The organism is Shewanella sp. AC34-MNA-CIBAN-0136, from assembly GCF_040309945.1.
In the GTDB taxonomy this organism is placed as follows: Bacteria; Pseudomonadota; Gammaproteobacteria; order Enterobacterales; family Shewanellaceae; genus Shewanella.
In genome coordinates this window covers 57,672-104,251 of the sequence record NZ_JBEOPJ010000018.1, presented here as the reverse complement: position 1 = coordinate 104,251, position 46,580 = coordinate 57,672, and the positions used below count along the sequence as shown (strand labels likewise).

General features: G+C 40.7%; 44 protein-coding genes. 11 read left to right on the top strand and 33 right to left on the bottom strand.

Going from position 1 to position 46,580, the window contains the following annotated elements; translation table 11 throughout:
* Positions 1-610 precede the first annotated feature (610 nt).
* The gene (gene gmhB / locus AAEY94_RS16780) at positions 611-1,171 is read right to left on the bottom strand and encodes a D-glycero-beta-D-manno-heptose 1,7-bisphosphate 7-phosphatase (RefSeq protein ID WP_350979295.1); all 561 of its coding nucleotides are present in this window, start codon (positions 1,169-1,171) and stop codon (positions 611-613) included.
* A 201-nt stretch (positions 1,172-1,372) separates the two neighbouring features.
* Here gmhB and AAEY94_RS16775 point away from each other — a divergent pair, with 201 nt between their 5' ends.
* Entirely contained in the window at positions 1,373-2,047 is a 675-nt protein-coding gene (locus AAEY94_RS16775; RefSeq protein ID WP_350979294.1) for a GntR family transcriptional regulator, read from the top strand.
* A gap of 119 nt (positions 2,048-2,166) precedes the next feature.
* The gene (locus AAEY94_RS16770) at positions 2,167-3,249 is read left to right on the top strand and encodes a ketoacyl-ACP synthase III (RefSeq protein WP_101088184.1); all 1,083 of its coding nucleotides are present in this window, start codon (positions 2,167-2,169) and stop codon (positions 3,247-3,249) included.
* Positions 3,250-3,302: 53 nt separating this feature from the next.
* Here the strand turns inward: AAEY94_RS16770 and AAEY94_RS16765 are convergent, their stop codons facing one another.
* The 4 genes from AAEY94_RS16765 to AAEY94_RS16750 form a co-directional block, all read right to left on the bottom strand.
* The gene (locus AAEY94_RS16765; RefSeq protein ID WP_182745039.1) at positions 3,303-3,992 is read right to left on the bottom strand and encodes an exonuclease domain-containing protein; all 690 of its coding nucleotides are present in this window, start codon (positions 3,990-3,992) and stop codon (positions 3,303-3,305) included.
* Positions 3,992-5,839, bottom strand: a complete 1,848-nt coding sequence (locus AAEY94_RS16760) for a DUF294 nucleotidyltransferase-like domain-containing protein (RefSeq protein ID WP_350979293.1) — start codon at positions 5,837-5,839, stop codon at positions 3,992-3,994. The genes AAEY94_RS16765 and AAEY94_RS16760 overlap by 1 nt, the downstream gene beginning before the upstream one ends.
* 131 nt (positions 5,840-5,970) lie before the next feature.
* Positions 5,971-7,689, bottom strand: coding sequence for a sodium:solute symporter family protein (locus tag AAEY94_RS16755; RefSeq protein WP_101088178.1), 1,719 nt, complete (start codon positions 7,687-7,689; stop codon positions 5,971-5,973).
* 11 nt (positions 7,690-7,700) lie between these two features.
* Positions 7,701-7,967, bottom strand: coding sequence for a DUF4212 domain-containing protein (locus tag AAEY94_RS16750; RefSeq protein ID WP_011637017.1), 267 nt, complete (start codon positions 7,965-7,967; stop codon positions 7,701-7,703).
* Between the two features lie 359 nt (positions 7,968-8,326).
* Here AAEY94_RS16750 and AAEY94_RS16745 point away from each other — a divergent pair, with 359 nt between their 5' ends.
* On the top strand, positions 8,327-10,495 hold the full coding sequence (locus tag AAEY94_RS16745; RefSeq protein WP_347400442.1) for a diguanylate cyclase: 2,169 nt from the start codon (positions 8,327-8,329) through the stop codon (positions 10,493-10,495).
* Here AAEY94_RS16745 and AAEY94_RS16740 read toward each other — a convergent pair.
* On the bottom strand, positions 10,485-11,984 hold the full coding sequence (locus AAEY94_RS16740) for an alpha/beta hydrolase (protein WP_350979292.1): 1,500 nt from the start codon (positions 11,982-11,984) through the stop codon (positions 10,485-10,487). The genes AAEY94_RS16745 and AAEY94_RS16740 overlap by 11 nt on opposite strands.
* Before the next feature lie 102 nt (positions 11,985-12,086).
* Between AAEY94_RS16740 and AAEY94_RS16735 the strand changes: the two genes are divergently transcribed.
* Entirely contained in the window at positions 12,087-12,653 is a 567-nt protein-coding gene (locus tag AAEY94_RS16735) for a DUF6942 family protein (protein ID WP_243756279.1), read from the top strand.
* Positions 12,654-12,657: 4 nt separating this feature from the next.
* Here the strand turns inward: AAEY94_RS16735 and nadE are convergent, their stop codons facing one another.
* The 6 genes from nadE to recR form a co-directional block, all read right to left on the bottom strand.
* The gene (gene nadE, locus AAEY94_RS16730) at positions 12,658-13,488 is read right to left on the bottom strand and encodes an NAD(+) synthase (protein WP_101088172.1); all 831 of its coding nucleotides are present in this window, start codon (positions 13,486-13,488) and stop codon (positions 12,658-12,660) included.
* A gap of 116 nt (positions 13,489-13,604) precedes the next feature.
* The gene (locus AAEY94_RS16725) at positions 13,605-14,909 is read right to left on the bottom strand and encodes an inosine/guanosine kinase (protein WP_101088171.1); all 1,305 of its coding nucleotides are present in this window, start codon (positions 14,907-14,909) and stop codon (positions 13,605-13,607) included.
* A gap of 624 nt (positions 14,910-15,533) precedes the next feature.
* Positions 15,534-16,178 (bottom strand): adenylate kinase, encoded by a 645-nt coding sequence (gene adk / locus AAEY94_RS16720; RefSeq protein WP_101088169.1) that lies wholly within the window; start codon positions 16,176-16,178, stop codon positions 15,534-15,536.
* A gap of 136 nt (positions 16,179-16,314) precedes the next feature.
* Positions 16,315-17,178 carry a tetratricopeptide repeat protein gene (locus AAEY94_RS16715; protein WP_162022814.1) on the bottom strand — a complete coding sequence of 288 codons (864 nt, stop codon included), beginning with the start codon at positions 17,176-17,178 and terminating at the stop codon, positions 16,315-16,317.
* A 66-nt stretch (positions 17,179-17,244) separates the two neighbouring features.
* Entirely contained in the window at positions 17,245-19,158 is a 1,914-nt protein-coding gene (gene htpG, locus AAEY94_RS16710; protein ID WP_101088165.1) for a molecular chaperone HtpG, read from the bottom strand.
* Positions 19,159-19,436: 278 nt separating this feature from the next.
* On the bottom strand, positions 19,437-20,036 hold the full coding sequence (gene recR, locus AAEY94_RS16705) for a recombination mediator RecR (protein ID WP_101088163.1): 600 nt from the start codon (positions 20,034-20,036) through the stop codon (positions 19,437-19,439).
* Positions 20,037-20,599: 563 nt separating this feature from the next.
* Between recR and AAEY94_RS16700 the strand changes: the two genes are divergently transcribed.
* The gene (locus AAEY94_RS16700) at positions 20,600-21,436 is read left to right on the top strand and encodes a GGDEF domain-containing protein (RefSeq protein ID WP_101088161.1); all 837 of its coding nucleotides are present in this window, start codon (positions 20,600-20,602) and stop codon (positions 21,434-21,436) included.
* Positions 21,437-21,497: 61 nt separating this feature from the next.
* On the opposite strand, the gene AAEY94_RS16695 is transcribed toward AAEY94_RS16700, so the two are convergent.
* Together AAEY94_RS16695 and AAEY94_RS16690 are read right to left on the bottom strand one after the other, a co-directional pair.
* The gene (locus AAEY94_RS16695) at positions 21,498-21,731 is read right to left on the bottom strand and encodes a helix-turn-helix transcriptional regulator (protein ID WP_101088159.1); all 234 of its coding nucleotides are present in this window, start codon (positions 21,729-21,731) and stop codon (positions 21,498-21,500) included.
* Positions 21,724-22,224 (bottom strand): hypothetical protein, encoded by a 501-nt coding sequence (locus AAEY94_RS16690; protein WP_350979291.1) that lies wholly within the window; start codon positions 22,222-22,224, stop codon positions 21,724-21,726. Before AAEY94_RS16690 ends, AAEY94_RS16695 begins: the two co-directional genes overlap by 8 nt.
* A gap of 335 nt (positions 22,225-22,559) precedes the next feature.
* Between AAEY94_RS16690 and AAEY94_RS16685 the strand changes: the two genes are divergently transcribed.
* A complete protein-coding gene (locus tag AAEY94_RS16685) occupies positions 22,560-22,832 on the top strand; it encodes a hypothetical protein (protein WP_162022812.1) in 273 nt (90 codons plus the stop codon).
* 60 nt (positions 22,833-22,892) lie between these two features.
* Here the strand turns inward: AAEY94_RS16685 and AAEY94_RS16680 are convergent, their stop codons facing one another.
* The 7 genes from AAEY94_RS16680 to AAEY94_RS16650 form a co-directional block, all read right to left on the bottom strand.
* Positions 22,893-23,225, bottom strand: coding sequence for a YbaB/EbfC family nucleoid-associated protein (locus AAEY94_RS16680; protein ID WP_011637860.1), 333 nt, complete (start codon positions 23,223-23,225; stop codon positions 22,893-22,895).
* A 143-nt stretch (positions 23,226-23,368) separates the two neighbouring features.
* Positions 23,369-26,215 carry a DNA polymerase III subunit gamma/tau gene (gene dnaX, locus AAEY94_RS16675; protein ID WP_350979290.1) on the bottom strand — a complete coding sequence of 949 codons (2,847 nt, stop codon included), beginning with the start codon at positions 26,213-26,215 and terminating at the stop codon, positions 23,369-23,371.
* A 150-nt stretch (positions 26,216-26,365) separates the two neighbouring features.
* Positions 26,366-26,917, bottom strand: coding sequence for an adenine phosphoribosyltransferase (apt, locus tag AAEY94_RS16670; protein ID WP_101088153.1), 552 nt, complete (start codon positions 26,915-26,917; stop codon positions 26,366-26,368).
* Between the two features lie 134 nt (positions 26,918-27,051).
* Positions 27,052-27,417: a YbaN family protein gene (locus AAEY94_RS16665; protein ID WP_101088151.1), complete on the bottom strand. Its 366-nt coding sequence runs from the start codon at positions 27,415-27,417 to the stop codon at positions 27,052-27,054.
* A 378-nt stretch (positions 27,418-27,795) separates the two neighbouring features.
* Complete coding sequence (locus AAEY94_RS16660) at positions 27,796-28,557, bottom strand: HvfC family RiPP maturation protein (RefSeq protein WP_350979289.1); 762 nt, start codon at positions 28,555-28,557, stop codon at positions 27,796-27,798.
* Entirely contained in the window at positions 28,557-29,420 is an 864-nt protein-coding gene (locus AAEY94_RS16655) for an HvfB family MNIO-type RiPP peptide maturase (RefSeq protein WP_350979288.1), read from the bottom strand. Before AAEY94_RS16655 ends, AAEY94_RS16660 begins: the two co-directional genes overlap by 1 nt.
* Before the next feature lie 100 nt (positions 29,421-29,520).
* Positions 29,521-29,949, bottom strand: a complete 429-nt coding sequence (locus AAEY94_RS16650; RefSeq protein WP_101088145.1) for an HvfA family oxazolone/thioamide-modified RiPP metallophore — start codon at positions 29,947-29,949, stop codon at positions 29,521-29,523.
* 326 nt (positions 29,950-30,275) lie between these two features.
* Between AAEY94_RS16650 and dusC the strand changes: the two genes are divergently transcribed.
* The gene (gene dusC, locus AAEY94_RS16645) at positions 30,276-31,220 is read left to right on the top strand and encodes a tRNA dihydrouridine(16) synthase DusC (RefSeq protein ID WP_350979287.1); all 945 of its coding nucleotides are present in this window, start codon (positions 30,276-30,278) and stop codon (positions 31,218-31,220) included.
* Positions 31,221-31,566: 346 nt separating this feature from the next.
* Positions 31,567-31,938 carry a TraR/DksA C4-type zinc finger protein gene (locus AAEY94_RS16640; protein ID WP_157822830.1) on the top strand — a complete coding sequence of 124 codons (372 nt, stop codon included), beginning with the start codon at positions 31,567-31,569 and terminating at the stop codon, positions 31,936-31,938.
* A 123-nt stretch (positions 31,939-32,061) separates the two neighbouring features.
* On the opposite strand, the gene AAEY94_RS16635 is transcribed toward AAEY94_RS16640, so the two are convergent.
* From AAEY94_RS16635 to trmJ, 12 genes are all read right to left on the bottom strand, one after another.
* A complete protein-coding gene (locus AAEY94_RS16635; RefSeq protein ID WP_350979286.1) occupies positions 32,062-34,599 on the bottom strand; it encodes a TonB-dependent receptor plug domain-containing protein in 2,538 nt (845 codons plus the stop codon).
* Positions 34,600-35,391: 792 nt separating this feature from the next.
* Positions 35,392-35,823: a nucleoside-diphosphate kinase gene (gene ndk, locus AAEY94_RS16630; RefSeq protein WP_041413046.1), complete on the bottom strand. Its 432-nt coding sequence runs from the start codon at positions 35,821-35,823 to the stop codon at positions 35,392-35,394.
* A gap of 164 nt (positions 35,824-35,987) precedes the next feature.
* Entirely contained in the window at positions 35,988-36,884 is an 897-nt protein-coding gene (gene rimK / locus AAEY94_RS16625; protein WP_101088137.1) for a 30S ribosomal protein S6--L-glutamate ligase, read from the bottom strand.
* Between the two features lie 172 nt (positions 36,885-37,056).
* Positions 37,057-37,392: an ISC system 2Fe-2S type ferredoxin gene (gene fdx / locus AAEY94_RS16620; protein ID WP_101088135.1), complete on the bottom strand. Its 336-nt coding sequence runs from the start codon at positions 37,390-37,392 to the stop codon at positions 37,057-37,059.
* An 8-nt stretch (positions 37,393-37,400) separates the two neighbouring features.
* Complete coding sequence (gene hscA / locus AAEY94_RS16615; RefSeq protein WP_350979285.1) at positions 37,401-39,260, bottom strand: Fe-S protein assembly chaperone HscA; 1,860 nt, start codon at positions 39,258-39,260, stop codon at positions 37,401-37,403.
* 72 nt (positions 39,261-39,332) lie between these two features.
* Positions 39,333-39,857: a co-chaperone HscB gene (gene hscB / locus AAEY94_RS16610; RefSeq protein ID WP_101088130.1), complete on the bottom strand. Its 525-nt coding sequence runs from the start codon at positions 39,855-39,857 to the stop codon at positions 39,333-39,335.
* Positions 39,858-39,913: 56 nt separating this feature from the next.
* Positions 39,914-40,237: an iron-sulfur cluster assembly protein IscA gene (gene iscA, locus AAEY94_RS16605; RefSeq protein ID WP_011637876.1), complete on the bottom strand. Its 324-nt coding sequence runs from the start codon at positions 40,235-40,237 to the stop codon at positions 39,914-39,916.
* 14 nt (positions 40,238-40,251) lie between these two features.
* Entirely contained in the window at positions 40,252-40,635 is a 384-nt protein-coding gene (iscU, locus tag AAEY94_RS16600; RefSeq protein ID WP_011637877.1) for a Fe-S cluster assembly scaffold IscU, read from the bottom strand.
* Positions 40,636-40,707: 72 nt separating this feature from the next.
* Positions 40,708-41,922, bottom strand: coding sequence for an IscS subfamily cysteine desulfurase (locus AAEY94_RS16595; RefSeq protein ID WP_350979284.1), 1,215 nt, complete (start codon positions 41,920-41,922; stop codon positions 40,708-40,710).
* Positions 41,923-42,004: 82 nt separating this feature from the next.
* A complete protein-coding gene (gene iscR, locus AAEY94_RS16590) occupies positions 42,005-42,466 on the bottom strand; it encodes a Fe-S cluster assembly transcriptional regulator IscR (protein ID WP_350979283.1) in 462 nt (153 codons plus the stop codon).
* Between the two features lie 232 nt (positions 42,467-42,698).
* Positions 42,699-43,520 carry a serine O-acetyltransferase gene (cysE, locus tag AAEY94_RS16585; RefSeq protein WP_350979282.1) on the bottom strand — a complete coding sequence of 274 codons (822 nt, stop codon included), beginning with the start codon at positions 43,518-43,520 and terminating at the stop codon, positions 42,699-42,701.
* A gap of 18 nt (positions 43,521-43,538) precedes the next feature.
* On the bottom strand, positions 43,539-44,261 hold the full coding sequence (gene trmJ / locus AAEY94_RS16580; protein WP_182744314.1) for a tRNA (cytosine(32)/uridine(32)-2'-O)-methyltransferase TrmJ: 723 nt from the start codon (positions 44,259-44,261) through the stop codon (positions 43,539-43,541).
* A gap of 150 nt (positions 44,262-44,411) precedes the next feature.
* On the opposite strand from trmJ, the gene suhB reads away from it, so the two are divergent.
* The 3 genes from suhB (at position 44,412) to AAEY94_RS16565 (ending at position 46,509) form a co-directional block, all read left to right on the top strand.
* Positions 44,412-45,215 carry an inositol-1-monophosphatase gene (gene suhB / locus AAEY94_RS16575; RefSeq protein WP_011637882.1) on the top strand — a complete coding sequence of 268 codons (804 nt, stop codon included), beginning with the start codon at positions 44,412-44,414 and terminating at the stop codon, positions 45,213-45,215.
* Positions 45,216-45,506: 291 nt separating this feature from the next.
* On the top strand, positions 45,507-45,911 hold the full coding sequence (locus AAEY94_RS16570) for a phosphate-starvation-inducible protein PsiE (protein WP_041413049.1): 405 nt from the start codon (positions 45,507-45,509) through the stop codon (positions 45,909-45,911).
* A gap of 295 nt (positions 45,912-46,206) precedes the next feature.
* Complete coding sequence (locus AAEY94_RS16565; RefSeq protein WP_101088124.1) at positions 46,207-46,509, top strand: PilZ domain-containing protein; 303 nt, start codon at positions 46,207-46,209, stop codon at positions 46,507-46,509.
* Positions 46,510-46,580: the final 71 nt, after the last annotated feature.

Genomic DNA, 46,580 nt, shown 5'->3' with positions numbered 1-46,580 from the left:
GAAGAACAGAAGACAATTTCGAATAACTCAATACCTGTGAATGTCCACACAGATTACTTGATAAATTGTTAAAGAGCGGACCTGGCAACTAGCGTTAGACGCTGCGTTCCGTGTCAGTGGGGTGTATTATAGGGAAAACTTTTTATAGCGCAAGAGCTTTCTACGGTTTTTATGACTATTACGACCCAACTGCATACTATTTGAACTTAAAGCCATATTTATTGAAGTTTTTGCTGACTTTATAACCATAAATAGCTCGCTACAACGAACAGCAAATTTATTTTATCTACCTATATAAGGCTTATTATGCGGCTCAGCGTGGTTTAAGTGGCTAATTTAGCTTGTTGAGACCAAAACATAACTGAAACGGCGTTAATTTCATGTTAACTTCGTAGCAACTTTTAGTAGCACGAACGATTTGGCGTTAATGGATGACATATCTTTATTTGGATTAGGGGTTTGTTAGCAACAAAAATATGCTGACTAGTATATAAAGGAAGAGAAAGTCTAAAACTAAGTAATTGTTACACTGAAAATCTCTGTTCATATATAAGTCGGTGAAAGCTTATATATGAACAGTTGAAATGATAGCTTTGCATTGGCGATTCTATTATTTTGCGAGTAATTGACTTAGCAGACTCGGAACGTCAGCGATACTGTCAACCACTGCACTGGCAAGTTCAACTCCGGCTTCGTCTACTACTTTACCTGAACGAACCAAAATGGCAGTGTTAATGCCAGCCGCTTTTGCTGCGCGCATATCATCAGCTTTATCACCCACCATTACAGACTGGCTCATATCGATTTTCAAGAATTCTGCAGCATCGAGCATCATGCCGGGTTTTGGCTTTCTGCAATCGCAATCTTGCTTATATCCACCTAGGCCTTTTTGTGGATGATGCGGGCAATAGTAGATACCATCAAGTTCGACACCTTTATCGGCAAAGTTCCAATCCATCCATTCCGTTAAATGATGAAAATCATCTTCACTGTACATGCCACGAGCAATGCCGGATTGATTGGTCACCACTATTAATAGGTAACCCATTTGCTTTAATGCAAGACACGCTTCAAATACACCGTCGATATACTCAAAGTCGTCCACTGTATGAACGTAACCATTGTCTTTATTGATCACACCATCACGATCGAGAAATACTGCTTTATTCAACCTAACACTCCTTAAACTCTTTCTTGTGTCGATTATCCCATTGAGATGAATTTGGGGCCAGATAATCTGAATATTTTTATTAATTTGTTTATTTACCCCCATTTTATGAGCTTAATCTGCATAATTGTATAGGTTTCACTTTATAAAGCGGCGGCTAAGCGTTACCCTTGCTCGAAGAAATTAGTGATTATTATAGAATACATGAGCAATATACCTCCTATTATTCATAAAACGCGTACGCAACTTGTTGTAGAGGCGCTCAGAGAACGGATCCTTTCTGGTGATATACAAGGAGGAGAACCGCTCAGGCAGTCTGCTATTGCAGAACAGTTAAATGTAAGTCGCATTCCCGTTCGTGAAGCGTTAGTTCAGTTAGAAGCTGAAGGCTTAATTAATTTCGAACCGCATAAAGGCGCGACGGCAACATTGTTATCTGTTGAGCAAGTCACTGAATTATTTGAATTGCGCGCTATGATCGAATCGGATTTGTTGGCTAAGGCCATCCCTAACCTATCTGACAATGATATTGCCGAAGCTGAAGCCGTACTGGTTAAACTTGAATTGGCATTTAAACTGAAAGAATCAGTAGCAAGTTGGAGTGAGCTTAATACTCGATTCCATACTCGTTTATACCAAGCGGCTAATCGACCTCATACAATGGAAGTGGTTAACGGTTTAAACACCAATTGCGACCGCTATATTCGTCTGCAGTTGTTATTTACTGGCGGGATCCCTATCGCCGAAAGAGAACATCGAGTGTTACTCGAATTATGTAAAAAACGTGACGTCGCAAAAGCCACTACTTTACTGCGTGAGCATATCTTGCATGCTTCGGCTTCAATCACGAAACTGGTAGAACAAAAGATTAAGTCATAATAACAATAATAAATCTTAGTCATGACCACTTAAGCATTTAATATCAACAGATTCATTTTAAACTGTTGTTTTTGTATATAAATTTAATTAACTATTGAAACGTATTGAGAGAACTTCATATGCAGTATGCACACATTACCGGTTGGGGGAAGTCAGTTCCGCCCGCAACATTGACCAATGAAGATTTAGCCACATTCATGGAAACGACGGATGAATGGATTAAAACACGTACTGGTATTAGTAAGCGTAACATCAGTCACGTCAATACTTCTGAAATGGCGTCGGTTGCAGCTAAGCATGCACTTGCCGCTGCAGGGATTGATGGCAGTGAATTAGATTTAATTATTCTAGCCACCGCCAGCCCTGATACCTTGATCCCAAATATTGCATCTACGGTACAGGCAAATATTGGCGCTACCTGCGGTGCATTTGATATTAACGCTGCTTGCAGTGGATTTTTGTATGGCGTTGGCTTGGCTAGCTCAATGATAAAAAGCGGCCAAAGTAAGAAAATTCTGATTATTGGCGCTGAACGTTTATCTTTTTACCTTGATTGGTCTCGACGTGAAACCGCTGTGTTATTTGGTGATGGTGCTGGTGCTGTTGTGCTAGAAGCCAGTGACCAACCTGGTGGCGTATTAGGTTATGAATTAAATAACGATCCTGAAGGTCGCGATATTTTAAAGTCTAATTTTGGCACCCAGATGGATAGATTTGACAATGACTCATTGGATTTTTACATTCATATCAATGGTCAAGACGTATTTAAACGTGCGATTCATGGCATGGGAAGTTTAAGTAATAAGGTATTAGACAAATGTGGTATCAACATCGATGATGTCGACTTTGTTATTCCGCATCAGGCAAACGAACGTATTATTGATACTTTAGTAAGCCGAATGAAAATTCCAAAAGAAAAAGCTTTCGTCAATATCGCTGATTATGGCAATACATCGGCTGCCACTATCCCGATTGCGATTTGTGATGCGTTATCTCAAGGTAGAATTGAAGCCAATCAAACGATTCTATCTTGCGCGTTTGGTGCTGGATTAACCTCGGCTGCCTTACTGCTAAAATGGGGTGAACGCACCACACCAATTAACACCAGTGATGCAGCATTACCGCCTTGCGATAAAACCGCACTTGAATTGATTAAACCTGCGGTTGATTATTTTTTCAATAAAGCTAAAAACGCAGAATAAGCGATATTGTGCGTTTAATAGAAAAGCCAGTCTCGATGACTGGCTTTTCTTTTCTAGCGAAAGACATTAATTAAGTCTTTAACCGACAACTTTTTAATATCGCCCATCGCTGCCACTTGAGCCAACAATAACTCTGCACAAGATAATGCATCAATAAGCGCATTGTGAGCAGAATAAACGGGTAAACGGTAACGTTCACGGCTTGCATTCAAGCGTAACGAGCCTTCTTTCAATACCGATTGTTGCATTAAACAACGTTTTTTTTCTATGGCCAACGTATCGATAAATACCAACGGAATTGATTGACCAAAACAGCGTATCAACTGCTGCTGAATAAACTGTATGTCTAATGGTGCATGGTGCGCCACTAAAATACAGCCCTTGGTTTGTGATAAAAACCAATCAATTGCCTCGGCTAACGTTAACGCCATATGCAATTGATTATCGACAATACCGTGAACCGTCGCGCTATGACCCACACTGCCACTAATGGATATCATCATATGTTGTGCTTTTTCAAGCGGAATGACACCGTTGACAATTGGTACCAAACCGATACTGATGACTTGATCATGGATTGGATCTAAGCCAGTCATTTCAAGATCAATCGCCATCAATGGAGCATCTAGAAATAGGGTTGTTAATGCCGGCGTGATTGCTTCTAAATATGTATTTAATGGCGACGGTAAAGTGGTCATTTTTTTACGCCACAACACCGTTTTTACCCACCAAAAATTGACCACTAGAAACTCCTCATGAACTTAAGCTTTATTCCTGCTTGTGCATCGTGCACCACTTTAAATGCATCACGAAGCTGATGACGCATTAATGAAGAAAGATGTTGTGGTTTAAGATAATTGTTCACTGGTAAATTATTGGTGGCTTGGTAACCTTGATTAGCTAGACGCATGTGTGCCATGAACTCATGGGCATCCGCCAAATTAAGTGCATCTTTACGATTAATAATATTAGCGTCCATTAACGCTCTGATCCGCTTAGCAGTATTAACCTCTTTGATACCTGCACTTAAGGCATACACTCTGGCAATGTCATTAATTAATGCACTGCCCTTATGCTTTAAATCCATACCTTTCACTTCACTACCATCACGCTCAAGGACAAACTTCCTAAAAAAGCCCAATGGCGGTGATTCAGTTAACGAGTTTCCCGCCATTCCGGCAAGGAAAATATCGTTATTTTGTGTAGCGGCTAAAACATCATCTTGCAGTTCACTGAATAAACTCAATGGCCCAAACACTGGGCGCATGTCGAAAAATATACTGGCATGCATTAAAGCTTTTGGTTCCGGCGTGTTTACCCATCTAGAGAAAAGCCCTTTCCACTTCACCAGTGACAAGCGCCATTTGGGATTTTGCGCCATAATGTCACCGGGGCAATAAATATAACCACATTCATCTAAGCCCTTACATACCGCTTTTGTTAATGCTTCAAAATAAGCACCAGCAAATTCATCGGGTTCATGTGCCAGCAATAAGCCATTATCTTGGTCAGAACAAGCAACCTGATCTTGCCTGCCTTGGGAACCAAAAGCCAACCAACAAAACGCCATTGGTGCCTGACCTAAAATCTGTTGATTCAATTCAATCAGCCGACGCGTTAATGCATCAGTTACCGAGGTTAATACTCTACCTATCTCTTCAGCTCTAGCATCGGCACTGATTAAATTTTGTAATAGTAGCGGGATTTGCTTACTCACTTGAATAAGTTTCTCTATATTTGCTTGCCGGCCTATTTCGCCAATAAGCAGTAGAGGTTGTGAGCTTTGCGAACGCAAAATATCAGTACTAGTGATCATCCCTAACGCACGGCTTCCATCAACCACAGGTAAGTGGTGAATATTATGTTCACTCATCGCCAACATTGCTTCGAATACTAGCGCGTTGGCATGAGTTGTCACGGGATTGATGGTCATGGCTTGACTCACCAGCGTATTGACATCTAAGCCTTCTGCGATAATTCGATTACGTAAATCTCGATCGGTCAAAATACCGGTTAATTTTTGATTATCGATAACGAGTACCGATGAGACCCGGTGTTCACGCATTAATTTAGCCGCATCCATAACACTGGCATGAGCATCGATGATAATGGGCTGAGATGACATAATTGAAGTAATACGGCTAGTCGTGGTCAAGTCTTTAGCGGTAAATTTAGTTTCATTGCGTAAGCGTTTAGCAAAAGCACGAGCAAAAAATTGATCAAAGCTGCGATGTTCAGAACGTAATTGGGCAAATACTGATTGTGGTAAATGATAAACCAAACCATCTTCTAAAATGGCCACTTTATTAATGACCTTTTCACCCGATAATAAGGTGGAAAAACCAAAACATTCTCCTTCGCCAACACGGTCAACCAATACACCTTCAGGATCGCGCACTTCAAATGCACCGCTGCGCACAATGTACAATTTCGGATTGTCTTTATCGAACTCAACAAAGGCAGACGCTTTACTGTAATAACCGACGCTAATCTTTCTCGCACAATATTGAATACTCTCTTTAGGTAGCGTGTCGAAAGGCGAATGTGCTGCTAAAAACTGCTCTACGGGTTGTAACTCACTGGCATCCATTAATCATTTCCCTATTGTGCATGGGCGAACAATATCACTATAACAAAGCGTTTCGCTTATCTGCTATAGGACTAAAGCCCAACAAAAAGAGCGCCTAAGCGCTCTTTTTAAACAGTGTTGATTACAGCAGTTTAATGATCGTGTGCTTCGCCTGACCCTTTAGGGAAACGAATAGACTCAACCATTGCGACTATTTCGTCAGGAATTTTAGCAGTAACTTTACTGACAGCAAAAGCGACACCAAAGTTAACCATCATTCCCACCATACCAATACCTTCTGGTGAAATACCAAATAACCAGTTTTCAGATGTATTCGATGCAGGATTAATAAACTTAAAGTAGGCGATATAACTAGCAGTAAATAATAGCCCGATCACCATACCTGAAATAGCACCTTCTTTATTCATGGTTCTAGAGAAAATCCCCATGATAATAGCAGGGAATAACGAGGCTGCTGCGAGACCAAATGCAATGGCCACCACCGCGGCTACGAATCCTGGAGGATTAATACCAAAGTAACCCGCCATAACAACCCCGAAACCAGCAGCTATTCGTGCATACATTAACTCTTTCTGATCCGAAATATCCGGCATTAGATTTTTCTTGAGTAAATCGTGCGACACAGAGGTTGAAATTACCAGTAATAAACCCGCAGAGGTAGACAATGCTGCAGCTAAACCACCCGCGGCAACTAATGCAATAACCCATGCTGGAAGATTGGCAATTTCAGGCGTGGCAAGAACCATAATATCGCGGTCAATGTTCATCTCATTTTTTTCACCATTGGTGTAAAAAATCTTGCCATCGTTGTTCTTATCGTCCCATGTAATTAAACCCGTTTTTTCCCAGTTTTTAATCCAAGTTGGCGCAGTTTCATAAGGCACGCCAGTTGATTCTGGTCCATTGATGGTTTCAATCATATTAACGCGAGAGAAAGCAGACAATGCAGGAATAGTGGTGTACATAATAGCGATAAATACTAAAGCCCAGCCCGCAGAAATACGCGCGTCTTTTACTTTAGGAACAGTAAAGAAACGAACAATCACATGCGGTAAGCCTGCTGTACCAAACATTAATGCACCGGTAATAAAGAACACATCTATCATCGACTTGGAGCCTTCGGTATATTGGGAGAACCCGAGTTCTGCCGATAATCCATCGAGCTTATCGAGTAAATACACCCCCGTACCATTACCTGCGGCATCAATCATCTCAGCGCCAAAACCAATTTGCGGTAATATGTGACCTGTCATCATCACTGAGATAAAGATAGCAGGAACCATAAAGGCAAAAATAAGAACGCAGTATTGTGCTACCTGTGTGTAAGTAATCCCTTTCATGCCACCTAATACAGCATAAAAGAATACGACTGCCATACCAATGTACACCCCTGTTTCTACGTCAACTTCTAAGAAACGAGAGAACACTACGCCAACACCACGCATTTGGCCTGCAATGTAGGTAAAACAAATAAAGATGGCACAAATAACAGCGACAGTACGTGCCGTCTGAGAGTAGTAGCGATCACCAATAAAGTCCGGAACCGTAAATTTACCAAATTTACGTAAATAAGGCGCCATACATAATGCTAATAGCACATAACCGCCGGTCCAACCCATTAGATAAACTGAGCCATCATAACCAGTAAAAGATACAATACCGGCTAATGAAATAAACGATGCTGCTGACATCCAGTCGGCTGCAGTTGCCATACCATTTAGAACAGGGTGAACACCACCACCTGCAACATAAAACTCTTTAGTTGAACCAGCTCGAGTCCAAATGGCGATCCCGATGTACAGCGCAAAAGTCGCGCCGACAATTAAATATGTTAGTGTTTGAACATCCATCTTAGTGCCCCTTAGTCTTCCTGAACATTGTATTTTTTGTCTAATGTATTAGCTTTCGCCACATAAACAAAAATCAGCGCCACGAATACATACATTGCACCCTGCTGCGCAAACCAGAAACCCAGTTTGAATCCCATAAAGGTAATTTCGTTTAACACATCTACTAATAGAATACCGCAGCCAAATGACACTGCAGCCCAAATTGCAAGCAAGCTAAGTACTAAACGTAAATTCTCACGCCAGTAACCCGCTGCCTTATCGTTATTTTCGAAACTCATTGCGACTCCCCTAAGTTATTTTTTGTAAAGCCATTGTTAATTTAGCAATTCAGGGGGCCATCACAATCAAGACCTTAGTCGTACTTGATTAACAAACGTTAACGTAAAATATTAAAATGCATATAAATCAGATGATTGAGAAATAATCAATTGAAATGAACTTCTAATTTTTCAATTTAATTAGACCAAGGTCGAACAAGATTTCGCCATTAAAAGATTGAGATCTGCATCACAAAAGATAAAAAGGAATATTTGTGAGTAAAAAAAACTTGGTTTGCGTTGAAATCTGTTCTATTTCCTGAGATAAATGCTTAGATAGGAATAAATCTTTTTAGAATACAGATAATAAGGATATTTTTTTGACATTGCCTCGCATTAATCAACAACACCTTTTATTCTCGATTATCTTGGGAGTAATAGGATTGTTCATCAATTGTTACCCGATACAATTTTTTGCTAACGTGCAATTTGTATTAGGTAACACGGTGACTGTCATTGCTGCTGTTTTATTGGGGCCTTGGTATGCCTTTTTGACCGCAATGATGGCATCAACAGGATTAATGTTGATATGGGATAGCCCGCATGTTTACTTATTTTTTGGGCTTGAAGCATTATTTTTAGGCTATGCCAGACGCCGTGATATCTATGCCTTATATGCCGATGCCGCTTATTGGTTATTTATAGGTGCACCAATGGTGTATTTATATGTGGTTCTATTGATGGATATACCGCCATCTCACTTAGGCTTTATTATTTCAAAGCAAGGCATCAACGGACTGATATATACCAGTATTGCATCATTACTTATTTTAGCTATTCCAAAGTTATGGTTTTTAAAAGACAAAGTTAAAGACCGCAACCGTAGACAATTAAGCGCGCAACTGACTTATTTCTTCACCTTAATGGTGACGTTAACATTATTGTTTTCAGCGTTAATCTTTAATTTTTATTTTTTAGAACGTCAACAAGTCATGTTAAAACAAAACATGACGGAAGCGGTCGCCCACCTATCGACCTCTGCACAAAATTATATCAAAAACCATCAAACCGTGATCCAAAATACAGCAAGTCAATTAGATTTAGTTGCCGATAAACCAGAGCAATGGCAAGGCATTTTATCAAGTTCACATCAAAACTATCCCGGTTTTATCAGTATGTTGATCGCCAATCCGGCAGCCAATATTGTGGCAGCCAGCCCAGTATCAAGACTATTAACACAGCAATTACCAGAACAAAGTATCAACATTAACGATAGAGATTATTTTATTGAATCATTCTATAACCAGCGCCTATTCGTATCATCTGCCTTTCTGGGCCGCGGTTTTGGTAATGACGCGATTATTGCCATGAGCGCTCCCTTTTATCTCGATGAGCAACGCACACAAGTAGCAGGAATAGTAGAAGGTTCGCTTGATTTAACTCATTTTTCACATATTGATCAAGTTAATGAATATACCGAAGATGAATCTGTAGTGATGGTTGATGAACAAAATCAAATTATTTATGCTTCCAAAAAACTCGGTTTAAAACCACTTTCACAATTTAATTTTGCAATAAATAAAGGTGTGTATCGTGCCAATCTTGAGTTAATCAATATTCACAATACTACCTCAATTGTGCCTGAATATATGTATGCTCACCGGGAGCTCGATAATGGTTGGACAGTGTATATTTTAAAAGAATTTTCGCCGCTACTAAAACTCGCTGAAGAACAAATGTTCAGTAGTTTTATCATGCTGTTGATTGCATTATTGGGTACCTTCTATATTTCAAAAAAGCTCAGCGCGTTGTTAACGGTGCCATTAGAAGCTGTCGCCAATCAATTCAGTCAGTCATATTCAAGTCCAGAAAAAACCTCGGCAATTGACGATAGTTCACCCAGAGAAGTATTCAACCTGTATCAACGATTAGCAGCCAGTAAGCAACAACTCATCGCGCATCAAGTCGAATTAGAAGAGACTGTGGCTAATCGTACCGCGGAATTAGAAAAGGCCAACAAAAAACTCACCGAGCTGGTTGATAGAGATCCGTTAACTGGCTTATATAATCGCCGTTATGCTGAACGTAAATTTGGTGAGTTAGTGGATTTTTGTTTGCGAAGCGATCAGGCCATTACTGTTGTATTGCTTGATTTAGATTTCTTCAAAAAAGTAAATGACAATTATGGCCATTTAGCTGGAGATGAGTGCTTGCGGAACGTGTCGCATTTATTGCAGAAATACTTTAAACGCGACATTGATATTGTGGCTCGTTACGGCGGAGAAGAATTTTTGCTTATTCTGCCTTTGTCCAATACCTTACATATTGAACACCATCTCAATGGCTTTAGAGAAGCACTGTCGCAATTAGAAATCACCTCACCCGAAGATAAACAGTCATTCAACGTGACGGTCAGTATTGGTGCTATTACGGCCAGTGCTGATTATGAAGCTGAACTCGATAAGTGGATTAAAGTCGCTGATGATAATCTCTACCAAGCAAAACAACAGGGACGTAATAAAACAATTATTAGCATCATTAGCGACTAATGTTTACTGGTTTACTGTCTAATGGTGACTCAGATTGATGCCCTTGAGTAAACTCATCAATGCGAGTCATCATATAAGGATAAAATGGATTCCACTTCTGACGCAACATGTCATCGGCCGTCACACTGAAAATGCCCCGTTCACCTTGATAAATTGCTCTGCCAATTTGGATTTTATCCGAATCAATACCTGGTAGAGGCCCGTAAAGGGTATCTTCAATCGGAAAACTTAACGCCACATGAGATAAAGAATACACATCATTAGGCCAAGTTAAACTTAACGCTAACACATCATCGGTTATCGATTTATCAGCTAGCTCCCTGACTTGAACATGATTATCCCGTTGCGGATCATTTTCAACCAAACTTAAACGGTAAGGTAATTGCTTTGGTAGCCAAAATGGAGCAAAAGTCGCCAGTGGATCTTGAAACAGTAATTGGTTGTTACTCTTCGTCCTATTGACATCAAAGAGCACCAATTGATGGCCTTTGTTTAGCGGCAATTTTTGATATAGCAAATCAACCACAGCAAGTGAAGAGACCGTATCATCAACAACTGACTGAAACGTTAATATTGCAGGAATAGCATCAAACTGTTGCGGCGATAATGACGCTAATAAGGTCTGGTTACGCTGAGTTAACTGATATACAACATCGCCAGCATTAACAGCAAAAGACCGATATTTAAAGGGATCATATTCCGTTTGAATACTGTTCCAATACAGTTTATCTTGGCCGAGTAATTTACCCAGTTTAGCTTGCCAATAAGCGCCTGCTGCAATGGGAGCAAGACCAATGGCTGGTGATAACATGACCATACCGGCAAAGCTTGTAGGCTTATCTAAACTGATATTCTCAAGTTCATGGTTTAACGCTAAAGCAGCTCCTGTCGAAAAACCGACCACATAAATGGGTTTACCGGGTAATTGGGCAGACAAGCGGGCAACAGCAAGTGATACAGCCCCAGCAAGATCAGGCCAAGTAATATCGGTTAATCCTGACGGAATGGTACCGTGTCCTGGCAAGCGCAACCCTAAAACATAAGCCTGATGTTGATAATGCTGCGCAAAATGCGACATCACATAAGGTGAGTCAGACATGCCGTGTAGTAATAAAAGGCCAAACTCAGCTTGGGGGTTTTTCCATTCGAAAGAACGATTCCAATTTTGTTGCCATAACCCAGGATCTGACAGGCTATTACGCTCATAACGATTAATTGGGGATGCTATTTCAGGTTGATATTGACGGTAAACCTGCTGTTCTACTTCAGCAAAAAGTTTATCTTCTAATTGTAAATATTGGCTAAAATCAGTTAAACCAGACTGTTGATGGTATTCAGAGGTTAGATGTGTCGTGTGCCATAATGATAAATTAGGCCGCGCATTAAGCATCCAAACAGCAGTAATAATTAACGCTAACCCAATACCTAAAGCACCATAAAATGCGGCAAATAAAAAATGTTTTGTCGATCCAATCACAATTGCACGCATAATTACCTTAAAAAATAGATACCGAATACAAACAAAAATATAGCGTAACATTTACTGCTGAACTGTCAGGCACTTACTATTCATAACAATACTGGAAATAATATGTCATCAGGTTTATATAGCCATATATGGGGACCGATGAATCCCGATATCATTTTTTATTTACCTACGCCTCCAGAGCTACCCGCGCACTGGCAAGCCACGCATCCCGATGCAATCACACAACTGGTCACATTAAATGGTAATCACTGGCGGAAAATTGTCACCATAATGGCGAAGATTTGCTGTTTAGAGCACGATATTAATGCTAATAAAGGGATTAATTGGAAACAGATCCGTGACCAATTATTTAATGAACATCATGATCCACAAACCGGAAAACATATCAATACTCCATCACGCTTGCATTGCCAATTACGTATTGTTAACCCCAATATTGAACATCACGACGAGGTAGTATTTCTTCCTGAATTTTGGCATATTTTATGTGGTAAAGAAGCCCAGCAACGTATGGGAATATCCGATCCTCGGCAGTATACGTCACTAGATGAAAAGCAAAAAATACAGCACCAGCACACGGTGTTACTGACGCCATATTTAGATTATCGACAATATGCTAATGCGTTAATAGAACTCACCCGACAACACATCACCTTAAGCAAAGTGTAAGATATTAATCGTAAATCGTCGGAATAGGCTCACGTTTATGTTGGGTACGTTTATAGATACTCACCAATTTATCTTCCACAGACTTAGCAACATCTTTACCTTCTAAGAAGTCATCAATTTGATCATAGGTCAGCCCTAAAGCGACCTCATCTTCAAGTTGAGGCTTATTGTCTTCTAAGTCCGCCGTAGGGGCCTTTTTGACCAATATCTCTGGCGCGCCTAAATGGGCTGCTAATTGACGTACTTGACGTTTATTTAAGCCAAATAACGGCGCTAAATCGCAAGCCCCATCGCCCCATTTGGTATAGAAACCAGTAATATTTTCCGCACTATGATCAGTGCCCACAACAAGGCCGCCCATAGCACCTGCGATATCATATTGGACTATCATGCGCATTCGGGCTTTAACATTACCCTTGAGAAAGTCAGTCTTAGCAGCATCTGTTGATGCTAAACCCGCGGCGGTGAGACCCACTATAGTGGCATTATGGATGCCAACAACACCATCATGAACATTCACGGTCACCTGTTTTGAAGGCTGAATAAACTGACAGGCTAGCTGAGCTTCAGCTTCATCTTGCTGGACATGGTAAGGTAAGCGCACTGCAATAAACTGATACTCGTCACTGGTTTTTTCTTGATTAAGGCTATTCACTGCCAGTTGGCATAAACGTCCAGCAAGTGATGAATCAACACCGCCACTGATCCCCAAGACTAAAGTTTTGCTGTGAGCATCTGATAATTTTGCCTTAATAAAAGCAATTCTGCGTTGGATCTCAAACTCAGGCTCAATAGCCTTAAGTACATGCATCTCTCTTAAGATTTGTCCTTTCACGTGACGCTCCTGATTGCTTATTAATATTCTGACTTTCGGTGCCTATTCTATAAAAATCTACACAAAAAAAAACGATAATGATGCATCATTATCGTTTTATTTTTATCGATGACCAATCATCGTTCCCAATATGACTCTTCTAGACTGTCTTCTCGCTCTGGTAAACCACGAGATAAACGTGGACTATGCTGCGCTAACACTTCGTATGCAACGCGATTAGCGTATTTACACACTTGTGAAAACGACGAATAACATAAACCATCTCGTTTATGTTTACTCGAACCAGGCACATTGGTTTTATGGAACGTATTGGCTGATAAATCATGAAGCAACGCAGACAAAGCTCCATCACCAGCACCATTGGTATTACGAATTAATTCAGGTCCACCCATGTAAGGGGCAATGTGAGCGTACACTTTTATGGGCGTATCGCAATCCACTTGTAATTTAGGGCGAGAAAACTCATAACGGTTAAATTCAGGAATGGCGCCCGGTAATAAGGTATGGCTGGTTTCACGCTTTTCAGCATCTTCAGTATAACCCGCAGTATAAAGCCCTATCGCACCCGCCGTGGTTAGCACCATGTCACACCAATCTAGCGCCATTTCACTGGCAAGCAACGGGTCTTTAAAACCCGTTAACGCTTCACCTTCGTCTTCATTCATGGCTAAAATAGTGACATGCTCATTAATAAAATTTTGCCACCATTGCGGATCTTCTTGAATTAAAAAGCGTGTCCCTAAGGTTAACACCACTGGTACATCGGCTTCTTTAGCGTAATTAATGGCCGTCATTGCCGCATCAGTAATGCCATCACCTTCGCTTGCTCGCATCAGGTATGCCGTTAATACTAACGCCGAACTGCCTTGTATCACCTCTTTATCGATATACTCAGGTGTTAGCTTATCCATCGCGCCTTTACTGATAGCAAACGTGCGTTCACCACAATCGGAAATTAACGTAAAGCAGCGACCGATAGGACCATCGACAGGTTGTAAAAAGTTAAGATCAACCTTTGAGGAAGTGTTACATAAATAGCGATATGCATAGCTACCCACCATAATATGCTGGCTCATAACCCCAAAAAGCACTGAGCGGTCATCGGCTAAAATCGAATAATTATGGACGGTGTTACCAATAGTGCCACCGGCAAATTCATCGCTAATCATCTCATTGGATTTAAGTTCATGGTACAAATTATGGGCTTGCTCATCATTAATGAGAGTAGAGTTGCCTTTAGGTAAGCCATATCGCTCAAGTAACTCGTCTTCTACTTTAGCCTCGATATCAACCAAGGTTTGATCGATACCGCAAATGTAAGTAGAAAAAGGTTGAGGCTGCTGCGTAAGTTGAGCCAATAACGGATCACGACTGTTTACAGGGAAATAGTGTTTGGACTTACGTTGACCAGGAAACTTCATATTGGGCTCTCATAGCTTGGCGTCCGTGCAAGTGTGAAATTAATTACCACTGACACTCATTCAATTTTATATGAGTCGTCATCCGCGAAAATGGCGGCAGATTTTATCATAGGTAAGCGTCAATCCTATATCACTTTTATCACATTCACGGCCTAAATATGTTCCGTTGAGGTCATCAGTCTTATTTTATTAGTTTTTGACCTACGCCGATATATTGCCTCTGGCTAAATCAACTGGACAATATTAGTCCGTTCAATCACACATTAGCCTCAATAGTGCTGTATTGAATAACTTAAGTTTGGGCTGATAGATTGGGTAAATCGAGTAAAAGGACTGTTCAACAGTCATGTGAAACTTGCCATTGTATGACTATCAAGGCGCATGAAGACTTCAATAGCGAGCCGATGCAATGGTGGCATTAGAATTTGATAATCGTGTTTACAATCTCGAGCGGAGGTTAAATAAACATTGATTAAATATGAGTGATTCAATATCAGTGATTCAATATTAGTGATTCAATATTAGTGAAAAGTATTCCCACTAATATACAGCAACGGTTAGGTTATTCTTTAGGCATAAAAAAAGCCTGCAAAACAGGCTTTTAATGGCGGAGCTAATCAGCGATTATTTTAATACGCTGGCTAGTTGCTCACTCACTTTAGCGACAGATTGAGTACCGTCATACTTGTTGTACTGAGTCTTACCGGCAGCAGCAACTTTGCCATAATAATCAACTAATGGCTTAGTTTGCTCATGGTAAATGCTTAAACGCTTGCGTACGGTACTTTCTTCGTCATCTGGGCGGATAGATAAATCTTCGCCAGTGACATCGTCTTTACCTTCCACTTTCGGTGGATTGAACACCACGTGGTAAACACGACCAGAACCAGAATGAACACGACGTCCGCTCATACGCTTAACGATTTCTTCATCAGGCACATCGATTTCGATAACATGATCAATCTCAATACCATTTTCAGCCATAGCATCAGCTTGAGGAATTGTGCGAGGGAAACCGTCAAGTAAGAAGCCTTTTACGCAATCTTCTTGAGCAATACGCTCTTTCACTAACCCAATGATAAGATCGTCTGAAACTAATTGACCTGCATCCATTACTTTCTTAGCTTCTAAACCTAATGGCGTACCAGCTTTAACAGCGGCACGTAACATATCACCAGTTGAGATCTGTGGGATACCATACTGTTCCATAATGAACTGAGCTTGGGTACCTTTACCGGCACCTGGGGCACCCAATAAAATAATGCGCATCTCAAAAGTCCTCTTTTAAGTTTGTGTTCTTTTTAGGGCGGCGATTTTCGCACATCTGCCGCACTTTTAATAGCGCTTTTGTTATGACATTAGACCAAGATCTAATAAGGGTTGTAACAAAACAGCTTCAATTTGTTTAATACAACAAGGTATACAATTTACGGCGATATTGATTGGCTAACGTATTGCCCTGACCTATCGCGGTTAGAATTTCCATGAAGACTTGTTTAACTTTGCCATCAGCAGCACTCATATCTTTTTGTAAAATAACAAACAATAATTCAAGGGCTTCTTCGTTACGTTGAGCAACATTTAATGCTTTGGCTAATATAACAACTGCGTCTAGATTATCAGGTTGCTCTGCGACATTTTGTTGCAGCTGACGAATTTCTGGAGTATCTGCCGCATCTTCCGCTAACGCTAATTTAGCCACTAAATTATGATAGTAACTATCTTGATCCGCTAAACCTATACGGGCAAGTAGCCCTTTGGCTTCTGCGAGTAAACCTTGCTGTAACGCCACATCAGTCATCACCAATGCAACTTCAGGTGCTTGTTGTGAATCGATAAAAATTGTTTTTAACTGGTCAGAAATTTTAGCTAAATCTTCTGGCGATAACTCACCTTGGGCTAATTGCTGCTTAACATCATCAAACTCTTGTATCCACATTGGCGGTAAATGTTTGTCGAGCAAATCACTAATTTGTTCTTGGCTTTGCGCCCCAGAAAAACCATCAATGGGTCTACCTTTATCTAAAATCAATGTGGTCGGTACGTTCTGAATTTGGAAGTAATTCGCAATTTCTAACTCAGTTTCACAATCCACTTTAGCGAGAATAAATCGCCCACCTTGGCTATTGGCAAGATGCTCCAGCGTCTGCAACATTTGTACACTTTCGGGCTGTTGTTGCGCCCAAAATGCTAATACCACCATTTTTTGCATTGAGGTATCAACAACTTGTTGAATATTATCTTTAGTAAGATTAATGAGGTAGTCCATATTGCCTCCGCAGAATGACAAAAACAAAAGCGGACTTATTGTCCGCTTTTACTGCTTAAATCGAGTTTACTTTACACTCGCCAATAACATTTGATTGGTCAGTTTAATAAACGCTGAAGGGTCAGCCAAACTGCCTTTCTCGGATAACAATGCCTGTTGTAATAACAAGTTAGCCCAATCAGCAAACAATTGCTCGTCAGTTTCGTTATTCAAATGCTCAACCAAAGGATGCGTTGGGTTAATCTCAAATGTTGGCTTAGACTCTGGCACAGGCTGACCAGCTGCTTGCATTAGCTTAATCATCTGCGTCGACATTTCACCTTCACCCGCGACCACACACGCTGGCGTGTCAGTTAGACGTGAAGTAACACGAACCTCAGAAACGCTGTCTGCTAACGCAGCTTTAACACGCTCAATTAAACCTTTAGACTCTTCGGCTACTTTGTCATGCGCTTCTTTATCAGCTGCATCTTCAAGTTCACCTAACTCTAAATCACCACGTGTCACTGAATGCAACTTCTTGTCTTTGAACTCAGTTAAGTGATTAACTAACCACTCATCGATACGCTCAGACAATAACAATACTTCGATGCCTTTTTTACGCAGTAACTCAAGATGAGGACTATTAGCAGCAGCTTCATGACTGTCAGCAACGATATAATATATTTTGTCTTGACCGGCTTTCATGCGCTCAATATAGGCCTCTAATGACACTGTTGTTGCGGCAGAGTTGTCATGAGTAGAAGCAAAACGCAATAAACCTGCAATGCGTTCTTTATTAGCAAAGTCTTCTGCAGGGCCTTCTTTTAATACTTGCCCAAATTCAGCCCAGAAAGACTGATACTGTTCTGGCTCATCTTTAGCCAGTTTTTCAAGCATGCCTAACACACGTTTGGTGATACCCACGCGCATTGCTGTTGTTACTTGATTATCTTGTAAAATTTCGCGAGATACGTTTAATGGCAAATCATTTGAATCGATTAATCCACGTACAAAGCGTAAGTATGTAGGTAAAAACTGTTCCGCTTCATCCATGATAAATACACGTTGAACAAACAATTTCAAGCCATGCTTATGGTCGCGATTCCACATATCCCAAGGCGCTTTAGCTGGGATGTACAGTAAACTGGTGTATTCTTGCTTACCTTCAACACGATTGTGAGACCATTTTAATGCGTCGCTGTAATCGTGAGAAATGTGCTTGTAAAATTCTTGGTATTCTTCTTCCGTGATGTCTGACTTATTACGAGTCCAAAGCGCTGTCGCTTTGTTCATCACTTTCCACTCACCTTCCGTTGCCGCGACTTTTTCGCCATCAGGGCCGTCTGACTCAGGCGTACCTTCATTCCACATTTGAACTGGAACAGAGATGTGATCAGAGTACTTAGTGATAATTGAGCGTAAACGGTAATCGTCTGCAAATTCAGTTTCTTCGTCACGTAAATGCAGCACAATTTCAGTACCACGTTCATTTTTAGTGATACTTTCTACATTGAATGAACCTTCGCCTTCAGATTCCCACAAGACACCTTCGTTAGCAGCATGGCCGGCAGCGCGAGTGCGTACAGTAACTTTTTTCGCCACGATAAAGGCCGAATAGAAACCCACACCAAACTGACCAATTAATTGTGAATCTTTTGACGCTTCGCCTGAAAGATTATTAAAAAACTCTTTAGTGCCAGACTTGGCGATAGTCCCTAAATGTTCGATAACGCTATCGCGGGTCATGCCAATACCATTATCTGAAATGGTGACTGTGCCCTTTTCTTTATTCGCACTTACACGAACGCGTAAATCACCGTTACCTTCATATAAGGTATCGTCAGTTAATGCTAAATAGCGGAGCTTATCTGCTGCATCGGCCGCGTTTGAGACTAGCTCACGTAAGAAAATCTCTTTATTCGAATACAGAGAGTGGATCATCAATTGCAGAAGTTGTTTTACTTCGGTTTGAAAGCCATGAGTTTCTTGTTGTGACATGAGTATTTCCCTTGGTGTTACGTTTAAACAATCACGAGTCGAAAAATCCACTCGCCTAAAATTCTGTGTTAAGCAAGAGATGGGGGACGTTACAATATTTTCAAGGGGCAACACCGCCTTGTTGAATAATAAATCATCAGATAAGACCAAATCGGCTCAATATGACACATTTTTGTAGCCTGTATTCCTCATGACTCATCCAAGATTGAATAAAAAAATGCCAACAAATCTAATTTTTGACTTGCTGGCATCTTGGTTTCTAATCAGCTATGGGGCTATTACAGCGGAATACGACCATTAAAAGATAATGCTAAAGTGGTGCTATCAACGTATTCAAGCTCACCACCCACGGGAACGCCATGTGCGATACGACTAATCACCACATTGTGTCTTCTGGCCATATCAGCAATAAAATGTGCAGTTGCATCACCCTCAACGGTCGGATTGGTAGCAAGAATAAGCTCGCTCACGTCATCTGATGTTAAATGGCGTTCAAGTAACGCTAACCCCAACTCTTCAGGACCAACACCGTCTAACGGCGACAAGTGCCCTAACAGCACAAAATAACGGCCATTAAAATGACCACCAGCTTCAATAGCAAGCACATCAGCAGGCGTTTCAACCACGCAAATGATCCCAGTATTGATGCGACGATGGCTACTGCATATAGGGCATAAATCTTGTTCGGTAAACGTACGACAACTTTGACAATGTCCCACCTCAGACATGGCTTTTTGCAACGAATCTGCGAGCTTAAGGCCCACTTTACGTTCACGCTCAAGTAATTGAAATGCCATACGCTGTGCAGACTTAGGGCCGACGCCAGGCAACGCACGTAAAGATTGAATTAATTCATCGACCAAAGGACTAAATTTCATAAAATTGCCAATACCTTAATAGCTAAACTCATTGTAATGTCATGGTGAAACCGTCTTGTGATCGGCTAAGCCAATATGCGGAAACACCAAAGCAGTGCGATTATTGTCTGTGCGGCGTTTGAATGCAAAGATTAAAACCTCTGTTGCAATAAATGAAGCCACAATCGACTAATTAACAGTGTTCTTATTGAATACTGTAACTCTATGGCCACAGCCATCATAGATAAGAGAATTGCTCAACGACTACTTTTTAGTAAAAAATTACCATGATTACGGGAGCAGATTAATAACGAAACAACGTATCGCTACACCAATTTAAAACCAAGCAAACCAGCTTAAAGATACTCTATTGACTCATCTTTGTTACTTTAGACACAACCGCAAATAAGGCGTTAATTAACTTTTGAAAGCCATCACTTTTTTTGTTCAATCCATCTGATATTCTACTATTCAGAACTTAATATTGCCGGTGAGGACCTAAGGAGGTCATCCACGATAATATTAAAAACACCTCCAAAAACATGAGTTTTCAAATTAAAGTGTCACCTATGCAAGGACTCAATATGCAAGATAGTTTACCATTTTTAGCTAGTGGGTTGGTTATTTGCGGAGCGCTAATACTTGCAATGGCTATCACACCGGTATGGACGATATTTAGCCGACTTCCAACCGGCGAATTACGCCACAGTTGGGGATTTCTTATTCTGCTGATCCTGTTTTTCATCACAGGTTATGTCATTTACGCTAAATTTTGCTTGGTTACATTTTCTCAACCACTCGATTTAGTAGTGCCAGTGATATTTTTTTGCGGAGCTATTTTTGTATTTGTTGTGTGTAGCCTATCCCTCAAAACCACCAGTGACATTATGCAGATACATGCCCTTAAACAAGAAAACATCACTGACTCACTAACAGGGATTTTTAACCGTCGATACTTAGACCGTCGCCTCAAAGAGGAAACACAAAGGGCGCAAAGTTATTCTAAACCACTATCCATCTTCCTTATCGATATTGACCATTTCAAAAACATTAATGATAAGTATGGCCATCAGATTGGTGACTTAGTTTTGAAAAATATCGCCCAGAACATTAAAATGTCGTTAAGAGAATCAGATATAGTGGCTCGTTATGGTGGTGAAGAGTTTATCGTCATCCTTCCTCTAACCCAAGTCTCCACATCTTATACACTTGCTGAACGACTCAGAACGATTATCGAAAACACTCAGTTAGTACTGCCTGGTGAGTCTGAGATAGATATACTTCCCATTGGTGTCACTGTGAGTGTAGGTGTTGCTGGAATGACATCTGAATGTAAAGACTACCAGTGTCTGATTAAAAATGCAGACAGAGCACTCTATCAATCAAAACAAAATGGCCGTAATCAAGTGAGAGTGGCTTAGACAGGACGCAAATAACGTAACAAAAGGCTGTTTGAGGGGATTTTATTATCACGTGTTTAGGTTACTTACCTGAACGATAAGTAAAAACCTTATCCAACGGTAAATTAAACACCTCTGCAATTTTAAACGCCACTTCAAGTGTTGGAGAGTATTTATTTGACTCTATTGCCATCACCGTTTGACGCGTCACACCAATTTGTTCGGCCAGTTGCTTCTGCGTCATTTCGTTATGTAAAAAGCGTAACGTACGGATAGTATTTGAAATCCCTACTTTTACATCATCCCGATTATCCATAAATATCACCAGTGCGCCCCTGATACAATTGCACTCCGTAATGTGCCAGCTCAGCAGTTAGAAAAGCCACAATTAAAATATGCAGTGGTAAATACGGCACAGTCCGTTGTTGCATAAAATCAAAATCTTGGGCGGCGATATTATACTGAAAAATGGCAAATACAACGCCCACTTGCAAAATGATAGCCGAATATTTATAACCGACTAAACTGATTTGTTTTTCTCTCACATCCATCGGTTGTGATAACTCATCGTCGCTAATTAACGCTAATAAAATATAACTGACAACCATCAGTACAATTGAGTAAATGATGATCTCAAGCAGTAAACTTGATAACCATTCAATAGATGCAAGTTGCTCTGGGGTTGCATTAAACAACTGGCTCAAATAAAGATAGAAAATATAACCTGTTACCAAAAAATCTATCGATAGCGTTAGCTCGCGAAAGCTGGTTTCTTGCAACCATTGGTGTACTTTTTGTTTATTACTCATGTTAACCCCAGCGAACTCAAAGTAAAAAATATTTAACTCACCTCATGATAGTTTGATGTCAATCAATGTCAAATATTTTTTACTTTGAGTTAATATTTAAATGCTTTACATAAGGGTAATAGCAAAGTCTATGGCTGCATGAACCGACACAAGGTTGGTTATCTAAATAGATTGCTTAGATTGGTCAAACTCATAACTTAATGAGTAAAATAACTAAGTTACAGAATAGAGAATAAATAACTTATTGATTATATTTAGTTTTTATTTTGGCGTATAAATTGCTATAACTAGATGAGTTACTCATGGATTTATAGAATAATATTAAGGACATTATTGTGAAAAAAATCATCATTGTTATTGTTGCAGTTTTATTAGGTTACTTTATTAACCTCAAATTTGTTGAAATCGCATACTCATTAGGTTTCGCTGAATTAAAAAAAGAAACACTATTGATAAATGACCAAAAAATGAAAGTGAAATGTGATTCTTATGCCTTAGGTTTTTTTGATAAAGTTAAACTTGAAAATAAATTTCAGCAATGCATTAATGAGTACCAAGCACAAGGCTATGTAATTATTGACCAACAAGCTGCGATGAAGGCGGTTTAGCGCTGTAAATAAAAAAGCTCAAGCATTATGCTTGAGCTTTTTTATTAATTAACGACATGATTAAAATGGCATTTTCATTCCAGGAGGTAATTGCATACCACCAGTCACTTCGGCCATTTTAGTCTTTTGATTTTCTTCTATACGACGGGCTGCGTCATTACACGCTGCGGCGATAAGATCTTCTAGCATCTCTTTATCGTCTTCCATCAAACTTGGATCAATTTCAACTTTACGCACATTGTGGTTACCTGTCATGGTTACTTTAACCAAGCCAGCACCCGCTTCACCCGTCATTTCTGTGCGTGCAATTTCTTCCTGCACTTTAGCCATTTTGTCTTGCATCATTTGGGCTTGTTTCATTAAATTGCCCATACCGCCTTTTCCACCAAACATAGTCGTCTCTCTCTAATTAAGGTTGTTAGCAAGTCGTCATAATGGCGACAATCTTACTGAAATAAAATCGATTGGCAATATTACAGATACATTTTTGAGATGAAGATATATTCATTTTCTGTAAAACCACCCTATTTGTGTACTTATGAAGCGCTGATGAGTGCAATATCCTGCGCTATTTGCCCTAGTTGCTCCGATGGATATTCAATCGTGTCACTGTCTAACTGAGCCGATAAGTGTTGGATCATCCACTGAACGTTGTCATCAAGCAAAATAGATTGTTGCGCTTGCGCAATAAGCTCCCGATGAAAACGTTTACGTAACTCAAGTGGTGTTTCTCGTTTTTGCACCACACCAATCTGTATCTCAACTTCAGTTGGTCGCTCAAGGTACTCAGATAACGCTACTTGTAATTGATCGATAGCAGTTTGCGCAGACAAATGTTTCTGGTCTGGTTTTAACACCAATACTATTGGGTTTGACAATGTTGGGCACACGGAGTTCACCCCTAATTGCCTAACCCTTCCGCCAACTGACACATTAGTCATTATTTTATACCAATGTAAATCAACTTCATCGCCTTGAATGCTGTGTGGTTCAAATTTGGCGAGCACATTAGATTGAATCACCGGCTCTGCATTAATGTTTTGCGGATCAGCAGCCAGTGAACGGGTTATTTGTGCGCTGGCCGGTTTTTGATGTTGATGACCAGCTTGCTGACTGACTGAACTCGATGGTTGAAATGTTGCTTCAACTGCTGGTTTAGTCTCTTGATTAATATCTGCAAACGCATTAACGATCTCACCCTCTTTGGGCGCGACCCAAGGAGGCCTATCATAATCGGCCACAACTTTAGACTTGTCTGTTCCGTTGAGCGTTACAGATGATGCTTCGTTGGCTGTAGGTGCGCTAAACTCAGCCTGTTCTGACTTATCAGAAGACTCATTAGCGGCCGTTGTTGATGTTGATGCCGCAGCCGCTTTGCTCACTCTAGAACTGATTGTTTTTGTAGACTCTTTTTTAGCAAGTTCTTCTTGTTGCTGTAATACACCAACATCTGCAATGAGAGAATCTCGGCTGGCTAACACTTCATCTAAAAAGTCGTCTAAGTTATCATCTGCGCTAGTGAGGTTTTGACGAGCATTATCACTCATCAAGTCGCTGTTATTGTCAACAAGATGATTAACCGTTTTCGGTTCAGACATCGACTCCGAAGCTTCAGTAACATTGTTAGCTTCAGTTATCTCGTTTGAAACCGAAAACGCAACATATTCGTCATGATCCGAGGGTTGATATTCCATTGACGGATCGTCTGCTTCGTCATAATCCATAAAGGAATAGGCATCAAGTGAGCTGTTATCTGCACTATCACTCGATTGGCTATTTTCTACTGTATTGGTGTCTGCTTTACTCGGCACTAATATAGGTTGCTCTGCAACCTCTTCAGACTCGGTAATATCATTAGCCAAATTTTCAGTATTGGATTCAACAGTTGCTTCAGTATCAGCATTATGAACAACATCATCAGATGAAGTTGCACTAACAACATCAGCTTCGGCAGCTTTATCGACATCATCATTAATAAGCTGGTCAGACTGCATATCGACACTTTTGGGCGGCAATGAGTTAAACCCTAAGCTTTGTGCTTGGTCCAACAATAAAGCTTGCTCGGCAACCAACGATGGCTCGACAGCGATATCATCGAGAACATCAATATCTTCAACTTCGGGGGTCGGCAACTCTTCAGCCTGAATAGCGGGTACTGCTATCGTTAAATCATTATGCGTTTGAGGCAGAACATCAGGCTTTGGGCCTGTTTCAATGACCTCTTGCGCTGAAGTTGATGAGTGATCGATAACACTTAAATCAATATTAGCCGGTGTCGTTGTTACCCAACGTTTTACTTGTTTCTCGGGCGTAAAGGCTACCGCACGAAGCAGTGCCATTTCCAAGCCCGATTTAGGATCGGGAGCAAAGGGTAAATCTTTACGGCCGTTAAGCAGCATTTGGTAATAAAGCTGTACTTGTTCAGGCGCTAATTGCTGCGCGAATGCCAAAATTTGCTCACTAAACAGCGATTGCTGTGCAGCAGCTGGGGCAAATTGAGTTAAGGTGATTTGATGTAATAATTCTAATAAGCTACGCAATACTTCTTCGGCATCTGCGCCAAATGCCAATACTTTTGCCACTGTTTGCATTAATGGCCCAACATCGGCATCACACAAGGCTTTTAATAACGCGAGCACATGTTGCTCATCAATACTGCCCAACATGGTTTGCACTTGTGTAAGCATCACTTGACCACTGCCAAACGCTATCGCTTGATCCGTTAAACTGAGCGCATCACGCATACTGCCATTGGCCGCTTTGGCTAATAAACTCAGTGCTTGTAACTCAAATGGTAACTTTTCTTGAGTGATAACATACTCAAGTTGCTTGCTAATTTCGTCCTGCGATAAACTTTTCAAATTGAACTGTAAACAACGAGATAGCACAGTAACCGGCAGTTTGTGCGGATCGGTCGTCGCTAATAAAAACTTAACGTGCTCTGGAGGCTCTTCTAAGGTCTTTAGGAGTGCGTTAAAACTACTACGCGATAACATGTGGACTTCATCGATTAAGTAAACCTTAAAACGACCACGGGATGGGCGATACTGTACATTGTCGAGAAGTTCACGAGTATCATCAACTTTGGTGCGCGAAGCAGCATCGACTTCAATTAAATCGACAAATCGACCTTGGGCAATTTCAATACAACTAGAGCATTCACCGCACGGCGTAGCAGTAACGCCTGTTTCACAATTAAGACCTTTAGCAAACAAACGTGCCAAACTGGTTTTGCCCACGCCGCGCGTACCGGTAAACAGGTAAGCATGATGTAAGCGTTGTTGGCTCAGTGCATTGGTTAATGCCATTAATACATGGGATTGGCCGACCATTTGTTCAAATTTAGCTGGACGCCATTTGCGGGCGAGTACTTGGTAAGACATGAAATTCCCCACAGAGAGCTATCGGGAGTCAATCCCTTTAAAGGGGTTAACAATAACATGCCAAGGGCCGGCATGCTATTGTTGAGCAAGCATTTGATAGAGCAAAGTCTAGTTAACTGCTTAATAAAATGGCAGTTTATTTTACTTTACTTACTCACCGTCAAACTCGCATAAACTTAACACTTCAATTCCCATACCTTGTAAGCGCTTCTCGCCACCAATTTCTGGTAATGAGATAACAAACGCAGCATGGCTCACTTCACCGCCTAATTGACGAATAAGTTTTACAGTCGCTTCAATCGTGCCACCGGTGGCTAATAGATCATCAATAACGAGCACTTTATCATTAGCATTAATCGCGTCGACATGAATTTCTAAGGTGTCTTTACCGTATTCTAAGTCATAAGTTTGGCTTATGGTTTTACGGGGTAATTTACCCGGTTTACGTACAGGTACAAAACCAACGCCGAGCTCTAACGCAAGTGGGGCACCAAATAAAAAACCACGCGCTTCAGTACCAACCACTTTAGTGAAACCTTTTGATTGATAATGAGCGACTAGAATCGCAATCGTGGCTTTATAAGCTTCTGCATTTTCAAGCAAACTGGTGACGTCACGGAACATGATGCCTGGTATTGGATAATCAGGAATGGTTTTAATGCTCTGCTTAATAAGCGCTAAACTGTCTTGGTTCATCATAATGTAGTTAACTCTATCTGAAAGTGATTACGCAATAAAAAAGTCCACGTCAATGGTGGACTCTGGTAAAAATACTAGTGTGATCTTATGCCCGTTTAATCTCAGTTGCAACAGGCATGCATTAACCAGGCTATTTATTATTCTAACTCTGGGATCCGCCACAAGAAAAATAATAAAACAAGCATCATGCACAACAACATAATTTTCACCCATATTATCGGTACAATCATAATACTAATCGTAAAACTAAGGCCGCTCATTAACATGGCTTTTCGCTTGAGCGATCGGCTCAACGCACGTTTCGATTGCCACTGAGAGATACCTTCAGCAAACCAAGGGTGATTGATTAGCCAATGATGAAGGCGATCACTAGATCGAGCAAAACAAAACGCAGCCAATAAAATAAATGGCACTGTAGGTAAAAGAGGCAGTGCAATGCCAATAATGCCTAACACTAGACTGCACAAACCAATAATGAGAAAAAATCCGCGTTTCACTGCCATATGCGCCCTCATACAAACAAAAAAACCACTCTATCCGAGTGGTTTAATAAGACAATATCATGACAGGTTAACCTGAAGTAAGCGTTAAATTAATCCTGTTGCTTTCAACCATGAAAGACTCGCGGGTAATGTTGGAATTAATAAAACCAAAATAAAACCAATAAAATAAAAGATGTTAAACGGGTCTTTAAACGGCTGACTCATGATTATTCCTAGATTAAGGTGATGTTGTGACTGCGATAACTCACGTCTTTCATTTGTTATATTATGCAAACTGTTGAGTGAGCATAGCGCACAACAGACGTGAAGCGGATCACAAAAAGTGGCTTATTTTAGACCCATCTTCACAAAATAAAAACCTTAAATATATTAAGCCTATTATGACTCGATTGATGAAATAACAATGCCCTTTTGGGCCAGTTGTTGCAATAAAGGCAAGCAGCCTGACAACAAGGTGTCATTTGGCATTTGTGGATAATGCTCACTTAACCAACTTATAATGGCATCGACTGTTACACCCTGTTGAGAATGAGTCATTTGTTCAATGTAAGCTAACACTTGCGCACTTAATGGTGTCAGCTGTAAAAATGCGACGTCATCATCAGCACCTCTAAATACACAAAAAAAGTTCGCTTGTGCTGTCGGCTCTATAGGCTGGTAGTCAACACTAATATGTTGAACGTCAAAGGCATATTGCGCCACTTTGGCACAAGCTGCTAGGCGTAACCTATGTTGGTTTAGTTCGATAGTATTGATCGATTGAGCTGCGGGAGTATCTGGCGCGACAGCGACACATAATTCTAACCATTCATAATGTGCTAACGGCAACATAAAAACAGGATCATCTTCTGTCATCTGGTATTCATGTTGTAAAAACGCTAAAAACTCACCGGCTATTTCAACAAATATTGGTGTCTTACAATCGTGGGTGACAAAAAATTGCTGCACTAAAGCCTGCCATTGTTCGTCCTGATATACACTTTTCAGCACCGGAAACGCACTCGACACAAAACCTGCAATATTATTAAAAAATAATTCTCGATAGATTTTCATGCGCCTAGGTTCAATCCCCTCGGGCAATGGCAAACTAGGATCGCGGATATAGTCCATAAATTGTTGTTGTACTTCAATGAAACCCATTATGCCTTCCTCAATATTGACTGCTGCGTTAAGGCATTTTGTTGATACTGATGAATTTGATTAATCTCATTAAGAAGTATGTCTGTTTTTGGAATATTAAAGTCACGCTCAAGCAAGGTCGGGTGCACGCCATGTAATTGGTAACACTGCTGCAATAAGGCCCATACAGGATCGATAATATCCGCACCGTGAGTATCAACCATTAAGTCGGCCTCTTCTTCATAGTGCCCTGCAATATGCAGATAAGCGATTCGTTTGGTAGGCATAGCCGCTAAGTAAGCTGCAGCATCGTATTGATGGTTAATTGAATTAACGTAAATGTTATTTACATCAAGCAGTAATTTGCAGTCGGCCTCTTGCAGCACCGCATTAACAAACTCTTGTTCGGTCATTTGTGCACCTGGCGCCGCATAAAATGACACATTCTCTAAAATAAATGGACGCTCGAGTATGTCTTCAACTTGCTTTATCCGCTTAGCGGTATGGATGACTGCATCATCAGTAAATGGGATTGGCATCAAATCATACATATGGCCAGTACCAGAGCAATAACTTAAATGCTCTGAATACACTTCAATATTATGCTCATCCAAAAAGCGTTTTATATTTTGTACAAATTGACTATCAAGCGCTGCAGGACTACCAATGGATAATGAAAGCCCGTGGCAGAAAAAAGCATGTTGGTCAGTTAATGTTTTAAATTGACGCCCAAACTTGCCGCCTAATGTCATCCAATTTTCAGGCGCCACTTCGAAAAAATTAATGGCAGATGGTACCTGCTGACAAAATTCATCCAGCATTTCACGGCGAAGTCCTAAACCGACACTAGCCTGACCCTGTGCGTTGCTATGCTGAATAGACATAATGCGTCCTTAAAAATAAAAAACAGATAAAACTAAGGCCTGAATCTCAGGCCTTAATTGTGTCAGATAAGCCAAAGCATTATCAAATAGAAGTCATTAATTATTTCTGACCGCCACACTTACCTTCACCACACTTACCTTCTTTGGCTTTCTCAGCAGACTTTTTCATGTCACCGCCACATTTGCCTTCGCCGCACTTACCTTCAACCGCTTTCTCAGCGGATTTTTTCATGTCGCCGCCGCATTTGCCTTCGCCACACTTACCTTCAGCTGCTTTTTCAGCAGACTTCATTTTATCGCCGCCACACTTGCCTTCGCCACATTTACCTTCGGCCGCTTTCTCAGCAGACTTTTTCATGTTCTCGCCGCATTTGCCTTCACCACACTTGCCTTCTCCGCCATCAATTTGATAACCAGAAGTTAATTGTTGAAAACCAAATGGGTTAGCTTCTACTTGAGCAGAAAAGCCAGCAGTCATTACAACAGAACCTAATGCAACCGCTAAAGTAGTTTGTTTGATTGAATTCATAATAATTATCTTCCTATATCTTGATTGTGTATGGTGACCAACATCATTGCCGGCTTGGTTAAAGAGACCTGCAGTAAGTAAATTTTATTGCAAAAAAATTAAAAAAACGTGAAAAATGTCTATTTATTTAACACAAATACTTGCTAGGCAGCCTCAAAACTAATGCCATGTATATTTAACATAAATACAACAAAATCGCTATCAATATGATTATTAGCAATAATTTGATTAGTTAATCGACAAAAAAACACGTGTAGCAATTTAGTACTGATATCAAATAATAAACACGCTAAAATGACGCACTTTTGACTTCAGCAAGGTGTACTGTGCGCGTTATTTTAGCTCCAATGGAAGGTGTGGTTGATGACCATATGCGTGAAATTTTGTCTGCCATCAACCCATTTGACCTGGTTGTGACTGAGTTTGTCAGGGTAGTCAATCAACTCATACCAGACAAAGTGTTCTTTAAATTGTGCCCTGAGCTACTTCGTCAAGGGCTAACCGCATCTGGAACACCTGTACGTGTTCAGTTATTAGGACAAGAACCTGAATGGATGGCACAAAATGCCATAAGAGCAATAGAATTAGGTTCAAATGGTGTTGATGCAAATTTTGGGTGTCCAGCTAAAACCGTCAATAAAAGCAAAGGTGGCGCAGTATTACTCCAATATCCTGAGAATATTTACAATATAGTCAAAGCCATGCGCGATGCAGTGCCTTTAGAACATCCTGTTACTGCTAAAATCCGTTTAGGCTACGAAGACAAGTCATTATTTATGGAAAATGCCTTAGCGGTGTATGAAGCTGGCGCAACAGAGCTTGCAATTCATGCTCGTAGTAAAACCGACGGTTATAAACCACCGGCATATTGGGAATACATTACTGAAGTAAGACAACGCCTGCCAATTCCTGTTATCGCTAATGGAGAAATTTGGAATGCCGCAGATGCTCAGCGATGCATGGATGTCACTGGCTGTGACAGTATAATGATTGGCCGAGGAGCTATTTCTTTGCCAAACTTAGGCGATACCATTAAAACCGGTGCGACCCCATTCAGTTGGCAACAAACCCTAAGTTTACTTATGGCTTATACCGATAAAGAACTCAATGGGCGTAAGTCCGATTACTACCCTTCGCGGATTAAACAGTGGTTTAGTTACTTGAACCGTCAATATCCAGAAGCGGATACTTTGTTTAGAGAATTACGAATATTCAAAACTACTGAAGAAATCGTTAAGGTTCTACAGCATGCTCATAGATCGCTCATATAAGCTTGCAACAACGCACCAACTATACTATTTCGGATTAAATCAACCTTGGTGAAAATGTGTCATCAAGGTTATAAACCGTATTAATCCTAAGTCATCACAAAATAGCGAAATTATCTTTTTTTGTGTTCAATCAGCTGCGATTAATTAACCATATATATGCGACAATCAATCATAGCTTATCGCTAAGACAGACACATAACGTTGGCTGAGATGAATAAATGATAAATTATTATTCATGTTTTTATCACAGAAATCTTATCGAGAATTGATCTTCGTCATAACGCCTGCTTTATTTGTGCCTAAAATAGATTACCTACATTGGCATAGTCAGTTAAGGTTATCTCAGTTGCACAACACTCAGGACATACAGCAAAAACTTCAACAACTTGAACTTATTTTGAGGCGTGAGTTAATGCTGGTTATCAAGGATTCATTAAAAGCTACTGAAGTTGCTCATATTTCAATGGAAACCCCTCTGGTGAAAGTGATTGATTACCTACCACAAGTCAAACTAATCAATACTGATATTTTTACTAAGTTCATGAAGCTAGATGCTGCTTATTGTCAGCTTGAACTGGGTTTATATGGTCTTTGCTCTGATTGTGAAATGGACATAGAACCGCCCCGCTTAATCGCCGATCCGACAGAACAACGTTGTACCGGTTGTGAACAGAAATTCCGTCGAGAACATCGACATGAATTACGCTTAAATCACTAGATTTCTATATTATTGACATAAAAATCAACGTAATAAAAAGGCCTACAATAATGTAGGCCTTTTTATGTCAGACAATGTAGCTGTCACACTGTCTGATGTGTAGCTCAATAACTAAATCGTTATTTAGAACTTAACCGTTACGCCACCGAAGTACTGACGGCCAATAGTGTCATACACTTCAGGAACAGTACCGCCATCGCTACCGTTAGAAACACGTGATGGCTCTTCGTCGCTTAAGTTTTTAACACCAGCGGTTAAAGTAATCATGTCTGTAACATAATAAGTACCTGAAACATTATGGTACAGAATTGAATCAACATCTGTGCCTTCTGCTAAATCAGTCATCTCACCGACATAACGGTTGAAGTACATTACACTCCAAGAATCTTGACCAGCTGAAACGCTAAAGTTGTTGCGAACTTTCGCGTAAGCACCAAAGTTACCGTCGATAGTATCAGTATAATCTTGACCATCTTGCTCGAAATTAAGCAGATAAGTCATGTCATTGTTAATTTTCCAATCTAAACCTAAACCTTCAAAGTTATAGGCTAAGTTAAAGTCAACACCACTAGTATCTTGAGTACCCACGTTAGTTAACGCATTTGTTAAACTACGTAAATCACCTTCTTGTGTGATATTAAACGTTTCACAAGCAGACGCTTTACCAGCTTTACAATTGTCTAAACCAGCTTGAGTGTCTAAACGTGCAATTGCGTTATCAACTTTGAAACGCCAGTAATCTAATGTTACAGACATACCTTCAACATAGTTTGGTGAGTACACTAAACCTGCAGTGTATGATTCTGACTCTTCAGGTTTTAGATCTGGATCTGATGTACGATTAACTAATATTTGACCTGGTTGATCAGCGTCTGATAACCAAGGATCTGTTAGGTAATCGAATGAACCTGAATTACCTGCATACAATTCAGATACACTTGGAGCACGGAAACCAGTGGCTGCTACTGTACGAAGCATCAAATCATCAGTTGCTTCATAAGTTAAACCGACTTTCCAAGTAGACGCTTTACCGAATGTTGAGTAATCGTCATAACGCAGTGCAAATTCACCAGTTAACTTTTCAGTGAAAGGTACGCTAACCTCTTGGAAAAAAGAGATAACGTTGTACTCACCTTCAGTTGGATCTTGTTGTGCAGCAGTACTTTCACCAGCGACCACTATTGGATCTGGATTGTAGAAACCACTTTCACGACGATACTCAGCACCGATAGCAAAACCAACCGCACCAGCAGACAATTCAAATAACTCACCATTTAAACCAGCAGACAGAGTTTGTTGCTCGTTACCACCGTTAGCTTTCTCTGAATATCCTACAGCATCTTTTTGATCTTGAGTTAACGGAGCGCCAGAAAACCATGAATCTTGATCAGCATAAATTGAGTTGATCATATCATTTGCATTGATAGAGTTATCAACTGACGTTGACGCTTCGTTCTTACCGAAAGTGTAAGACACATCCCAGTTCATACCGGTGTGTACATCAAGTAATCCTGCTAAACCTGCAGACATACGCCATGTATTCGTATCTTGAGAATATATACGAGGACCCACATCCTTGGTACGTCTTGCATAGAACACTTGACCGTCATCATTAGCTTCAATGCCAGCCGCAGTCATGCGGCTGTCAATGGTCATACAGTTTAAAGGATCGACACCTGGTTGACCGCATACATCTAAATAAATCTGTGCAGGCTGTCCCGCTAATTGTTGGTTTGAACGACGATTAGTGTAAATAGCATCTGCAGTTAATACGACATCATTACCTAACTCTTGTGTCATATTCGCAAACAAGCTACGACGCTCACTCGGTGTTTGATAGTAGCTATCTTGGGTATAGTCATAACGTTCATAAAGATCAGCGCGAGGAACCCAGTTACCACTAGAGTCTCTTGATAAGCCTTCCAACGTGCCTGTAGGAATAATGCCACTTGTCGCTAATTCAGTCCAATCGCGGTCTGACTGCACAATATCACGACGGTCAGAGAAAGCTGCACCAATTGTGTAGTTACCGCCATCGGTATTGAAACCGTAAAGCATACTTACGTCACCGTTTTCGCCATCACCTTTATCGGTGCCACTGCCGTTAACGTCCAACTGTAAACCTTCGAAATCTTTCTTGGTAATAATGTTCACTACGCCAGCAATCGCATCTGAACCATAAACAGCTGAGGCGCCGTCTTTTAAGATCTCAACACGTGCAATCATTGCTACTGGAATAGAGTTCAAATCAACAGAGCTATCTGCACCTGAACCTGAGTTAACCATACGGCGGCCATTCACTAGTACTAAAGTACGCGCTGCTCCCATACCACGTAAATCAACTTGTGCTACACCATCTGCACCGTTGTTTGTGCTAGAACCAACAGCAGCACCAGCCATTGACGTTTGAGCTTGAAGTAGTTGGTCAACTGAAGTGAAACCTTCTGCGCGAATAGCTTCTGCAGAAATAATGGTAACTGGAGAAGCCGTTTCCATGTCTTGACGCTGAATACGAGAACCGGTGACTTCGATTCTTTCAACTTTCTGCTCATCGGCAGCAAATGCTGCTGAAGAAAATAAGCCTGTTGTCGCGACACTTGTTGCTGCTACTGCTAGTAAACTACGGCGAATTGCCTTAGCAGTTAATGTGACTGAACTCATGAATAAACTCCCTATAACTTGATATAAAATAAAACAAGTCGTTATATTTTTAATTATGAATAATTGGTCATTGCCAATTATTGAAAAACATTATTAATGAATAAAAAACCTTTAGTCAATAAGGGCAACATGTGAACAACATCACATTTAACATGTGGATTGATAATTAATTTGACTTAAAACGATCCATTTAAAATCAATAAGTTACCGAATTTAACGGCATTTATCAAGATTATTAACATTTTAAACCGCAAATAAAAATACAAATTAAAGACCATAAAAAAACAAATAAATACATATTAAAATACAAAAACGAAACACAGATAACAATTTGAAAACAATTGATCACAAAATGCATCAAAAATTAATTTTCAATATTTTAAATAAAATAGATTATTTGTCGTAAAAAACGTCAGAATGACATTTCAATATTACTGAGTATTTATTCAGAAAAGTAACTTGTTAGCATTTTTATAGACTAAATCTATTCAAAACGGCCTTAATATCGGTCCTGAGAAGTCCTGTTTATTAAACGGCAAAAAAGCCTGTTTGGTGATATTTCGTATAAGATTCGGAACTTTCTGACGGAGTACAGATACTTTATTTAACACTATATCAACACACCAATTCGCAATATTATTGTTAATTAAATGTTTTGTTTTTAGTCAACGCAATACGGTGAAATAGTCGATTTAAGCACGAAGAAGTCGTTATCAAACAAAGTGCTCAATATCTGAAGAGCGGACACAAAAAAGGAGCCGAAGCCCCTTTTTTATCAACTTACAGCAACGATTAACGAGTGCGTGGGCACACTTCGTCAGCGCTGAAGAAGTAAGCAATTTCGCGTGCCGCTGATTCAACTGCATCAGAACCGTGAACTGCGTTTTCGTCGATGCTTGCAGCATAGTCAGCACGTAAGGTGCCACGAGCAGCTTCAGCTGGGTTAGTTGCACCCATGATTTCACGGTTAGCTAGAACAGCGTTTTCGCCTTCTAACACTTGAACCATTACTGGACCAGAAGTCATGAAAGAAACTAAAGCACCAAAGAAAGGACGTGCGCTATGTTCAGCGTAGAAACCTTCAGCTTGTTCTTTAGATAGTTGTACCATTTTAGAAGCAATGATCTTAAGACCAGCTGATTCAAAACGGTTATAAATAGCGCCAATGTGGTTTTTAGCAACTGCATCTGGCTTGATAATAGAAAATGTGCGTTCGATCGCCATAACTAGCTTCCTTAATGTGAGCAAGTTTAAAAAATTCGCGCGGATTATACGTAATTTAGCCATATATTCCTAGCCTTATCCGCTTTTACGGTGATATTTCATCACTAAATTGAGTCATTTTTATTAACATGACCCAATTTCTGCTCTTTGGTAATCGCTAAATCTTATTGTGCTGACTTGATGGACTTGTTGGCATTCTTTTCCATAAAGCCAATAATGGCGTCGGCAACGTCTTTTTGAGTCGCTTTTTCAATGCCTTCTAAACCAGGAGATGAGTTAACTTCCATCACAACCGGACCATGGTTAGAACGTAATAAATCAACCCCAGCAATATTTAACCCCATTGTTTTTGCAGCGCGAAGCGCGACTGATCGCTCCTCCGGAGTTAATTTAACCAAAGTAGCACTGCCGCCACGATGTAAATTAGAACGAAACTCACCCGGCTTTGCTTGGCGCTTCATCGCAGCAATCACTTTATCGCCCAGCACAAAACAGCGAATATCAGCGCCTTGTGCTTCAGCAATATATTCTTGCACCATAATATTGGCTTTGAGTCCCATAAAGGCCTCAAGCACGCTCTCTGCAGCTTTGCGGGTTTCAGCTAATACCACGCCAATGCCCTGAGTACCTTCTAACAATTTAACCACTAATGGCGCACCGCCGACCATATCAATCAAATCAGGGATATCGCTGGGTTTATTGGCAAAACCAGTGATCGGCAAGCCAATACCTTGACGTGATAACAGCTGCATTGAACGCAATTTATCTCGTGAACGCGCTATTCCAATTGAACCATTAACCGCATACACACCCATCATTTCAAATTGACGTAATACTGCAGAACCGTAGAAGGTCACTGAAGCACCAATACGAGGGATGACAGCATCAAAATGCCCCAGATCTTTACCCGCCATATGAATGCTAGGTTTGGTCATATTGATATTCATATAGCACTTTAATGGATTAATAACTTTGACTTCGTGTCCGCGGGCGACAGCAGCTTCAACTAAGCGTTTAGTAGAATATAATTGCGGGCCTTGAGACAGTATTGCGATGCGCACAGAGTGCTCCAAAATTGGAATTTTCGCGCATCATACGCTGAGTTTATTTAAAATCAATGACTGGAATGACCACAGATAAAAAAAGAGCCAATCTAGCAAGATTGGCTCTTTTTTTTGTGATCAATTACCCGCTATAAATGGGATTATTGATACGCTAATACTTCGGCAAACACTAACCTTCGCTGACCATATTGACTGTGTATTTAGGAATATCGATAATCATATCGCAATCCACCACTTTAGCTTGGCAAGATAAACGACTTTCAGGCTCAAGTCCCCATGCTTTATCTAGCATGTCGTCTTCTAACTCATCACTTTCGTCAAGCTGTTCAAAACCTTCACGCACAATGACATGGCATGTAGTACAAGCACATGACTTTTCGCACGCATGTTCAATATGAATACCGTTACGCAGCGCAACGTTTAAAATGGTCTCACCCACTTCTGCTTCAAGTACTGCGCCATCTGGACAAAGTTCTTGATGGGGTAAAAATACTAACTGTGGCATCATTTCACCTATATGTTGTCGACCGACTGCCCTTTTAGCGCCGCTCTAATAGAATTATCCATACGTCTTGACGCAAAATCTTGGGTTTTATCATCGAGATTTGCAATCGCTTTTTCAATGGCATCAATATCATCTTGCTGTGCTACGGCATCAAGTTGGGCAATCGCAACGACTAACTCTTCGCGTTCTTGCTCGTCTAGAAGCGCTGCATCTTTTGCCAAAGCAGCATTAAGCGATTCGATCACCCGCGCCGCTTCAACTTTTTGTTCAGCCAGCATACGACGAGTAATGTCATCTTTCGCATACTTCATCGAATCTTTTAACATGGTTGCTATTTCAGTATCAGATAAACCAAATGACGGTTTAACTTGAATCGATGTCTTAACCCCGGTGGACTTTTCCATCGCAGTAACACTAAGCAAGCCATCAGCATCTACTTGGAATGTCACCCGGATATGTGCAGCACCTGCCGCTAGAGGCGGAATACCGTGTAAGGTAAAACGGGCCAATGAGCGACAATCATCAACGAGTTCACGCTCACCTTGCACCACATGGAATGCCATGGCCGTTTGACCATCTTTAAACGTGGTAAACTCTTGTGCGCGAGCAACGGGAATAGTGGTATTACGAGTAACCACTTTTTCAACCAGGCCGCCCATGGTTTCAACACCTAGGGATAATGGAATCACATCTAATAGTAACAAATCCGATTCAGGCTTATTACCAACAAGAATATCTGCTTGAATCGCGGCACCAATAGCAACAACACGATCAGGATCGATTGATGTCAATGGTGTCTTTTTGAAAAAAGTTTCAACTTGTTCACGCACCAATGGCACGCGAGTTGAGCCACCGACCATGACGGTTTCAATAACCTCATCCACACTCACGCCAGCATCACGTAAAGTACGACGACAACTGCCGATGGTTTTTTTCACCAACGCGCCAATTAACTCGTTAAGTAAGCTTTTATCGACAATGCAGGTTAATGTCTTTTCAGCCATGACGACAGAAGCTTCAACGCTGTCATTGTCAGTCAACGCTTCTTTAACTCGGCGAGCTTCAATCAGTAATTGACGTGCTAATTGACTGCCTGGTTCTGTTATCTGCCATGCCTGTTGTAAATGGCTCACGAGTAAGTGATCGAAATCATCACCACCCAATGCAGAATCACCACCTGTGGCTAACACTTCAAATACGCCACGGTTTAATCGTAAAACCGAGATATCGAAAGTACCGCCGCCCAAGTCGTAAATGGCAATCACACCTTCTTGCTTTGAATCTAATCCATAAGCAATGGCTGCTGCAGTGGGTTCGTTCAATAAACGTAATACTTTAACACCCAATAATTCAGCAGCATCTTTGGTACCTTGACGTTGTGCATCATCAAAATACGCAGGTACGGTAATCACCACGCCTTCTAATTCACCACCTAATGTGGTTTCAGCTCGCGCAATTAAAGGTTTTAAAATTTCGGCAGACACTTGAATAGGATTAACTTGTCCCATCGGCGTAGTAAACACTGGCAAGCCGTTTTCACTCGCGTGTAATGCGTAGGGTAAACGATGTACACCAGACTGAATATCAGTGAGGCTACGTCCCATAAAACGCTTCACAGAAACGATGGTGTTTTGTGGTTCTAAAGCTGATTTGTCTTGAGCTTCATAGCCAACTAACACATTGGTTTCGCCATAATGCACCACAGACGGCAATGAATGACGACCTTGCTCATCAGGCAAAGTTAATGCTTGAGCACTTCTTACCGCAGCAACAAGTGAGTTGGTGGTACCAAGATCAATTCCAACCGCAAGACGATGCTGGTGCGGTGCGGCGCTTTGGCCAGGTTCTGCAATTTGCAACAGTGCCATAGTGTTCCAACTTGTTGTGTTATCGATTAGCCAAGCTAATCATAAATAATAAGGTTTAGAATTTAGGGCCAATTAGTCGAGCAAGCCATCTTCAATACGGGCTAACTCATCATGTAATTTTGCCATAAATTTTAGCTTACGAATTTGATCTGCCGCTAATAAAGCATCTGAACTTTCATCACTAATCAATAGCGTCGCTAGCTTAGTGAATAATGTTGACTCAAATTCAGCAAACGAATCATACAGTTCATCAATTGATGACTGTGGTTCACTACTATCTTTGATGTCTTCAAGTGCTTCACGCCACTCCATTTGCTGCATCAAAAATGCACCATCTTTCAATGTTGTGGTTTCATGACTTAATTCAATTCCGCGCAAGCTCAACATATGTTCAGCACGGCGTAAGGGATTCTTTAACGTTTGATAGCCATCATTAACTTGTGCAGTACGCTGTACTGAAAGGAGCTTTTGTTGCTCGGTATCATTAGCGAATTTATCGGGATGAACCGCCCTTTGCAGGTCGCGATAGCGCTCTGCAAGTAAGGCGGTGTCGATATCAAAGGCAGGTACTACATTAAACAGGTCGAAATAATTCATGGGCAGATATCATGCTTACTGTTTGATATAAAACGGCTTAATTAGGTGAACAATGATTAAACGGTGAAACTTTCACCACAACCACACTCACCCTTTGCGTTAGGGTTATTGAACTGAAAACCTTCGTTTAGGCCTTCTTTGACAAAATCAAGTTCAATACCTTGCAAATAAATGAAGCTTTTTGCATCGATGATGATATTCACACCTTCGATATTATAAAGTTCATCATCGTCATTGAGATCGTCAACGAACTCAATGACGTATGCCATTCCTGAACAACCTGATGTTCTCAACCCAAGGCGCAAGCCGAGGCCTTTCCCGCGATTAGCAAGAAACGATCTAACTCGATCAGCCGCAGCGGGGGTCATTGAAATTGCCATCTTAACTCCAGGTATTACTTAGCTTGTCTGCTTTTGTACTCTTCAATTGCTGCTTTAATGGCATCTTCAGCCAAAATTGAGCAATGAATTTTAACCGGCGGCAATGCTAACTCTTCGGCGATGTCTGCATTCTTAATCGTCGCTGCTTCATCAACGCTTTTGCCTTTGACCCATTCTGTTACTAATGAGCTAGATGCAATTGCGCTACCGCAACCATAGGTTTTGAATTTTGCATCTTCAATAATGCCGTCAGCATTAATTTTAAGTTGCAATTTCATTACATCACCACAGGCGGGTGCACCAACCATACCAGTTACTACTGATGGATCGTTCTTATCAAATGAACCTACGTTACGTGGGTTTTCATAATGATCGATTACTTTTTCGCTATAAGCCATGATACTGCTCCAAAATCTGTGTCGTTATCAGTTTACGATTTAATGGTATTACACTCATTTAATAAGATTAAATTAGTGATGTGCCCATTGGACTTGCTCTAAATCGATACCATCTTTGAACATCTCCCATAATGGAGACATTTCACGTAACTTATCGATAGATTCAGTTATCGTTTTGATAGCGTGGTCAATTTCTTCATCAGTCGTAAAGCGACCAATAGAGAAACGAATCGAGCTATGTGCCATTTCATCATTTAAACCCAAAGCACGTAATACGTAGCTTGGCTCTAAACTTGCTGAAGTACAGGCTGAACCTGAAGAAACCGCTAAGTCTTTCAAGGCCATCATTAACGACTCGCCTTCAACAAAGTTGAAGCTCACGTTAAAAATACCACTATAGCGTTGTTCCATATCACCGTTGATATAGGTTTCTTCGATGTGTTTAATACCGTTCCACAACTTATCGCGTAGATGAGTAATACGTGCGCTATCAGCTACCATGTCTTGTTTTGCAACAACTGCAGCCTCACCTAAACCAACGATTTGATGTGTTGCTAGTGTGCCACTACGCATACCGCGTTCGTGTCCACCACCGTGCATTTGCGATTCAAGACGAATACGTGGCTTACGGCGAACATATAATGCGCCGATACCTTTTGGTCCATACATTTTATGGCCAGAAATCGAAATCAAATCAACTTTGGTGGTTTGAACGTCAATTGGTATTTTGCCAGCACTTTGTGCCGCATCCATGTGGAAAAAGATGCCTTTTGAACGACATAATTCACCAATTGCGTTGATATCATGGATAACACCAATCTCGTTGTTAACGTGCATAATACTGACTAAAATAGTGTCATCACGCATCGCCGCTTCTAAGCGTTCCATTGGGATAATGCCGTTAGCATCGGGAACAAGATAAGTGACTTCATAACCTTCACGTTCTAACTGACGGCACGTGTCTAACGTTGCTTTATGTTCAGTTTTACTGGTGATGATGTGCTTGCCCTTTTTATGATAAAAATGGGCAATACCTTTAATCGCAAGGTTACTTGACTCTGTCGCACCTGATGTGAAAACAATTTCACGGTGATCAGCATTAATTAAATCGGCAACTTGATTACGGGCGACATCAACCGCCTCTTCTGCTTGCCAACCATAACGATGTGAACGCGATGCTGGATTACCAAACACACCGTCCATTGTCATGTGTTGCATCATTTTTTCTGCGACACGCGGATCTACAGGGGTTGTTGCGGCATAATCTAAATAGATAGGAAGCTTCATAACACACTCCGTACTTAGCAGTCTCAGATGAGGCTACATACAACGTACAAATAATAATTATATATCAATCAACATAGCTGAGTTACAAACTCACTCTATGTTCCTTTTGTATTTCATCTTGCTTTAACGAGATAAATCTTACATCTCGCTTTTGCATTAAACCTGCAAGAGAAATACTGTTTAAAAAATCTGAAATTTGTTTACTTAAGTCACCCCATAAAGAATGGGTTAGGCAACGAGTACCGCTTTGGCAGTTACCTTTTCCTTGACAACGAGTGGCATCTACAGATTCATCAACAGCATGCACGACCATGCCAACTGAGATATCGACGGCTTCTAAACCTAATCGATAACCACCACCGAGTCCGCGGACACTCGACACTAGACCATGTTTACGTAACTTAGCGAAGAGTTGTTCAAGATAAGACAAAGAGATACCTTGTCTTTCAGAAATATCGGCTAAAGGTACAGGACCAGTAGCAGAGTGAATCGCAACATCCAGCATAGCTGTCACTGCATAGCGACCTTTTGATGTAAGTTTCATAACTTGTACTGCTCCCAAAAAGTATGCAGTAATTTCAACATACCCGAGTAATTTAGTCAAGTATTAATCCTACTAAAACACTCGGGTATTATGGCATTGCTTATAACCAAAAGGTCCATGTTTTCGCAGGGCGTATTTAACCTTTTTATCTTGTAAGATTCAATGCCGACAAGGAAATTAATCGCATTATCGGCCATTTCTTTGACTTGAATCTACAATGACTTACGGATTATTAAATACTCGGGTCGAACTTATCAATATCTTGTTTACGATTAGTGGCCGCTTCTCGAGAAGCTTCATCGAATGCATCAACGGTTAACTCTGGCAACTTTTTAGTACAGACTTCACCGCCCATTTGTTGAATGGCATTACACAGTTCTTGTACTTTAGAGTCCATCAAATGCATATGGTCAAGCATTTGCCCAATCGCATTAGCGACCGGATCTGGATTGTCTGGTGACACAGCGTACGCATCAAAACCGTACTTTTTGGCCATTTCGGTGCGACGTTCAGTTTTTTCTTTTGACTGGTTGGTCGGCGAAGACACTACACGTCCAGGAATACCTACGACGGTATGATCGCTTGCGACATCTTTAACAACCACAGAATTAGAGCCAACACGTGCACCATCATGCATAGTGATAGGTCCAAGTACTTTGGCCCCTGCACCAATAACCACATTATTACCTAATGTAGGATGACGTTTGCCTGGCTGCCAGGTGGTCCCACCCAAAGTAACGCTATGATAAAGTGTGCAATCATCACCGATTTCAGCGGTTTCACCAATAACGACACCCATACCATGGTCAATAAAAAAACGTCGACCAATCGTCGCGCCAGGATGAATTTCAACACCCGTTAACCAACGCGAAAATGTTGATAAACAACGCGCAGTAAAGCGCCAGTTGGCAAGCCAGAGTTTATGACTAATACGATGGATCCAAATCGCGTGCATACCGGGATAATTAAATATTATCTCTAAGGTACTGTTTGCGGCTGGATCTCGATGATATATCGATTCAATGTCTTCTTTTAGTCTATCGATGACGCCCATGGTATGTTCCTTTACTGCTTAATCTTGTTTATCCATTTTCTTATCAATGGAAGTCAAAATACCACGAAGAATATTCATCTCTGGTGCTTCAATACGTGCACGAGTGTATAAACGACGAAGTTTAGTCATCACTTGTCCAGGATGATTCTTAATCACAAACCCTGTTTTAGACAACGTCGACTCTAAATGGACGAAGAAACGTTCTAGCTCAGAGGTTAATGGATATTCATCCGTTACAGTGGGTGTTTCTGTTTGCGCTAGATGGGCAACTCGAGTTTCATAACAAATAATTTGTACTGCTTGAGCCAAGTTTAGCGAGCTATATTCTGGGTTTGCCGGAATAGCTACATGGTAGGTACATTTTTGTAACTCTTCATTACTTAAGCCATGATTCTCACGACCAAAAACAATAGCAACAGGGCCATTTAAGCTTTCTTTAGTGAGTTTCAAACCCGCTTCACGAGGATCAAGCATCGGCCAATCAAGAGTACGGCTGCGTGCACTCGTGGCAATGACTAGACTACAATCGGCTATGGCTTCTTCTAACGAATCAACTCGCGTAAGGTTTTTCAGAATGTCTGACGCACCAGCAGCTAGTGCTATCGATTGCCCATCAGGCTCTGTTCTTGGCTCTGCAAGATATAAATTTGATAAGCCCATGGTTTTCATCGCTCTAGCAGTAGAGCCAATATTACCAGGGTGTGAGGTACCAACTAAAACAACACGAATATTACTGAGCATGTAGCACTTTCTTTTAGCTAAAAATATTATCCGTATATTATCACAATCGTTAAAAATTACGTTATATGAAAATCTGCATTTGATATAACTGTCAAATTAAGTATAATGCGGGCGCTATTTTACTCGTTCTTTAACATCCAGGGGATTGCAATGCATCCGATGCTGACTATTGCCACGCGCGCTGCTCGCGCCGCGGGCCAAACTATTATGCGCGCCTATACTGAACTTGACCGTGTTGAGGTAAGCAGTAAAGGTATTAATGATTTTGTGACTAGTGTAGACAAGGAAGTAGAAGCAACTATTACATATCAAATTCGTAAATCTTATCCAGACCACACCATTATTGGTGAAGAAAACGGTGAAAACCGTGGTACTGATAAAGACTACATTTGGATTGTTGATCCTTTGGATGGCACTAACAACTTCGTTCGTGGTATTCCTCACTTCGCGGTATCTATCGCATTACAATATAAAGGCAAAATTGAAGTTGCCGTTATTTACGATCCTGTCCGTGAAGAATTATTTTCAGCGATTCGCGGCAAAGGCGCTAAGCTCAATGATTTCCGTTTACGTGTAACCAACGTAAATGATTTGAGCAGCACCATGATTGGCACCGGTTTCCCATTCAAAGCACGTCAACACACTGAAAGCTATATGGCTATTTTGGGTGAAGTATTCCCATTATGTGCTGATATCCGTCGTGGTGGTTCTGCTGCATTAGATTTAGCTTACGTCGCTGCAGGCCGTTTAGATGGTTTCTTTGAAATTGGTCTTAAGCCGTGGGACATTGCTGCGGGCGACTTAATTTGTCGTGAAGCTGGCGGTACTGTTACTGACTTTATGGGCGGACACAACTATATGGTTTCAGGAAACATTGTGGCTGGTAGTCCAAAAGTGACCACGCAATTAGTTAAAACTATGCGTCCCCTACTAAATGAAGGTTTAAAACGTTAATCGTTTACCTTTATTTAGACAAACCGCTAGAGCATCGCTTTAGCGGTTTTTTTATGTCTATTGAATGGCATGACTCTAGCCTCGTGAAGGATTAATCTGAGCCTAGTAAAGATAAAACGCTAACTAATGACTCATAACGGCGTAAATCATACTATATCGATATTGAGTGGAGAGTATATTAACCACTTATTCTGCAAACCACAGTTTATCTCAAAAAATCGACCCAGATCACTGGGAAATTATGCGGAAGTCGTCAATAATAGTGTTTTGATTTTATTAATGAAGATGACTATGCCATTACTGCGAAAAGTAGGACTAAAATCCTTAAAAAATATCGAACATTTAGTATTATTAATTATCGCACTGGCAACGGTATTTGCTATTGGTGAAGAAATTCTCCACATGATTGCCATTCGAACCGTCGAGCTGGCCGATTTACTATTACTGTTTATTTATCTTGAAGTTTTAGCGATGGTCGTTAATTATATTGAGTCCGGTAAATTACCTATTCGTATGCCGCTTTATATTGCAATTGTTGCATTGGCTCGATACTTGATTTTAGACATGAAAGGCATGGAAGATTGGCGTATTTTAGCCATTTCACTGTCGACAATTTTACTGGCTGGCACGGTAATTGTGATTCGTTGGGGTCAGTTGAAAATGCCTTACCCTAAAAACCAAGACTACGATAATTAATCACCTTAACTGCCACTCAACATACCGAGTATCGATGACTCAGCATTATAATGATAATTTTGTCTTGCTTAACAAAGCAGTTATGCTAAAAATTACTAACAGCATAAAAAGGTAAATGTATAAGTCGATGTAAAACGTTAACACTCAGCACTGAATGTTAACGACAACAATAATGAGCTAAACAATAGAATGTTGTAAGGCTAGCGGTAATTAGGCATCTATAGTCTTGATGATGAATTATCGCCAAACAACAGTTCAAGATGCCGATAGACGGATCATTTCAAGGAGAAACAGGATGGGCCAAGAGCCAACAGGATTCGAAGAAAAACGCGGTTCGTTACGTGTAGATATGGAAGCTGAGCGGATCCGCCTAGATTGGATTAATGCTCATGGTGAATCATGTGTCGACCATGGTATCTGCATCGATCTTGCTCGCAAAGGGGTATTATTTGACTTTAAAACCTCTTTTAAAGTGGGTGATTTGATAGCCTTAACGTTCAATGAAAACACCGATAAACAAAATACCATTAAAGGCCAAGTTTGCCGTTGCACCGAATGCTCACCTCATAGTTACCATATTGCTTTACAGCTAATTTAATTGATTATTTTCATGCAGTCCTTTATGGCTGCTCTATACTCAAGATAAAATACTAATCGATATTTTCGGTG

Bases quoted from the DNA above. Each gene is read 5' to 3' on its own strand.
- iscU (WP_011637877.1), bottom strand. From the start codon at position 40,635: ATGGCTTATAGCGAAAAAGTAATCGATCATTATGAAAACCCACGTAAC.
- AAEY94_RS16635 (WP_350979286.1), bottom strand. From the start codon at position 34,599: ATGAGTTCAGTCACATTAACTGCTAAGGCAATTCGCCGTAGTTTACTA.
- AAEY94_RS16700 (WP_101088161.1), top strand. From the start codon at position 20,600: ATGCAAGATAGTTTACCATTTTTAGCTAGTGGGTTGGTTATTTGCGGA.
- AAEY94_RS16650 (WP_101088145.1), bottom strand. From the start codon at position 29,949: ATGAATTCAATCAAACAAACTACTTTAGCGGTTGCATTAGGTTCTGTT.
- ndk (WP_041413046.1), bottom strand. From the start codon at position 35,823: ATGGCGATCGAACGCACATTTTCTATTATCAAGCCAGATGCAGTTGCT.
- AAEY94_RS16660 (WP_350979289.1), bottom strand. From the start codon at position 28,557: ATGGGTTTCATTGAAGTACAACAACAATTTATGGACTATATCCGCGAT.
- iscR (WP_350979283.1), bottom strand. From the start codon at position 42,466: ATGAAACTTACATCAAAAGGTCGCTATGCAGTGACAGCTATGCTGGAT.
- AAEY94_RS16760 (WP_350979293.1), bottom strand. From the start codon at position 5,839: ATGGATGCCAGTGAGTTACAACCCGTAGAGCAGTTTTTAGCAGCACAT.
- trmJ (WP_182744314.1), bottom strand. From the start codon at position 44,261: ATGCTCAGTAATATTCGTGTTGTTTTAGTTGGTACCTCACACCCTGGT.
- AAEY94_RS16770 (WP_101088184.1), top strand. From the start codon at position 2,167: ATGCAGTATGCACACATTACCGGTTGGGGGAAGTCAGTTCCGCCCGCA.
- AAEY94_RS16655 (WP_350979288.1), bottom strand. From the start codon at position 29,420: ATGTCTATTCAGCATAGCAACGCACAGGGTCAGGCTAGTGTCGGTTTA.
- iscA (WP_011637876.1), bottom strand. From the start codon at position 40,237: ATGGCAATTTCAATGACCCCCGCTGCGGCTGATCGAGTTAGATCGTTT.
- AAEY94_RS16725 (WP_101088171.1), bottom strand. From the start codon at position 14,909: ATGAAGTTTCCTGGTCAACGTAAGTCCAAACACTATTTCCCTGTAAAC.
- suhB (WP_011637882.1), top strand. From the start codon at position 44,412: ATGCATCCGATGCTGACTATTGCCACGCGCGCTGCTCGCGCCGCGGGC.
- AAEY94_RS16565 (WP_101088124.1), top strand. From the start codon at position 46,207: ATGGGCCAAGAGCCAACAGGATTCGAAGAAAAACGCGGTTCGTTACGT.
- AAEY94_RS16735 (WP_243756279.1), top strand. From the start codon at position 12,087: ATGTCATCAGGTTTATATAGCCATATATGGGGACCGATGAATCCCGAT.
- AAEY94_RS16680 (WP_011637860.1), bottom strand. From the start codon at position 23,225: ATGTTTGGTGGAAAAGGCGGTATGGGCAATTTAATGAAACAAGCCCAA.
- fdx (WP_101088135.1), bottom strand. From the start codon at position 37,392: ATGCCACAGTTAGTATTTTTACCCCATCAAGAACTTTGTCCAGATGGC.
- AAEY94_RS16750 (WP_011637017.1), bottom strand. From the start codon at position 7,967: ATGAGTTTCGAAAATAACGATAAGGCAGCGGGTTACTGGCGTGAGAAT.
- AAEY94_RS16695 (WP_101088159.1), bottom strand. From the start codon at position 21,731: ATGGATAATCGGGATGATGTAAAAGTAGGGATTTCAAATACTATCCGT.
- htpG (WP_101088165.1), bottom strand. From the start codon at position 19,158: ATGTCACAACAAGAAACTCATGGCTTTCAAACCGAAGTAAAACAACTT.
- hscB (WP_101088130.1), bottom strand. From the start codon at position 39,857: ATGAATTATTTCGACCTGTTTAATGTAGTACCTGCCTTTGATATCGAC.
- AAEY94_RS16595 (WP_350979284.1), bottom strand. From the start codon at position 41,922: ATGAAGCTTCCTATCTATTTAGATTATGCCGCAACAACCCCTGTAGAT.
- AAEY94_RS16665 (WP_101088151.1), bottom strand. From the start codon at position 27,417: ATGGCAGTGAAACGCGGATTTTTTCTCATTATTGGTTTGTGCAGTCTA.
- adk (WP_101088169.1), bottom strand. From the start codon at position 16,178: ATGCGCATTATTTTATTGGGTGCCCCAGGTGCCGGTAAAGGTACCCAA.
- AAEY94_RS16775 (WP_350979294.1), top strand. From the start codon at position 1,373: ATGAGCAATATACCTCCTATTATTCATAAAACGCGTACGCAACTTGTT.
- AAEY94_RS16755 (WP_101088178.1), bottom strand. From the start codon at position 7,689: ATGGATGTTCAAACACTAACATATTTAATTGTCGGCGCGACTTTTGCG.
- AAEY94_RS16690 (WP_350979291.1), bottom strand. From the start codon at position 22,224: ATGAGTAATAAACAAAAAGTACACCAATGGTTGCAAGAAACCAGCTTT.
- recR (WP_101088163.1), bottom strand. From the start codon at position 20,036: ATGAAATTTAGTCCTTTGGTCGATGAATTAATTCAATCTTTACGTGCG.
- AAEY94_RS16715 (WP_162022814.1), bottom strand. From the start codon at position 17,178: ATGGACTACCTCATTAATCTTACTAAAGATAATATTCAACAAGTTGTT.
- hscA (WP_350979285.1), bottom strand. From the start codon at position 39,260: ATGGCACTGTTGCAAATTGCAGAACCTGGCCAAAGCGCCGCACCGCAC.
- AAEY94_RS16740 (WP_350979292.1), bottom strand. From the start codon at position 11,984: ATGCGTGCAATTGTGATTGGATCGACAAAACATTTTTTATTTGCCGCA.
- dnaX (WP_350979290.1), bottom strand. From the start codon at position 26,215: ATGTCTTACCAAGTACTCGCCCGCAAATGGCGTCCAGCTAAATTTGAA.
- AAEY94_RS16570 (WP_041413049.1), top strand. From the start codon at position 45,507: ATGCCATTACTGCGAAAAGTAGGACTAAAATCCTTAAAAAATATCGAA.
- cysE (WP_350979282.1), bottom strand. From the start codon at position 43,520: ATGGGCGTCATCGATAGACTAAAAGAAGACATTGAATCGATATATCAT.